Annotated in this window: 54 protein-coding genes and 1 tRNA gene (1 of these 55 cut by a window edge); 40 read left to right on the top strand and 15 right to left on the bottom strand. The window is 67.6% G+C overall.

The features are described from left to right. The 4 genes from AAFN89_RS18155 to AAFN89_RS18140 form a co-directional block, all read left to right on the top strand. On the top strand, positions 1-44 hold the 3' portion of the coding sequence (locus AAFN89_RS18155; RefSeq protein WP_347540628.1) for a YbaB/EbfC family nucleoid-associated protein. It extends 280 nt beyond the left edge of the window; 44 of the gene's 324 nt are visible here — the last part of the coding sequence; its start codon lies off the left edge, out of view; it ends in the stop codon at positions 42-44. Between the two features lie 14 nt (positions 45-58). Further along, positions 59-652: a recombination mediator RecR gene (gene recR / locus AAFN89_RS18150; protein ID WP_347540627.1), complete on the top strand. Its 594-nt coding sequence runs from the start codon at positions 59-61 to the stop codon at positions 650-652. 16 nt (positions 653-668) lie between these two features. Further along, on the top strand, positions 669-1,391 hold the full coding sequence (locus tag AAFN89_RS18145; RefSeq protein ID WP_347540626.1) for a GDSL-type esterase/lipase family protein: 723 nt from the start codon (positions 669-671) through the stop codon (positions 1,389-1,391). Between the two features lie 230 nt (positions 1,392-1,621). Then, the gene (locus AAFN89_RS18140; RefSeq protein WP_347540625.1) at positions 1,622-1,771 is read left to right on the top strand and encodes a hypothetical protein; all 150 of its coding nucleotides are present in this window, start codon (positions 1,622-1,624) and stop codon (positions 1,769-1,771) included. Here AAFN89_RS18140 and AAFN89_RS18135 read toward each other — a convergent pair. Together AAFN89_RS18135 and gcvA are read right to left on the bottom strand one after the other, a co-directional pair. Further along, positions 1,758-2,621 (bottom strand): hypothetical protein, encoded by an 864-nt coding sequence (locus tag AAFN89_RS18135; RefSeq protein ID WP_347540624.1) that lies wholly within the window; start codon positions 2,619-2,621, stop codon positions 1,758-1,760. The genes AAFN89_RS18140 and AAFN89_RS18135 overlap by 14 nt on opposite strands. Positions 2,622-2,764: 143 nt before the next feature. Then, on the bottom strand, positions 2,765-3,649 hold the full coding sequence (gene gcvA / locus AAFN89_RS18130; protein WP_347540623.1) for a transcriptional regulator GcvA: 885 nt from the start codon (positions 3,647-3,649) through the stop codon (positions 2,765-2,767). A gap of 113 nt (positions 3,650-3,762) precedes the next feature. Here gcvA and AAFN89_RS18125 point away from each other — a divergent pair, with 113 nt between their 5' ends. Then, positions 3,763-4,455: an NAD(P)H-dependent oxidoreductase gene (locus tag AAFN89_RS18125; protein ID WP_347540622.1), complete on the top strand. Its 693-nt coding sequence runs from the start codon at positions 3,763-3,765 to the stop codon at positions 4,453-4,455. A 308-nt stretch (positions 4,456-4,763) separates the two neighbouring features. Here AAFN89_RS18125 and AAFN89_RS18120 read toward each other — a convergent pair whose 3' ends face one another. After that, positions 4,764-5,627, bottom strand: coding sequence for a prephenate dehydratase (locus AAFN89_RS18120; protein ID WP_347540621.1), 864 nt, complete (start codon positions 5,625-5,627; stop codon positions 4,764-4,766). 44 nt (positions 5,628-5,671) lie between these two features. After that, complete coding sequence (locus tag AAFN89_RS18115; RefSeq protein WP_347540620.1) at positions 5,672-6,460, bottom strand: 3-deoxy-manno-octulosonate cytidylyltransferase; 789 nt, start codon at positions 6,458-6,460, stop codon at positions 5,672-5,674. Between the two features lie 179 nt (positions 6,461-6,639). Between AAFN89_RS18115 and AAFN89_RS18110 the strand changes: the two genes are divergently transcribed. The 8 genes from AAFN89_RS18110 (at position 6,640) to AAFN89_RS18075 (ending at position 17,693) form a co-directional block, all read left to right on the top strand. Next, positions 6,640-7,503 carry a cytochrome c family protein gene (locus AAFN89_RS18110; protein WP_347540619.1) on the top strand — a complete coding sequence of 288 codons (864 nt, stop codon included), beginning with the start codon at positions 6,640-6,642 and terminating at the stop codon, positions 7,501-7,503. A 96-nt stretch (positions 7,504-7,599) separates the two neighbouring features. Beyond that, positions 7,600-8,385, top strand: a complete 786-nt coding sequence (gene hisN / locus AAFN89_RS18105) for a histidinol-phosphatase (RefSeq protein ID WP_347540618.1) — start codon at positions 7,600-7,602, stop codon at positions 8,383-8,385. Positions 8,386-8,482: 97 nt separating this feature from the next. Continuing rightward, positions 8,483-10,336: an extracellular solute-binding protein gene (locus tag AAFN89_RS18100; RefSeq protein ID WP_347540617.1), complete on the top strand. Its 1,854-nt coding sequence runs from the start codon at positions 8,483-8,485 to the stop codon at positions 10,334-10,336. Between the two features lie 3 nt (positions 10,337-10,339). After that, positions 10,340-12,220, top strand: a complete 1,881-nt coding sequence (locus AAFN89_RS18095) for an extracellular solute-binding protein (protein ID WP_347540616.1) — start codon at positions 10,340-10,342, stop codon at positions 12,218-12,220. A gap of 12 nt (positions 12,221-12,232) precedes the next feature. Next, positions 12,233-13,345 (top strand): microcin C ABC transporter permease YejB, encoded by a 1,113-nt coding sequence (locus AAFN89_RS18090; RefSeq protein ID WP_347540615.1) that lies wholly within the window; start codon positions 12,233-12,235, stop codon positions 13,343-13,345. A 630-nt stretch (positions 13,346-13,975) separates the two neighbouring features. Then, the gene (locus AAFN89_RS18085) at positions 13,976-15,064 is read left to right on the top strand and encodes an ABC transporter permease (protein WP_347540679.1); all 1,089 of its coding nucleotides are present in this window, start codon (positions 13,976-13,978) and stop codon (positions 15,062-15,064) included. Next, positions 15,061-16,731 (top strand): ABC transporter ATP-binding protein, encoded by a 1,671-nt coding sequence (locus AAFN89_RS18080; protein ID WP_347540614.1) that lies wholly within the window; start codon positions 15,061-15,063, stop codon positions 16,729-16,731. The genes AAFN89_RS18085 and AAFN89_RS18080 overlap by 4 nt, the downstream gene beginning before the upstream one ends. Positions 16,732-16,760: 29 nt before the next feature. Then, the gene (locus AAFN89_RS18075) at positions 16,761-17,693 is read left to right on the top strand and encodes a glyoxylate/hydroxypyruvate reductase A (protein WP_347540613.1); all 933 of its coding nucleotides are present in this window, start codon (positions 16,761-16,763) and stop codon (positions 17,691-17,693) included. A 22-nt stretch (positions 17,694-17,715) separates the two neighbouring features. On the opposite strand, the gene AAFN89_RS18070 is transcribed toward AAFN89_RS18075, so the two are convergent. Continuing rightward, positions 17,716-17,919, bottom strand: coding sequence for a hypothetical protein (locus AAFN89_RS18070; protein ID WP_347540612.1), 204 nt, complete (start codon positions 17,917-17,919; stop codon positions 17,716-17,718). 135 nt (positions 17,920-18,054) lie between these two features. Between AAFN89_RS18070 and AAFN89_RS18065 the strand changes: the two genes are divergently transcribed. The 6 genes from AAFN89_RS18065 to truA all read left to right on the top strand — a co-directional run bounded on the left by AAFN89_RS18065 (position 18,055) and on the right by truA (position 23,959). Then, positions 18,055-19,440: a PA2928 family protein gene (locus AAFN89_RS18065; protein WP_347540611.1), complete on the top strand. Its 1,386-nt coding sequence runs from the start codon at positions 18,055-18,057 to the stop codon at positions 19,438-19,440. Between the two features lie 34 nt (positions 19,441-19,474). Next, entirely contained in the window at positions 19,475-19,972 is a 498-nt protein-coding gene (locus AAFN89_RS18060) for a hypothetical protein (RefSeq protein WP_347540610.1), read from the top strand. A gap of 81 nt (positions 19,973-20,053) precedes the next feature. Then, on the top strand, positions 20,054-21,529 hold the full coding sequence (gene rmuC, locus AAFN89_RS18055) for a DNA recombination protein RmuC (protein WP_347540609.1): 1,476 nt from the start codon (positions 20,054-20,056) through the stop codon (positions 21,527-21,529). Between the two features lie 126 nt (positions 21,530-21,655). Then, the gene (gene def, locus AAFN89_RS18050; RefSeq protein WP_347540608.1) at positions 21,656-22,174 is read left to right on the top strand and encodes a peptide deformylase; all 519 of its coding nucleotides are present in this window, start codon (positions 21,656-21,658) and stop codon (positions 22,172-22,174) included. Positions 22,175-22,274: 100 nt separating this feature from the next. Further along, positions 22,275-23,198, top strand: coding sequence for a methionyl-tRNA formyltransferase (gene fmt / locus AAFN89_RS18045; RefSeq protein ID WP_347540607.1), 924 nt, complete (start codon positions 22,275-22,277; stop codon positions 23,196-23,198). Continuing rightward, complete coding sequence (gene truA, locus AAFN89_RS18040; protein ID WP_347540606.1) at positions 23,195-23,959, top strand: tRNA pseudouridine(38-40) synthase TruA; 765 nt, start codon at positions 23,195-23,197, stop codon at positions 23,957-23,959. Before fmt ends, truA begins: the two co-directional genes overlap by 4 nt. On the opposite strand, the gene AAFN89_RS18035 is transcribed toward truA, so the two are convergent. The 5 genes from AAFN89_RS18035 to AAFN89_RS18015 all read right to left on the bottom strand — a co-directional run bounded on the left by AAFN89_RS18035 (position 23,947) and on the right by AAFN89_RS18015 (position 27,376). Further along, on the bottom strand, positions 23,947-24,519 hold the full coding sequence (locus AAFN89_RS18035; protein ID WP_347540605.1) for a hypothetical protein: 573 nt from the start codon (positions 24,517-24,519) through the stop codon (positions 23,947-23,949). The genes truA and AAFN89_RS18035 overlap by 13 nt on opposite strands. After that, on the bottom strand, positions 24,516-25,670 hold the full coding sequence (gene dapE, locus AAFN89_RS18030) for a succinyl-diaminopimelate desuccinylase (RefSeq protein WP_347540604.1): 1,155 nt from the start codon (positions 25,668-25,670) through the stop codon (positions 24,516-24,518). The genes AAFN89_RS18035 and dapE overlap by 4 nt, the downstream gene beginning before the upstream one ends. After that, positions 25,667-26,512 carry a 2,3,4,5-tetrahydropyridine-2,6-dicarboxylate N-succinyltransferase gene (dapD, locus tag AAFN89_RS18025; RefSeq protein WP_347540603.1) on the bottom strand — a complete coding sequence of 282 codons (846 nt, stop codon included), beginning with the start codon at positions 26,510-26,512 and terminating at the stop codon, positions 25,667-25,669. The genes dapE and dapD overlap by 4 nt, the downstream gene beginning before the upstream one ends. Before the next feature lie 194 nt (positions 26,513-26,706). After that, positions 26,707-26,782 (bottom strand) — tRNA-Ala (locus AAFN89_RS18020). A 123-nt stretch (positions 26,783-26,905) separates the two neighbouring features. Beyond that, positions 26,906-27,376, bottom strand: coding sequence for a TIGR02300 family protein (locus AAFN89_RS18015; protein WP_347540602.1), 471 nt, complete (start codon positions 27,374-27,376; stop codon positions 26,906-26,908). Between the two features lie 201 nt (positions 27,377-27,577). On the opposite strand from AAFN89_RS18015, the gene aroA reads away from it, so the two are divergent. The 21 genes from aroA to AAFN89_RS17910 all read left to right on the top strand — a co-directional run bounded on the left by aroA (position 27,578) and on the right by AAFN89_RS17910 (position 48,500). Then, the gene (gene aroA, locus AAFN89_RS18010; RefSeq protein WP_347540601.1) at positions 27,578-28,918 is read left to right on the top strand and encodes a 3-phosphoshikimate 1-carboxyvinyltransferase; all 1,341 of its coding nucleotides are present in this window, start codon (positions 27,578-27,580) and stop codon (positions 28,916-28,918) included. Beyond that, a complete protein-coding gene (gene cmk, locus AAFN89_RS18005; RefSeq protein WP_347540600.1) occupies positions 28,915-29,544 on the top strand; it encodes a (d)CMP kinase in 630 nt (209 codons plus the stop codon). The genes aroA and cmk overlap by 4 nt, the downstream gene beginning before the upstream one ends. 145 nt (positions 29,545-29,689) lie before the next feature. After that, positions 29,690-31,408, top strand: a complete 1,719-nt coding sequence (gene rpsA, locus AAFN89_RS18000; RefSeq protein WP_347540599.1) for a 30S ribosomal protein S1 — start codon at positions 29,690-29,692, stop codon at positions 31,406-31,408. Positions 31,409-31,538: 130 nt separating this feature from the next. After that, positions 31,539-32,246 (top strand): hypothetical protein, encoded by a 708-nt coding sequence (locus AAFN89_RS17995; RefSeq protein ID WP_347540598.1) that lies wholly within the window; start codon positions 31,539-31,541, stop codon positions 32,244-32,246. Positions 32,247-32,726: 480 nt separating this feature from the next. Next, a complete protein-coding gene (ihfB, locus tag AAFN89_RS17990; protein WP_347540597.1) occupies positions 32,727-33,008 on the top strand; it encodes an integration host factor subunit beta in 282 nt (93 codons plus the stop codon). 39 nt (positions 33,009-33,047) lie between these two features. Beyond that, on the top strand, positions 33,048-33,446 hold the full coding sequence (locus AAFN89_RS17985) for a LapA family protein (RefSeq protein ID WP_347540596.1): 399 nt from the start codon (positions 33,048-33,050) through the stop codon (positions 33,444-33,446). Between the two features lie 52 nt (positions 33,447-33,498). Continuing rightward, a complete protein-coding gene (locus tag AAFN89_RS17980) occupies positions 33,499-34,467 on the top strand; it encodes an ornithine cyclodeaminase family protein (RefSeq protein WP_347540595.1) in 969 nt (322 codons plus the stop codon). Next, entirely contained in the window at positions 34,464-35,648 is a 1,185-nt protein-coding gene (locus tag AAFN89_RS17975) for an AGE family epimerase/isomerase (RefSeq protein WP_347540594.1), read from the top strand. The genes AAFN89_RS17980 and AAFN89_RS17975 overlap by 4 nt, the downstream gene beginning before the upstream one ends. An 18-nt stretch (positions 35,649-35,666) precedes the next feature. Then, on the top strand, positions 35,667-35,822 hold the full coding sequence (locus tag AAFN89_RS17970) for a hypothetical protein (RefSeq protein ID WP_347540593.1): 156 nt from the start codon (positions 35,667-35,669) through the stop codon (positions 35,820-35,822). Between the two features lie 79 nt (positions 35,823-35,901). Further along, entirely contained in the window at positions 35,902-37,008 is a 1,107-nt protein-coding gene (locus AAFN89_RS17965; RefSeq protein ID WP_347540592.1) for an FAD-dependent oxidoreductase, read from the top strand. Beyond that, positions 37,008-38,105, top strand: coding sequence for an FAD-dependent oxidoreductase (locus AAFN89_RS17960; protein WP_347540591.1), 1,098 nt, complete (start codon positions 37,008-37,010; stop codon positions 38,103-38,105). The genes AAFN89_RS17965 and AAFN89_RS17960 overlap by 1 nt, the downstream gene beginning before the upstream one ends. Positions 38,106-38,260: 155 nt before the next feature. Further along, positions 38,261-38,980, top strand: coding sequence for an orotidine-5'-phosphate decarboxylase (gene pyrF / locus AAFN89_RS17955; protein ID WP_347540590.1), 720 nt, complete (start codon positions 38,261-38,263; stop codon positions 38,978-38,980). A gap of 4 nt (positions 38,981-38,984) precedes the next feature. After that, on the top strand, positions 38,985-39,647 hold the full coding sequence (locus AAFN89_RS17950; protein ID WP_347540589.1) for a phosphoribosylanthranilate isomerase: 663 nt from the start codon (positions 38,985-38,987) through the stop codon (positions 39,645-39,647). Between the two features lie 157 nt (positions 39,648-39,804). Then, positions 39,805-41,028, top strand: a complete 1,224-nt coding sequence (gene trpB, locus AAFN89_RS17945; protein WP_347540588.1) for a tryptophan synthase subunit beta — start codon at positions 39,805-39,807, stop codon at positions 41,026-41,028. After that, entirely contained in the window at positions 41,025-41,867 is an 843-nt protein-coding gene (gene trpA / locus AAFN89_RS17940) for a tryptophan synthase subunit alpha (RefSeq protein ID WP_347540587.1), read from the top strand. The genes trpB and trpA overlap by 4 nt, the downstream gene beginning before the upstream one ends. Before the next feature lie 23 nt (positions 41,868-41,890). After that, complete coding sequence (accD, locus tag AAFN89_RS17935; RefSeq protein ID WP_347540586.1) at positions 41,891-42,868, top strand: acetyl-CoA carboxylase, carboxyltransferase subunit beta; 978 nt, start codon at positions 41,891-41,893, stop codon at positions 42,866-42,868. Beyond that, complete coding sequence (locus AAFN89_RS17930; RefSeq protein WP_347540585.1) at positions 42,834-44,132, top strand: folylpolyglutamate synthase/dihydrofolate synthase family protein; 1,299 nt, start codon at positions 42,834-42,836, stop codon at positions 44,130-44,132. The genes accD and AAFN89_RS17930 overlap by 35 nt, the downstream gene beginning before the upstream one ends. Then, positions 44,129-45,352: a hypothetical protein gene (locus AAFN89_RS17925; protein ID WP_347540584.1), complete on the top strand. Its 1,224-nt coding sequence runs from the start codon at positions 44,129-44,131 to the stop codon at positions 45,350-45,352. The genes AAFN89_RS17930 and AAFN89_RS17925 overlap by 4 nt, the downstream gene beginning before the upstream one ends. 64 nt (positions 45,353-45,416) lie before the next feature. Further along, positions 45,417-46,634: an ATP-binding protein gene (locus tag AAFN89_RS17920; RefSeq protein ID WP_347540583.1), complete on the top strand. Its 1,218-nt coding sequence runs from the start codon at positions 45,417-45,419 to the stop codon at positions 46,632-46,634. 82 nt (positions 46,635-46,716) lie between these two features. Continuing rightward, entirely contained in the window at positions 46,717-47,697 is a 981-nt protein-coding gene (locus AAFN89_RS17915) for a manganese catalase family protein (protein WP_347540582.1), read from the top strand. Then, positions 47,694-48,500 carry a DsbA family protein gene (locus tag AAFN89_RS17910; RefSeq protein WP_347540581.1) on the top strand — a complete coding sequence of 269 codons (807 nt, stop codon included), beginning with the start codon at positions 47,694-47,696 and terminating at the stop codon, positions 48,498-48,500. Before AAFN89_RS17915 ends, AAFN89_RS17910 begins: the two co-directional genes overlap by 4 nt. A 36-nt stretch (positions 48,501-48,536) precedes the next feature. On the opposite strand, the gene trxA is transcribed toward AAFN89_RS17910, so the two are convergent. From trxA to tsaE, 5 genes are all read right to left on the bottom strand, one after another. After that, the gene (trxA, locus tag AAFN89_RS17905; RefSeq protein ID WP_347540580.1) at positions 48,537-48,860 is read right to left on the bottom strand and encodes a thioredoxin TrxA; all 324 of its coding nucleotides are present in this window, start codon (positions 48,858-48,860) and stop codon (positions 48,537-48,539) included. 92 nt (positions 48,861-48,952) lie between these two features. Then, the gene (addA, locus tag AAFN89_RS17900) at positions 48,953-52,387 is read right to left on the bottom strand and encodes a double-strand break repair helicase AddA (protein WP_347540579.1); all 3,435 of its coding nucleotides are present in this window, start codon (positions 52,385-52,387) and stop codon (positions 48,953-48,955) included. Beyond that, positions 52,384-55,293 carry a double-strand break repair protein AddB gene (addB, locus tag AAFN89_RS17895; RefSeq protein WP_347540578.1) on the bottom strand — a complete coding sequence of 970 codons (2,910 nt, stop codon included), beginning with the start codon at positions 55,291-55,293 and terminating at the stop codon, positions 52,384-52,386. Before addB ends, addA begins: the two co-directional genes overlap by 4 nt. Then, positions 55,290-56,009 (bottom strand): nucleotidyltransferase family protein, encoded by a 720-nt coding sequence (locus AAFN89_RS17890; RefSeq protein WP_347540577.1) that lies wholly within the window; start codon positions 56,007-56,009, stop codon positions 55,290-55,292. The genes addB and AAFN89_RS17890 overlap by 4 nt, the downstream gene beginning before the upstream one ends. Continuing rightward, positions 56,006-56,470 (bottom strand): tRNA (adenosine(37)-N6)-threonylcarbamoyltransferase complex ATPase subunit type 1 TsaE, encoded by a 465-nt coding sequence (tsaE, locus tag AAFN89_RS17885; protein ID WP_347540576.1) that lies wholly within the window; start codon positions 56,468-56,470, stop codon positions 56,006-56,008. The genes AAFN89_RS17890 and tsaE overlap by 4 nt, the downstream gene beginning before the upstream one ends. Positions 56,471-56,779: the final 309 nt, after the last annotated feature.

Here is a 56,779-nt window from a genome sequence, read left to right as displayed (position 1 = left end):
TGGGCGGGCTGAAGCTGCCGCCGGGAATGAAGCTGCCCTTCTAGGGGTCGCGCCGGCCATGATCGGGCCCGAGATCGAGAATCTGATCCGGCTGCTGGCCAAGCTGCCGGGGCTCGGCCCCCGTTCGGCCCGCCGGGCGACGCTCTACCTGCTCAACCATCGCGAGGCGCTGATGGGCCCGCTGGCCGACGCGCTGGCGGAAACGGCGGCCGCGATCACCACCTGCTCCGTCTGCGGCAATCTGGACGCGACCGACCCCTGCACCATCTGCGCGGACACCGCGCGGGACAATACGGCGCTGTGCGTGGTGGAGCAGGTGGCCGACCTCTGGGCGCTGGAGCGGACGAAGGCCTTTCGAGGCCGCTACCATGTGCTGGGCGGCACCCTGTCGGCGCTGGACGGGGTCGGGCCGGACGATCTCTCGATCCCGGACCTCATCAACCGCGCCCGCCGGCCGGAGGTGACGGAGATCATCCTCGCCCTCAACGCCACGGTGGAAGGCCAGACCACCGCCCATTACATCACCGACCGGCTGGAGGGCTGCGGCGTCGCAATCTCCCGCCTCGCCCACGGCGTGCCGGTGGGCGGGGAGCTGGATTACCTCGACGACGGCACCCTGATGGCGGCGCTGAAGAGCCGCCGTCCCCTCTAGCAATCGTTTCCGCCCCATGTCTCTCAAACGCCTCGCCGCCTTCCTCCTCTTCATCCTCGCGCTCGGCATAGTGCTGGGCGCCCTGCGCGGCGATCCCGCGCGAATCCTGGTCTATGGCGACAGCAATAGCTGGGGCTGGCGGCCCAACGCGGAGGCCGAGGCTCGTCGCCTGCCGGCGGCGGAGCGGTGGCCTTCGGTGATGGACGATGCGCTGGGGCAGGATTACGAGGTCGTGGTCGACGCGATGAACGGCCGGACGACGAATGTCGACTACGCCGAAGGCTGGGGCTCCCATTCCGGAGAGGATTTCAACGGCCAACGAGGCCTGCCGGCCGCGATCGAAGGGGCGGTGCCGATCGATCTCGTCATCATCTTCCTGGGCGCAAACGATCTGAAACCGGAATTCGACCGGACGCCGCAGGAGATCGCCGCCGGAGCCATGGAGCTGGCCACCCTCGCCGCCGAGCAATCGGAGGCCGAGGTGCTGGTCGTCGTCCCGCCCGCCCTGGGCGACATCTCCGGCACACCGATGGCCGACGGCTTCGCCGGCGCGGAAGCGAAATCCCGCCGCCTGCCCGCCGCCTTCGCCCAGGCCGCCGACGCCACCGGCATCCCCCTCTTCACCGACGCCGCCCCGATCGACAGCCTCGATGGCATCCACATGACCGCGCAAGCCCACACCCGCGTCGGAGAAGCCATCGCCGACCGCGTCCGGGAAGTCCTGCCGGCAGCCGACTGAGCTAACCCCGCCACCCTATGGATGCTGGATCAAGTCCAGCATGACATTGTTTTCATTGGTCATTCCGGACTTGATCCGGAATCCATAGGCCCTTGACCTTGGCGCAACGCCGCTCAAACTGGCTGGCCTCGATTTCCTGACGATCCGACGCAGTCTCCAGATTGCCCACATCTGGGTCGGTTCGATTCATGCCCCGTCCCCCACGACAACAGCCATCGCCTCACGTCGTCATGATCGACGACCCGACCTTCAGCAATCGCCTGACGCGCATCGGCGACGGCTTGGCGGGTCGCCTCGATTTCAGCCTGACCAATGTGGGGTCGCGGGATCATGTCGCCAATCTGGAGTCTTTTGACGCAAGACCGATCATTCCTCGATGATCCAGCGACCGCTTTCCATCAACTCGGACAGCTCTTGACCAAAGAGAAAATGCCTAAGGGTGACACCTATAAGTAAATTATATACTTCAATTTTCTCGCTGTTTGTGACGACGATCTCTTCATCGTTCACAAAAACTAACATATTTTCCGGATCGGTATCGCAGCTGCCATCTATTATACTTGCGCCGGTCTCTTCAGATGGGGATTTTGTTATCCTTTGTATTGTGCACGCGCCGGAGTCTACAGTGAAGAATGTATGCGTTTCGAGCGATCCTCGTGTTTCGTATATGACAATGATAAACTTATCTCCTCTGGTTTCACCCTCGGAAATAGCCATATGCCGTAGAAGCTCGAGTCTTGCTTCAGGAGTTTCCGGCATCAGGCCTGACCTCAATTGATTGGATGTTATTCTTTCGAGGCCGTAGAGAGTCTCCGCAAACTCAGTTTGAGTCAAACTACTGCTCAGATCGACTGGAAATTCTTCCGCAGTTTGTCCGTCAAAAAAAATGACCAACACGTCATCAAGCGACCCGTCACAACTAGTGTCGTAGAATACATACCGAATACTTAGCGTAGATATTTCAGTCGATTCTTCGGATCTTCCCGTCCAGGAGGATATGCACTGGGAATCGTCTAGCAGGAATTCCAGGCGCCAGATATCACGCTGAGTTCCAAATTCGTATATCCGGGTGGCGCCATCCTCAGCCAGAAGGGGTGAGGTCCCGATATATGACATGATTTGATCGGTCAGCGACGCGGGGTCCAGCGTCTCCTCGGAATGGGCGAACTGTACAGGCGCAAGGCCGAAAAGTAGCGCAGTGGCCAGGACTGTGTGTCGTTGCGTGGTCATCGATTCTACCCTCCGCAACCCTAAAAAGTGTCCGACCATCATATCACTGAACCCGTCTGATAGCCGCTGGATTTGAGCTTTCAGCAGGCTGCCCATTCGGTCCAGCAAGAGGGGCTGATGACGATAGCCCTGGCCGGTTGCCTTTACCCCTCCCCGACCGCGCCCAGCAGCCATTCGCGCAGGGCCGCCACCTCGGGCCGGTGGCGGGCGGGCTCCAGATGGACGAAATGATAGTGATGCCCCGGCAGGATGGGGCCGAAGGGCTGGACCAGGAGGCCGGCGGCAAGCTCGTCGGCGATCAGCGTCAGGCCCAGCAGCGCCACCCCCTGTCCGGCGACCGCCGCCTGGATCGTGTGGCTGTCGTCGGTAAAGGTGATCCCGCCCTCGACGTCCAGCGCCTTCAGCCCCGCCCGTTCGCGCCAGAGACGCCATGTCGGGTTGCCGGGAACGGCGTGCCGCCATTCCGAATGCAGCAGCGTGGCCGAGGCCAGATCCTCCGGCGTCCGGACGCCGAGCCTGGGGTTGCAGACCGGGGCGAACCGCTCCCGGATCATCGGTTCGCCCGCCAGATCGGGGAACGGCCCCGCCCCGTACCGGATCGCCGCGTCGGCCGCGCCGGATCGGAGATCGACGACATCGTCCGACGCGTGAAGGCGAAGGTCGAGCGTCGGGTGACGCCGCCTGAAATCCGCCACCCGAGGCACCAGCCATTTGGCGGTGAAGGCCGTGGTGGCGGAAAGGGTGAGGATTCGCCGCTCCCGCCGCGCCGTCAGCTCCGCCAGCGTATGGGCGAAGGAATCGAAGCCGTCGCGCAGCACCGGGAACAGCCGGCCGCCCTCCACCGTCAGGGCGACGCGCCGCGTCCGCCGCTCGAACAGCCGAAGGCGCAGCGTCTCCTCCAGAAGCCTGACCTGATGGCTGATCGCGGTCGGCGTCACGCCCAGCTCCTCGGCAGCCTTCTTGAAGCTGGAATGTCGCGCCGCCGCTTCGAAGGCGCGCAGCGACGCCAGGGGCGGAAGCCGTCTCACGGATCAACCTGCCTCATCTATCGAATGAGCAATTCGATTTTGCCCTCGGCCAATGGCGAAATCAACTTGAGAGGATCACGGATGAAATCCACTCACTCATAGGACAGGCTTTCATGACCCGCCTCCTGCATATCGACGCCAGCGCCCGGCCGGGCAGTTCCGAGGATGACCGCTACGGCTCCCACACACGGCGGCTGTCCGCCCGGTTCGTCCGGCGCTGGCGCGCCCTCAACCCCGACGATCCGGTTGTCTATCGCGATGTCGGCCAGACGCCGCCTGCGCCGGTGACCGGACGATGGATTCACGCCGCCTTCACCCCGCCCGACCGGCGGGAAGGCTGGATGGGCGAGACGCTGGCGGAAAGCGACGCGCTGATCGACGAGTTGCTGGCTGCCGACATCATCGTCGCGGGCGTGCCGATGTACAATTTCGGCCCTCCGGCGCAGTTCAAAGCCTATATCGACAATATCGTCCGGGTCGGCCGCACCTTCGGGTTCGACCGCGCCCGCACCGGCGAGCCCTACTGGCCGCTGCTGGCCGATGCCGGCAAGACGCTGGTCATCCTCTCCTCGCGCGGCGATTACGGCTACGGGCCCGGGGGCCGCATGGCCAGCGCAAATCATGTAGAGCCCGGCATCCGGACGCCGTTCGGCTATCTGGGCGTCACCGACGTCGCGTCCGTCGCGATCGAATATGACGAGTTCGCGGACGACCGGCTGAAGGCCTCGATCGCTGCGGCCGAAGCGGAGGTCGACCGGCTGGCGGCCACCCTCTCCGACCGCCGCAACGGCCGCGCCGCCGCCTGAGGCATCCCGCGCAACTGACCCCCTCACCTTGAGCCTGTCGAAAGGTGCGGGCACACCTGGTTCGACAGGACCATCATGAGGGGGAGGAGCGACCCTTCCCCTTGTTGGTCATTCTGGACTTGATCCAGAATCCATGGGCCATGGCCGCTTCACCGGCGGCGAAGGACAGGGCGCGGTCCCGTCCGTCATCGACGCCCCATGGATGCTGGATCGGGGTCCAGCATGACGACATGGAAAGATCCGGGCACGCATGGTTCGACAGGCTCACCATGAGGGGAGGCAAGTCGGCCGTTCTGGCCCGGCGGCGGTCAGTCGTCGCCGGGGGCCTGGCTGGGGTCGTTGCGGAAGGGGTCGGCGGGATAGACGCCCATGATCTGGAAGTGCCGGGAGAAGAATTTCAGCTCCTCGAAGGCGTGCCGCACGCCCCGGTCCTCCGGGTGCCCCTCCACATCGGCGAAGAACTGCGCCTGGGCGAACCGGCCGTCGACCATGTAGCTTTCCAGCTTGGTCATGTTGACGCCGTTGGTCGCGAAACCGCCCATCGCCTTGTAGAGCGCGGCCGAGACGCTGCGCACCTCGAAAACGAAGCTGGTGATGGTCGGGCCGGAGTCCGCCGCCGGCCATTTCGGCTCCGGCGCCATGATGACGAAGCGCGTCGTATTGTGCTCCGCATCCTCGATGTCGCGCCGCAGGATCTCAAGCCCGTTCAGCTCCGCCGCCAGCGTGGAGGCGATGGCCGCGATGGTCGGGTCCTTGCGCTCCGCCACCATCTGGGCCGCGCCCGCCGTGTCGGCGTGGACCACCGGCTCGATGCCCAGGCTGCGGATCAGCGTCCGGCACTGGCCGATGGCATGGACGTGGCTGTGGACCTGCCTGATGTCCGCCAGCTTCGCCCCCGGCACGGCCATGAGTTGGTGGTTCACCCGCTGGAAATACTCGCCGATGATATGCAGGCCGGAATGGGGCAGAAGGTGGTGGATGTCGGCGACGCGGCCGGCGACCGAATTCTCGATCGGGATCATCGCCAGCCCGGCCCGGCCGTCGCGCACCGCGCCCAGCGCGTCCTCGAACGCCCGGCAGGGCAGCGTCTCCATGTCCGGGAAGACCTGGCGGCAGGCCATGTCGGAATTGGCGCCGGGCCAGCCCTGGAAGGCGATCGTGTCGATGGGCATCGTATGGGTCCTGGGGAAGCGCCGGGAAAGGGGAAGGCGGGCGGTCAGCGACCGGTTCCGGCCAGCATCTCCCGCGCCCTCTCAAGATCGGCCGGAGTATCGACACCCAGCGGAACGGTGTCAACGAGCGCCAGGTCGATGCGCATCCCATTGGCCAGGGCGCGAAGCTGCTCCAGCTTCTCCCGCCGCTCCAGCGCCGCCGGCGGCAGCGCCACGAACCGCGCCAGCGCGGCCCGGCGATAGGCGTAGAGGCCGATATGGTGCAGGTAGGGCCCCGCCCCCGACGGCGCGGCCGTGCGGGTGAAGTAGAGCGCCCGGCCCGTGTCGCCGCCTTCCGGCAGTTCCGCCACCGCCTTCACCACGTTGGGATTGGCGATCTCCTCCTCCCGTGTGATGACCGCCGCCAGGGTCGCGATGTCGACCGCCGGATCGTCCAGCGGGCGCAGCGCCGCGCGGATCGCGGCGGGGTCCAGCGTCGGCAGGTCGCCCTGGACGTTGACCACCACGTCGAACCGTCCTTCCGGATCGAAACTCGACACCGCCTCATGGATGCGGTCGGAGCCGGAGGGATGGTCGGGCGCGGTCAGCACCGCCTGCCCGCCGGCGCGCGTCACCGCCTCGGCGATCTCCTCCTCCGCCGCGGCGACCAGGACCGGGCCGATATCCGCCTCCATCGCCCGGCGCCAGACCTGGACGATCATCGGCACCCCGCCGATATCGGCCAGCGGCTTCCGGGGCAGGCGGGTCGCGGCGAGTCGCGCCGGGACCAGGACGACCGGCCTGGCCGCCTGCCCCGCGCCGGCGGGGCCGGGTGAAGAGGAAGATATGCTCATGACATCGGTCAGGTGCGACATTAAGCGGAAGGCCGTCAAGCGGCAAAAGCGGCGGAAGGGCTTGCCTTCCATCGGCAAATCGCCCTAGAACACGGCCGTTTCGCGCCGTTCCGGCAGCGATAGGGCCCGGCCGTCCTTCGGGTCCCCGATTCAGGCATTGAGGGATTTGGATGTCCGGCTTGGAATTGAACAAGGTCTTCGCGGCTATCCTCGTGGCCGGCATCATCGCCATGGTGACGGGTTTCGTCGCCGAACTGCTGGTGGCGCCGACCGAACTTGAGGAAAACTCCTATGTCGTCGACACCGGCGCGGCGCCTGCCGAGACCGGCGGCGAGGAGGAGGAGGCCCTGCCCGACATCGGCACGCTGCTGGCCAGCGCCGACCCGGCGGCCGGCGAGGCCCTGACCCGCGCCTGCGCCGCCTGCCATACGTTCGAGCAGGGCGGCCCGGCCAAGGTCGGCCCGAATCTCTGGGGCATCGTCGGCGGGCCGATCGCGCATATGGAAGGCTTCAACTACTCGACCGCCATGGCCGAACATGGCGGCGAGTGGACCTATGAGAACCTGAACCACTTCCTGCACGATCCGCGCGGCTGGATGCCCGGCACCGCCATGAGCTATGCCGGCGTCAAGGACGACGCCGACCGCGCCAATCTGATCGCCTATCTGTCGACGCTGAGCGACAACCCGGTTCCGTTCCCCGAGCCTGCCCCGGCGGCCGAAGAGGGAGCCGAAGCCGCTCCGGCCGAAGAGGGCGCCGCTGCCCCGGCCGAAGGCGAAGCCGCCGCCCCGGCGGAAGAAGGCGCCGCGCCCGCCGCTGAAGGCGAGGCCGCCGCGCCGGCCGAGGGCGAAGCCGCCGCTCCGGCGGCCGAGGAAGGAGCGGCCCCCGCTCCGGCGGAGGAGGGTGCTGCTCCGGCGGAAGAAGGCGCGGCTCCCGCCGCCACGCCTGCCGAGGAACCCACGCCTTCGGAGGATGCCGGACAGGCCGCCGACGATCCGGCCGCCGAAGGTCAGCAGGTCGAGGAGCCGGCCCGGGCCAACTGAGGCCGGCTGCCGGTGAAGGCCACAGGAAGGGCGGTCCGTCGGGATCGCCCTTTTTCGTCCGCACCTTCTTCCGTCGCCAAACCCGAGGATTTTCCGATGAACGACGCCGCCGCTCCCTGCCCGCCGGAATTCCTCGCCCTCGCCGACCGGCTGGTCGCGGCCAGCGGCGCAGTCATCCGCCGTTATTACCGCACGCCGGTCGCGGTGGACGCCAAGGCGGACCAGAGCCCCGTCACGATCGCCGACCGGGAGGCCGAGGCCGCGATCCGCGCCATCCTGGCCGAGGAGCGGCCCCAGGACGGCATCCATGGCGAGGAGTACGGTATCGAGCGGCCAGACGCCCGTTACGTCTGGGTGCTGGATCCGATCGACGGCACCAAGGCCTTCATCACCGGCCGGCCGCTCTTCGGCACGCTGGTGGCGCTCCTGCGCGACGGCGCGCCGATCCTCGGAATCATCGACCAGCCGGTGCTGGGCGACCGCTGGACGGGCGCGCTGGGCCGCCAGACCATCTTCAACGGCGCGCCTGCCAGCACGCGGCGCTGCCCGCGCCTGGCTGACGCGATCCTCAACGCGACCTCGCCGGACATGTTCACCGGCCCGGACAAGGCTCGGTTCGACGCGCTGAAGGAAGGGGCGCGGATCACCACCTATGGCGGCGACTGCTACGGCTTCGGTCTGGTCGCGTCGGGCTATATCGACCTGACGGTGGAAGCGAACCTTCAGTTCTACGATTTCGCGGCCCTGGCCCCGATCGTCATCGGCGCTGGCGGCCGCTTCACCGACTGGGAGGGCCGGCCGGTCGGCGCGTCCTGCGACGGCAGGGTAATCGCGGCGGGCGATCCCGACCTGCACGCCGAGGCGCTGAAGCGGCTCACCTGATTTTGCTGCCATCTTGGCGACAGAATGCTTAGGTTTGTTTCAATGTTCGAAGGGCGGCCCCCGGGCCGTCCCCTCGCGACCGAAACCAGCCAGGAGCATGATGCGCCGCATCCTCGCCGTCGCCGCCAGCCTTGTCCTTCTCGCCGTGGGTCATCCCGCGACGGCGCAGGAGGAAACGACGGTCACGCATGCGATCGCGGAATTCGGGACGCCGAAATACGGGCCGGACTTCACCCATCTGGACTATGCCGATCCCGACGCGCCCAAGGGCGGCTCCCTCACGCTCACCACGGTCGGGACGTTCGACACGCTGAACCGCCTGCCGATCGCCGGTCAGTGGCCGCGCAATCTGGGCCTGATCTATGACAGCCTGATGGTCGAGACCCAGGATGAGATCTCCGTCCAGTACGGGCTCCTGGCCGAAACCGTCGAATATCCCGAGGATCATTCCTGGGCCATCTTCACCTTGCGGCCGGAAGCGCGGTTCAGCGACGGCCAGCCGGTGACGGCCGAGGACGTGGCCTGGAGCATCCGCGCGATCCGCGACCATGCCGATCCGTTCCTCGCCAGCTACGTCGCCGCGGTGTCGGAGATCGAGGCGCTGGACGACCGGCGGATCAAATTCACCTTCGACGGCAGGGGCGGGATCAAGCCGATCATGCAGGTCGGCATCATGCCGGTCTATGCCCGCCACTGGTGGGAGGACGGCCGCAACATCGCCGAGGCGACGCTAGAGCCACCGGTCGGCAGCGGCCCCTACAGGCTGGCGGAGATCGAGCCGGGCCGCCGGCTGGTCTATGAGCGCGATCCCGACTATTGGGCGCAAGACCTGCCGATCGTGCGCGGTCACTGGAACTTCGACCGCATCGAATATCTCTATTTCCGCGACCGGACGGTGGAGTTCGAGGCGTTCAAGGGCGGCGCCGGCGATTTCCGGCACGAATTCACCTCGCTCTTCTGGGCGACCGGCTATGACGTGCCGGCCGTCGCCGACGGGCGGCTGATCAAGGCGGAGGTGCCGGGGACGGATTTCCGCGGGTTGCAGGGCTGGTTCTTCAACCTCCGCCGCCCGCCCTTCGACGATATCCGCGTCCGGGAGGCGCTGGGCCTGCTGTTCGATTTCCAGTGGGTGAACCAGAACCTGTTCTACGGGTTCTATGAAAGGCTGGACACCTACTTCCTCGCCCCCGGCTACAGCGCCGAGGGCCTGCCGACGGAGGCGGAACTGGCGATCCTGGAGCCTTATCGCGACCAGCTTCCCGAGGAGCTGTTCACGACCGACCTGTCGCCGCCCGTGTCGGACGGCAGCGGTTCGGACCGGCGGCTGATCCGGCGGGCGATGGATCTCTTCCGCGAAGCCGGGTTCGAGCCGCGGGACGGAAGGCTGGTCGACATCGAGACGGGACAGCAGCTCTCCTTCGAGATCATCCTGGGATCGCCCCAGTTCGAGCGCATCACCCAGCCCTGGATCAGCAACATGGAGCGCGTGGGCATCGCCGTCACGATGCGGGTGCTGGATTCCGCCACCTTCGTCACCCGCTACGAAGCCCGCGATTTCGACGTTCTCTCTTTCGCCTACAGCTTCTATCCGCCGCCGGGGCGGGAGGAGGCCAACCGCTTCGGGTCCGAAGCCGCCGACACGCCGGGCAGCGCCAATATCATGGGCATCAGCGACCCGGTCGTCGACGCGCTGCTGGCCCAACTGATCGCGGCGGAGACGCTGGAGGACAAGCAGACCATCTCCCGCGCGCTCGACCGCGTGCTGCGCGCCGGCCATTACGCCGTGCCCCACTGGTACAAGGACGGCTTCTGGGTCGCCTACTGGGACCGGTTCGGCTTCCCCGACACGCAGCCCCCCTACGATTTCGGCCTGGCGAACGAGATCGCCTTCCAGCCGACCTGGTGGATCGATCCCGAGAAGGACCGGGCCCTCACCGAACGAGGCCGATAAGCCATGATGAGATTCAGCCGCCGCTTCCTGGGCCAGGCCGCCATCGCCGCGCCCTTCGCCGCCACCCTGCCGGGAGTGGTCCTGCCCCGCCCTGTCTGGGCGCAGGAGCGCACCCCCGAGGGGCTGAACGTGCTGACCTCCTTCGCGGAGTTCGACGAGCCGCTTTATCCCGAGGGCTTCGAGCATTTCGATTATGTGAACCCGGCCGCGCCGGCCGGCGGGAATATCCGCATGCCGGCCTACGGCACGTTCGAGAGGCTGGACACCATCACCATCGGCGGCGACTGGGCGGCCGGCATCGGGCTGACCGGCGACGTGCTGATGCAAGGATCGGGGGACGAGCTTTCGAGCTACTACCCCTCCATCGCCACGCAGGTCGCCTTCCCGGACGACATCGCCTACGCCATCTTCACGATCAACGAGAATGCCCGCTGGCAGGACGGCCACCCGATCACGGCGGAGGATTTCGTCTTCGCCTTCGATCACATCAAGGCCAACGCCCGCCCGCTGCTGAAGGAGTTCTGGAAGGACATCGCCTCGGCGGAGGCGCTTTCCGAACGGGAGGTCCGGTTCGGCTTCGCGACGCCGGACAACCGCAAATCCATGGGCATGGCCGCCGGCTTCTCGCCCATGCCGAAGCATTACTGGGAAGCGTCGGGCCGGGACATCACCCAGTCGACGCTGGAACCGTCGCTCTATGAAGGGCCCTACAGGATCGAGAATGTCGATCCCGGCCGGTCGATCACCTATCGCCGGGTCGAGGATTGGTGGGCGAAGGACCTGCCGGTCAATATCGGCACGGCGAATTTCGAGACCGTCACCTACACCTATTTCCGCGACGTCGACGTGATGTTCGAGGCGTTCCTGGGCGGCAATTTCGATTTCTGGTCGGAGAACAGCTCCCAGCGCTGGACCACCGGCTACGACGTGCCGGATGTGGAGAACGGCCGCATCGTCAAGGAGGTGTTCCCCCAGAACACGCCGCGCGGCTTCATCGGCTTCGTCTTCAACACCCGCCGGCCGATCTTCAGCGACCCGCTGGTGCGGGAGGCGATCGGCTATTTCTTCGATTTCCAGTGGACGCGGGAGAACGTCTTTTACGGCAATTACGAGCGGGCGAAGAGCTACTTCCCCGGCTCCGACTACGGCACCGCCGACTTCCCCCTGCCCGAGGGGCGGGAGCTTGAGCTGCTGGAGCCGTTCCGCGACCGGCTGCCGGAGGAGATCTTCACCGAACCCTTCACCCTGCCGGTCACCGACGGCAGCGGCCGCCTGCGCGAACAGCGGCGGATCGCGTCCGACCTGTTCCGGCAGGCCGGATGGGACATCCGGAACGGGCGGCTGACCAACATGGAGACGGGGGAGCCGTTCCGCTTCACCATTTACCTGCGCAGCGACACGCTGCTGCGGGTGGTGGATCCCTTCGCCACCAATCTGGAGCGCGCCGGGATCGAGATGGACATCCGCATCGTCGATACCGCGCAGTACCAGCGGATCATGGATGATTTCGACTACGACATGCTCTATCTGGCGGCCAACTTCTTCCCGCCGCCGGGGCCGGAGCTTCTGACCTACTTCGCCTCATACGCCGCCGACGAGCGCGGGTCGGCCAACTGGGCCGGCATCAAGAACGAGGTGGTGGACGCGCTGTTGCAGGAGGTCATCGCCGCCGACACGCTGGAGGGCAAGCAGGCGGCGACCCGCGCGCTCGACCGCGTGCTGCTGCGGAACCACTACATCATCCCCTCCTATTTCAACGACGAGACCTGGACCGCGCGCTGGAACAAGCTCGGCCATCCGGAACAGATGCCGAAATACTCTGTCGGCTTCCCCTCCATCTGGTGGTACGACGAGGACCTCGCCCGCCAGAACGGCCTTGGCTGATCGTCGCTCTTCATGCTCGCCTATATCATCCGCCGCCTGCTGCTCATGATCCCGACCCTGTTCGGGATCATGGTCGCCACCTTCGTCATCGTTCAGTTCGCCCCCGGCGGGCCGGTGGAGCAGGTGATCGCCCGGCTTCAGGGCACAGCCCAGGAGGCGACAGCGCGTTTCTCCGGCGGCGGCGGCGATTTCCAGAACCAGGCCTTCGACGCCACCAGCCTGGACGCGACGGGCGTCACCAGCCGCTATCGCGGCGCCCAGGGGCTGGACCCGGAATTCATCCTGGAGCTGGAGCGCCAGTTCGGCTTCGACAAGCCGCCGGTCGAACGCTTCCTCCTGATGATGGGCAATTTCCTGCGCTTCGATTTCGGGGAGAGCTATTTCCGCGGCCAGGACGTGATCGATCTGGTGATCGACAAGATGCCGGTCTCCATATCGCTCGGCCTCTGGACGACGCTGATCGTCTATCTGATCTCCATCCCGCTGGGCATCCGCAAGGCGATCAGGGACGGCTCCCGGTTCGACGTCTGGACCTCCGGGACCATCGTCGTCGGCTACGCCATACCGGGCTTCCTCTTCGCCGTCCTGCTGATCGTTCTGTTCGCCGGCGGGCGGTACTTCTCCTGGTTCCCCCTGCGCGGCCTCACGTCGGACGGCTGGGCCTTCATGCCCTGGTGGCAGCAGATCCTGGACTATTTCTGGCACCTGGCGCTGCCGGTCGCGGCCATGGTGGTCAGCGGCTTCGCCACGCTGACGCTCCTGACCAAGAACTCATTCCTGGACGAGATCGGGAAGATGTACGTCATGACCGCCCGGGCCAAGGGGTTGAGCGAACGGCGCGTGCTCTACGGCCATGTCTTCCGCAACGCCATGCTGATCGTCGTCGCCGGCTTCCCGGCCGCGTTCCTGGGCATCCTCTTCACCGGATCGCTGCTGATCGAGGTGATTTTTTCCCTCGACGGGCTGGGCCTGCTGGGCTTCGAGGCGGCGATCAACCGCGACTACCCGATCATGTTCGGCACGCTCTATTTCTTCAGCCTGCTCGGCCTCGTCATGGGGCTGATCGGCGATGTGATGTACACCATCATCGACCCCCGCATCGACTTCGAGGCCCGCCGTGTTTGAGCGGCCTCACCCCATCACCGTGCCCGCATCCTTCGACAAGCTCAGGATGAGGACGGTAATTCTCCGCCGTCATGCTGGACTTGATCCCATAGGCGCTAACTTTGAGGCGGTGAGCCTCACACCCTCGCCTTCAAAACCCTCACCCTCCCACCGCTTCGCGGCGGGTCCCTCCCTCTCCCGCAAGCAGGAGAGGGGAAAATTACGACCAAAGTTAGCGCCTATGGGACTTGATCCAGCATCCATGGGGCCTCGAGACCGCATGGATTCCGGATCGGGGTCCGGAATGACCAACAAGGGGAAAAGGTTCGCCCCTCTTCCTCATGGTGAGCCTGTCGAACCATGTGTGCCCGCATCCTTCGACAAGCTCAGGATGAGGACGGTAATTCTCCGCCGTCATGCCGGACTTGATCCGGCATCCATGGGACCTCGACAAAGACCGGGACCGCGCCCGGTTCTTCGCTTTCGGTGGAGCGGCGTCGACCCATGGATTCCAGCCTTCGCTGGAATGACCAGAAGGAGAAGGCCGCGCGCCCTTCCCCCTCTCCCCGCCGGGGAGAGGGCCGGGGTGAGGGGCTATCGCCGCCGCCGCCTCCGCCGGGGGGGCGCGACATGACCGACCGCTTCCTCGGCATGAAGATCACGCCGCTGACCCGGCGGCGGCTGTCGAACTTCCGCGCCAACCGGCGCGGCTACTGGTCGATGTGGATCTTCCTCGTCCTCTTCTTCGTCTCGCTGTTCGCTGAATTCATCGCCAATGACAAGCCGCTGCTGGTCCGCTACGACGACGAATTCTACTTCCCGATCATGGTCGCCTATCCGGAGACCGCGTTCGACGGGGAGTTCGAGACGGAGGCCGAATATCGCGATCCCTTCGTGCAGGATCTGATCAACGAGAAGGGCTGGATGATCTGGCCGCTCATTCCGTTCTCCTACGACACGATCAATTACGACCTGCCCCAGCCCGCGCCCTCCCCACCATCGACGGAGAACTGGCTGGGCACCGACGACCAGGGCCGAGACGTGACGGCGCGGGTTATCTACGGCTTCCGCATCTCCATCCTGTTCGGGCTGACGCTGACCATCTTCTCCTCGATCATCGGGGTCGCGGCGGGGGCGGTGCAGGGCTATTTCGGCGGCTGGACGGATCTCGTCTTCCAGCGCTTCATCGAGATCTGGTCGTCGCTGCCGCTGCTCTACCTCTTGATCATCATGGCCAGCGTGATCCAGCCCGGATTCTGGTCGCTCCTGATCATCATGCTGCTGTTCTCCTGGATGGCGCTGGTTTCCGTGGTCCGGGCGGAATTCCTGCGCGCCCGGAACTTCGACTATATCCGGGCCGCCCGCGCGCTCGGCGTCTCCAACCGGGTCATCATGTTCAAGCATGTGCTGCCCAACGCCATGGTCGCGACCCTGACCTTCATGCCCTTCATCCTCAACGGCTCGATCACCACGCTCACCAGCCTGGACTTCCTGGGCTTCGGCCTGCCGCCCGGATCGCCGTCGCTGGGCGAGCTTCTCCAGCAGGGCAAGTCGAACCTCCAGGCGCCGTGGCTGGGCTTCACCGGCTTCTTCACCATCGCCATCATGCTGAGCCTGCTGGTCTTCGTGGGCGAGGCGGTGCGCGACGCCTTCGACCCGCGCAAGGCGAGCGGCCCGGCCCCGGCTGAGAACGCCCTGATGGACGAGAGCAAAGCCACCGGCAAGGCGGCCGCCCAATGACCGAGACCATGACCCGCACCGGGACGAAAGCCGGAAGCGAGGCCGAAAGGCTGCTCACCGTCCGCGACCTGGAGGTTTCCTTCGCCGGGCAGGGCGGGGAGATGCTGGCGGTGCGCGGCGTTTCCTTCCATATCGACAAGGGGGAAACGCTGGCGCTGGTCGGCGAGAGCGGCTCCGGCAAGTCGGTGACCGCGCTGTCGGTCCTCCAGCTCCTGCCCTACCCGGCGGCGCGGCATCCGGGCGGGTCGATCCTCTTCCGCGGGACGGAGATGATCGGCGCGCCGGAGAAGGCGCTGCGCCAGGTGCGCGGCAACCGCATCTCCATGGTGTTCCAGGAGCCGATGACCTCGCTCAACCCGCTCCATACGGTGGAGCGGCAGGTGAACGAGGTTCTGTCGCTCCACAAGGGCATGGGCCGCGCCGAGGCCCGCGCCCGGACGCTGGAGCTGCTGCGCCTGGTCGGCCTGCCGGAGGCGGAGAAGCGGCTGGGCGCCTACCCGCACGAGCTTTCGGGTGGCCAGCGCCAGCGGGTGATGATCGCCATGGCGCTGGCGAACGAACCCGACCTTTTGATCGCGGACGAACCGACGACGGCGCTGGACGTCACCATCCAGGCGCAGATCCTGGAGCTTCTGACGGACCTCCAGAAGCGGTTCGGCATGGCGCTCCTCTTGATCACCCACGATCTGGGGGTGGTGCGCAAGATGGCCGACCGCGTCTGCGTGATGAGCCAGGGAGAGATCGTGGAGGCCGCCGACGCCCCTTCCCTGTTCGAGAACCCGCAGCATCCCTACACCCGCCGGCTCCTCTCCTCCGAGCCCACGGGCGGCCCGGCCCGCCCGCCGTCCGACGCGCGGGAGGTCCTGAAGGGCGACGGGATCAAGGTCTGGTTCCCGATCAAGACAGGCGTGATGCGCCGGGTCACCGACCATGTGAAGGCGGTGGACGGCATCGACCTTCGCGTCCGGGAGGGCCATACGGTCGGCGTCGTCGGCGAAAGCGGGTCGGGCAAGACGACGCTGGGGCTGGCGCTCCTGCGTCTCATCCCGTCGGAGGGATCGATCCTCTACCAGGACCGGGAGCTTCAGGGCATCCAGTTCAACCAGATGCGCCCGCTCCGGCGGGAAATGCAGATCGTCTTCCAGGACCCCTACGGCTCCCTCAGCCCCCGCATGTCGATCGCGGAGATCGTGGAGGAGGGGCTGAAGGTCCACAAGCTGGGCGGATCGGCGGCGGAACGCGAGGATCTGATCGTCGAGGCGCTGGAGGAGGTCGGGCTGGACCCGGCCAGTCGCCACCGCTATCCGCACGAATTCTCCGGCGGCCAGCGGCAGCGCGTCGCCATCGCGCGCGCCATGGTGCTGAAGCCGAAATTCGTCGTGCTGGACGAGCCGACCTCGGCGCTGGACATGTCGGTCCAGGCCCAGATCGTCGACCTGCTGCGCGACCTCCAGGAACGCCACCGCCTCGCCTATCTGTTCATCAGCCACGACCTCAAGGTCGTCCGCGCCCTGTCGGACGAGTTGATCGTGATGAAGAACGGCGTGGTGGTGGAGGCAGGCCCCGCCGACCGCATCTTCGACGATCCGCGGCAGGACTATACGCGCGCCCTGCTGAAGGCGGCGTTCGACCTGGAAGCCGTCCGGACCGACGACATCGCCACCTGATCCTCCCGCCCTTACCCGGTTTTCTCCACATGACGACGATTCTCTTCGCCTCGACCAGCGACGACCCCAGGGATTGGGACACGGCCCTGAAGGCGGCCCTCCCCGACCTCGATTTCCGCATGCCGTCCGGGATCGGCAACCCGGCGGAGATCGACTACGCGCTGGTCTGGAAGCCGCCGCCGGGGCTTCTGGCAGGCCTGCCGCACCTGAAGGCGATCTTCTCGCTGGGAGCGGGCGTCGATTCGCTGCTGGCCGATCCCACCCTGCCACGCGGCGTGCCGCTGGTCCGGATGGTCAATCGCGGGCTGACGGAAGGCATGACCGACTGGGTCTGCGCGCAGGTACTGGCCTGGCACCGCAAGACCGCCCTCTACCGCGCCCATCAGGCGCGCGGGCAGTGGCGGAAGGAGGAGGAGTTGCTGTCCCGCGAAAGGCGGGTCGGCATCCTCGGTCTCGGGGAACTCGGGGCCGACGCCGCGAAGATGCTGGCGGCGCTGCGCTTTCAGGTCATGGGATGGAGCCGCTCGCCCAAGACGATCGAGGGGGTCGAGTGCTTCCACGGGGCAGAAGGGCTGGACGCCATGCTCTCCCGGTCCGAAGCGCTGGTCTGCCTGCTGCCGCTGACGCCCGAGACGACGGGCATCCTCGATTCCCGGCTGTTCGCCCGGCTGCCGGAAGGAGCCTTTGTCATCAACGCCGCGCGCGGAGGTCATCTGGTGGAGGCGGACCTGCTGGCTGCGTTCGCCGCCGGCCGTCTCTCCGGCGCGGCGCTGGACGTCTTCGCGACCGAGCCGCTGCCCGGGGACCATCCCTTCTGGAGCCACCCGGACATCATCGTCTCCCCCCACGTCGCCAGCATAACCCACGCCCGCACCGCCGCGCTCGGCGTCGCCGAGGGCATAAAGCGCCGCGAGGCCGGCCTGCCGCTGGAAAACCTCGTCGACCATTCGCGGGGGTATTAGGAGAGCGACCTCCGCCTCCCCCTCACGTCGTCATTCCGGACTTGATCCGGAATCCATAGGCCCCCACCGCTTCACCGGCGGCAAAAGACCGGACACGGTTCCGGCTTCCGTCGACGCCGCATGGATGCTGGATCAAGTCCAGCATGACATTGTTTTTGTTGGTCATTCCAGACTTGATCTGGGATCCATAGGCCGCCGCCGTTTCATCGACGGTGGGAGTGCGCAAGAAACAGCCCCAACCCCACACGCATCGCGGATAATTGCCTCGCGCACAGTATCGGCGTATTAGAGTCCTGCTGTGTCTACCGTCGCCAGACGACCGCGCGGCCCCGGAAAGGGCGGCGCCTTGGGCTTCCTTCTCGTGGGAGTCTTGGTCCTCGTCGTGCTTGGCGCGGCCGGCTTCTTCTATCTGTGGCGCAACCCCATCGACAGCCCGGCGCGTCTGCTCGGCGCACCGCTCTACCTGGCCGGAGAGGGCGGCGGCGACCGCGTCCTTCTGTTGACCGAACAGAGACAAGTCTTCGGCATCGAGGGAACCCTTCAACTCCCGACCTCCTTCGTCCGCGTCGACATGTGGGCCTTCGATCCGGCGACCGCCGTCCCGCTGTGGCGTCAACGCCTCATTTCCTACAGCGACCATCCGAGGGGCAATCGCCCGGCCGTCGGGTCCTACCAGCCGACCATGCTGGGCGCGGATCGCGGCGTGGTCTGGGCCTTCATGCGGGACGGGCTGCGCGGGCTGTCCGTGGCGGACGGCATGCCGGTCGCCGACGCCGCCGCGATCGCCCAGCTCAATCCGGAGCTTTCCGGCGGATTGCCGCTCGATCCAAGCTTCTATGCGTTCGACGAGCGCGGCCTGCTGGTGATGACCGCCGACGCCCGCGAATGGCGCATCGACAGCGAGACCCTGATCGTCCGGCCGGAGACCGCCCGGCCCGCATCCGAAAGCGCCGCCTCGCCGGCCGCCACGGGAAGCCATGTCGCGATCGCGCCGCCGCGCCTGCCGGGCGAACGGGTGCATGGGCTGCAGGAATCCGATCTGGACGATGGCTGGATCGGCTTGCTGTCGGAGGAAGAGGCGGGGACCACGATGCTGGGCCACGTAACACGCCAGGAGGACATCCACAGACGCCGGCTGTGGGCGAGGCAGGGCCCGCCGATGGAACTGGCCCTCGCCACGCCGTTTCCCCAGACCGCCGCGGAGTCCGCGGCCTATGCGGAGAAACTGATCGCCGAAATCGACGCCTCGCTGACTCCCGGCGCCTCCCTCGGCGGCCGGGCGCCGATGCCGGCCAGCCCGGAATTTCTCGACGCGGCGCTGCTGAGCGAAAGGGTTCCGGAAGAAGAGGATTCCCTGGCGGCGGACCTGCTGGCGGGACTGTCGGACGTGGTGGATGTAAGGCCTCAGGAAGCGATCCGGCTCGGCGATCCCGACAGCGTGCTGGTCCTGCACAAGGACCGCATCGATTCCGAAGGCCGGTTGAGGCTGGCGCGGGTCGCGCTCTGGGACGGGCGAGTCCTCTGGGATTCAGCCCTGCCTTTGTCGGAGATTTACGCCCTCATGCGGGGCGAAACCATGCTCGTCCTCTACGGGACGCTCTTCACCCCGGCCTTCGACCGGCGGTCGCGCGGGGCGGAGCAGTTCGTCTCGCTCGACCTCCGGACGGGAGCGGCGCGGACGTTCGAAATGCTCGGCCGGCCCGCCGGCCTCGCCGCGCCCGAATCCGCGCCCGCGCCGGGAAAATGACCGGAACGCCGCAACCCGCATCGTCGTTCATGGCATGATGGACCCGGAAACCCGCACCTTCGCCCCGCGCCGCCCGTCGCTTGTCCGCGACCTGTTCCTCTTCCTGGCGCTGATGTCGACAGCCATCGCGCTCGGCGGCGCGCTGGCGCATCTGTTCGAGCTGCCGAACAAGATCGGCCTGCCGCAGGAGGAATATTTCATCGTCCAGCAGGCCTATCGCGGCTGGTGGCAGATCGCCTATGTCCTGCTGGTCCAGCTTCTGTCCATGGTCGCGGTCATCCTGCTCTACCGGCGGCGGCCGAAGGTCCGGTGGCCCGCCCTCTTCGCCCTCTTCTGCCTCGCCGGCGCGCAGGCGGTCTTCTGGACCTTCACCTATCCGGCCAACGTCGCGACGGAGAACTGGACCATCATGCCGGCGAACTGGGAGATTCTGCGCGCCCAATGGGAATATTCCCACGCCGTCGGCGCGATCTTCCAGCTTCTCGCCATGACCTTTCTCGCCATCGCCGTCCTGGCGCGTGCGAGAGGATAGGCGGCCCCAACCGTTCCCTTTATGTTCCTGCGGTATCCGTGCTACCATTGAGGACATCGCGCCTCAATCAGGATCCGCCCCGTGCCCCTGCTCACCGACCCTTTGATCGTCGCCATCATCGCCCTTCTGGCCGGCGCGCTGCTGACTTGGCTGTTCGCGGTGCGGCCGGCTCAGCAGGCTCGCACCACAGCGGAGGCCGAGGCGCGGATGGACCGGGAGGAGCGGGAACGGCTGATCCTGGAGCTTCGCCAGCAATTGATGACCGAATCCGGCGCGCGGGCGGCGGCCGACGAACGGGCCGCGCGGGTCGACGCGTTGGATGGCCAGCACCGGCAGGCGCAGGATGAACTGCGGACGCTGCACGCCGAGCGGGCGGAGCTTTCGACCACGCTGGCGAAGGAGCGGGAGGCGACGGCGGAGAAACTGGCGCTTCTGACCGACGCCCAGGCGAAACTGCAGGATGTCTTCCGGTCGCTCTCCGCCGACGCGCTCGCCAAGAACAACCAGAGCTTCCTCGACCTCGCCAAGACCCATCTGGGCCAGTACCAGCAGGGCGCCCAGACCGATCTGGAGAAGCGCCAGAAGGCGATCGGCGACCTGGTCCTGCCGATGCAGGAATCCCTCAAGCGGATGGATGGCCAGATCCAGGAGATGGAGAAAGCCCGCGCCGGCGCCTATGAAGGGCTGCGAAGCACCGTCGGCTCGCTCCTAGTCAGCCAGGAGAAGCTGAGGACGGAGACGACGGGCCTCGTCCGCGCGCTGCGGACCCCCAACGTGCGCGGCCGGTGGGGGGAGATCCAGTTGAAGCGGGTGGTCGAGCTGGCGGGCATGGTCGACCATTGCGACTTCACCGAGCAGACGAGCGCCACCACCGGGGAAGGCGGGCGGCTGCGGCCCGACATGCTGGTGCGGCTGCCCGGCGGCAAGACCATCGTGGTCGACGCCAAGACGCCGCTGGACGCCTATCTGGACGCGACCGATGCGACCGACGACGATGCGCGGCTGGCCGCCATGACCCGCCATTCCCGGCAGGTGCGCAACCATATGCGGGCGCTGGGCAACAAGGCCTATTGGGACGAGTTCGAGGAGACGCCGGAATTCGTCGTGATGTTCCTGCCGGGCGAGAATTTCTTCTCCGCCGCGCTGGAGAACGACCCGGCGCTGATCGAGGCCGGGATCGACCAGTCGGTGATCCCGGCGACGCCGACCACGCTGATCGCCCTCCTGCGCGCCGTCTCCTATGGCTGGCGGCAGGAGAGGCTGGCGGCCAACGCCCGCGCCATCAGCCAGTTGGGGCGGGAGCTTTACGAGCGGCTGTCGACCATGGGCGTCCATATGGGCTCGCTAGGCCGGCAGCTCGGCTCCTCGGTCGACAGCTACAACAAGGCCGTGCGCTCCCTGGAAAGCCGCGTCCTGGTCAGCGCCCGGAAGCTGAAGGAGCTGGACGCCGCCCCAGAATCGAAGGAGATCAAAGAACTGCCGCAACTGGACCACACCGCGCTGGAGGTCCAGGCGGCGGAGTTGCGCGCCCTGCCGGGCGGCGGCGGCGGAGGGTGACGATTGACGCGACGGGGCGGAATGCCTATCTCGACGGCGTCGTCGCTTCACCGTCACTCCCCCGGATGATGACGAATGATGACAAATGATGACGTTTGACGACAGTTTTTCACCGCCCGGCCGACCATGAGCAAGCTCGACATCCTCCTCGTCCCCCATCCCGCGCTGAAGGCCAGGGCGAAACCCGTCGCCGCCGTGGACGACCGCGTGCGCCGGCTGATGGACGACATGCTGGAGACGATGTACGACGCCCCCGGCATCGGCCTCGCCGCGCCGCAGGTCGGCCTGCTGGAGCGCGTGCTGGTCATCGACGTGGCGAACAAGGACGAGGAGCCGCAGCCCCTGCGCATGGCCAATCCGGAGATCCTGTGGGCCTCGGAAGATCTCGCCACCTACAATGAAGGCTGCCTCAGCCTGCCGGAGCAATATGCCGACGTGACCCGCCCGGCGGAGGTCAAGGTCCGGTATCTGAACGAAAACAACGCCAGCAAGACGCTCCATGCCAAGGACGTGCTGGCGACCTGCGTCCAGCATGAGATCGACCATCTGGACGGCATCCTCTTCACCGACCACCTCTCGCTCATGAAGCGCAACATGATCCTGCGCAAGCTGGCCAAATGGCGAAAGGGCCAGACGGCGGCGTAGCGGTTGGTAGCCCTCTCCCCTCGTGGGAGAGGGTTGGGTGAGGGGGCGTTGGTTTGCGATCCCGCTTGCCCCATCACACCCACGCGGTACAACGGCCGGCATGACCCGCCTTCGCCTCGCCTTCATGGGCACGCCGGATTTCGCCGTGCCCAGCCTCCGTGCCCTGATCGATGCCGGCCATGATGTGGCGGCGGTCTACACCCAGCCGCCCCGCCCCGCCGGGCGGGGGCATCGGGAGCGGCGGTCGCCGGTCCATGAGGCGGCGCTGACGGCGGGGATCGAGGTCCGGCATCCAGGCTCGCTGAAGGATGCGGGCGAGCAGGCGGCCTTCGCGGCGCTGGGGCTGGACGCCGCTGTCGTCGCGGCCTACGGCCTCATCCTGCCGAAGCCGATCCTCGACGCGCCGCGTCTCGGCTGCGTCAACGTCCATGCCTCGCTGCTGCCCCGCTGGCGGGGAGCCGCGCCGATCCAGCGCGCCATCCTGGCCGGCGACGAGGAGACGGGCGTCACCATCATGATGATGGAGGCGGGGCTGGACACCGGGCCGATGCTGCTGAAGGCGCATGTCCCGATCGCCGCTGAAACAGACGCCGGCACGCTGCACGACGCGCTCGCCGGGCTGGGGGCGGAGCTGATCGTCCCCGCCCTGGCCGGCCTCGCCGATGGCAGCTTGCGCGCCGAACCGCAGCCGGAGGACGGCGTGACCTATGCCGCCAAGATCACGAAGGAGGACGGAAGGCTGGACTGGGAGGATGCCGCGCTGGCCGACCGGCAGGTCCGTGCGCTGACGCCCTGGCCCGGAGTCTGGTTCGATCATGAGGCCGATCGCATCAAGGTGCTGGCGATTGAGACCGTCCCCGACGCCCATGGCGCGCCGGGCGAGGTGCTGGACGACCGGCTGACCATCGCCTGCGCGCGGGGCGGGGCGGTCCGTCCCCTCAGGCTCCAGCGGCCCGGCAAGGGGCCGGTCGACGCCCAAGCCTTCCTGCGCGGCTATCCGCTGCCGGCCGGCATCCGGCTGTGACCCGCTACAAGCTGACCATCGAATATGACGGCCGGCCCTTCGTCGGCTGGCAGCGGCAGGCGAACGGCCTGTCGGTCCAGCAGGCGGTGGAGGAAGCCGTCACGGCCTTCTGCGGGGAGGAAACCCGCGTCGCCTGCGCCGGCCGCACGGATTCCGGCGTCCACGCGCTGGGGCAGGTCGCCCATGTCGACATCGCCCGCCCGACCACGCCCCGGGAGGTGCAGGGGGCGCTGAACGCCCATCTGCGGCCGCACCCGGTCTCTATCCTTTCGGTGAACGAGGCGTCGGACGATTTCGACGCCCGGCTGTCCGCCATCCGCCGGGCGTATCGCTACCGCATCGTCAACCGGCGCGCGCCGCTGACCTTCGAAGCCGGGCTGGCCTGGAGGGTGCCGGGCCGGCTGGATGCCGACGCGATGCATGAGGCCGCCCAGCGACTGGTCGGCCATCACGACTTCACCAGCTTCCGGGCCAGCGAATGCCAAGCGAAATCGCCGGTCAAGACGCTGGAGCGGCTGGACGTGCGGCGTCTGGGCGCGGAGATCGAGGTGGCGGTGGAGGCGCGGTCCTTCCTCCACCACATGGTCCGCAACATCGTCGGCACGCTGAAGCTGGTCGGCCAGGGCCGCTGGACGGGCGACGACGTAGCGGCGGCGCTTGCGGCGCGCGACCGGGCGTCGGCCGGCCCGACCGCCCCGCCCGACGGGCTCTATTTCGTCAGCGTCGCCTACCCGCCGGGAACGGACGGTCAGGCCGGCTGAAGCATGTCCAGCGTGGTGTTGACGATCAGCAGGCTGAGCGCGAAATCCACGGCGACCAGCCCCGCCGCCATGCCGCCGCCGACCGACAGCGCGACCTTCGTCACATACCATTGATAGACCAGGGCTGCGATCGTGACCGCCAGCCCCATCAGGCCGATCGCCTCCACCGGCAGCCAGCCGGCGGCGGAGATCAGGACCACCGGCAGGTAGACCGGATAGACCAGCGCGGCCGACCAGTTATAGGCGGCCAGGAAGTCCGGATAGCGCGCCTCCCGATCGATCAGTCGGACGATCTGGATCATCGCCACGGGATAAGCCGTCCAGCGGATCGCATAAGCCAGCGCGCCGACGCCGAGCAGCGCCCACCAGGGCGTCTGGCCGAACAGCGGCGCGGTCTGGACCGCGTCGACGATGACGAAGATCGGCAGCACGACCAGCGCGGCTGTGAAGCTGCGCAGCGCGCCCTCCGGCGTTCGGTCGAAGAAGCTCATGCCGCGCGGGTCGCCGCGGGCCAGCCGATAGGCGCCGAAGAGGAAGCGGAGGATGTCGTCCGACGTCACGGCTTTCCGAAATAGGCGGCGAGGGTCGCGGCGTAGATGTCGGCCAGCCGGTCGATGTCGGCCGTCTCCACATGCTCGTCCACCTGGTGGATCGTGCGATTGACCAGGCCGAACTCCACGACCGGGCAACGATCCTTGATGAATCGGGCATCCGACGTGCCGCCGGTGGTGCTGAGCTCCGGCCGCAGGCCGGTCACGCGCTCGACCGCGCCGGCCACCAGTTCGGACAGCGGGCCGGGCGGGGTCAGGAAACTCTCGCCGGTGACGCGCACCGAAAGCTCGTAGCGCCCGCCGATCCGGTCGAAACACTCGCGCAGCCAGCCTTCCAGCGCCGCTGAATCGTGCAGATCGTTGAAGCGGATGTTGATCGTCGCCCGGCCCTGCGCCGGAATGACGTTGTTCACGGGATTGCCGACATCGATCGTGGTGATCTCCAGATTGCTGGGATCGAAATGGTCGCTTCCCCGGTCCAGCGGCTCCGCCGTGACGGCTTCAAGCATCCGCACCAGCCGCGGCAGCGGGTTGTCCGCCTGCGCCGGATAGGCGGTGTGACCCTGGATTCCGTGAACGGTCAGCCGGCCGGTCATCGACCCGCGCCGGCCGATCTTGATCATCTGCCCCAGCCGGTCGGGGTTGGTCGGCTCCCCGACGATGCACGCGTCGATCCGCTCGCCCCGCTCCTTCAGCCAGCCCAGCACCTTCCTTGTGCCATTGACCGCGTCGCCTTCCTCGTCGCCGGTGATCAGCAGGCTGACCGACCCGCCGAACTCCGGTCCCGCGCCGTCGAGGAAGCGGGAGACGCCGCCGGCGAAGGCGGCCACGGCGCCCTTCATGTCGGCCGCGCCCCTTCCGTAAAGGAGTCCGTCCGCGATCACGCCGCCGAAGGGGTCGTGGGTCCAGGCCCCGGAATCGCCCACCGGCACGACATCGGTATGTCCGGCGAAACAGAAATTCCGGCCGCCCGTTCCCAGCCGGGCGTAGAGATTGTCGATATCGGGCTGCCCTTCTTCGGAGAAGACGAGCCGGTGGCAGACGAAGCCCAACCCCTCCAGCGCACCCTGCACGGTGTCGAGCGCACCTTCGTCGGCCGGGGTGACGCTGGGGCAGCGGATCAGCGCTCTCGCCAGCGCGACCGGATCGATCCCGCTCATGCCCGTAGCAGGTCGTTGATCGAGATCTTCGACCGCGTCCGCTCGTCCACGCGCTTGATGATGACCGCGCAATAGAGGCCGGGGCCGGGATCGCCGTTCGGCAGGGGCTGGCGCGCCGGCAGCGTGCCCGGCACGACGACCGAATAGGCCGGCACCCGCCCGACATGGATCTCCCCGGTCGTCCGGTCGACGATCTTGGTCGAGGCGCCGATGAAGACGCCCATGGAGAGCACCGACCCCTCCTCCACGACCACGCCTTCGACCACTTCGGAGCGTGCGCCGATGAAGCAATTGTCCTCGATCACCACCGGCCCGGCCTGGAGAGGCTCCAGCACGCCGCCGATACCGGCCCCGCCGGAGATGTGGACGTCCCGGCCGATCTGGGCGCAGGACCCCACGGTCGCCCAGGTGTCGATCATCGCGCCGCTGTCGATGCGCGCGCCCAGATTGACGAAGCTGGGCATCAGCACCACGCCCGGCGCTACATAGGCCGACCGGCGGACGACGGCGTTGGGCACCGCCCGGAACCCGGCGGCCCTGAATTCCTCCGGCCCCCAGCCGGCGAATTTGGACGGGACCTTGTCCCACCAGCCCGATCCGCCGGGGCCGCCGTCTATCACGCTCATGTCGTTGAGGCGGAAGGACAGGAGGACGGCCTTCTTCAGCCATTGATGGACGGTCCAGGCGCCGTCCACCTTCTCCGCCACCCGCAGCCGCCCGCTGTCGAGCCCGTCCAGCGCCGCCTCCACCGCCTCGCGGGCCGGGCCGGTCGCGGCTGGCGTCAATTCGTCGCGGATTTCCCAAGCGGCTTCGATCGCCTGGCTGAGCGCGGTGTTGGTCATGGGCTGAAAATCATCTGAATGCGGGTGGAATCAGGAGGTTCGACCGCACCATGGGTCAGCCGCCGAACCCTGTCAACGAGGCCGGGCGATCGACCGACGGAAGGCGGGAGCGTCGACGGTGCTGGACTGAAACGCATCGCGCGTCAAAACGACAAAGGGTCCGAAGCGCAAGGCCTCGAACCCTTTGAGAAGTTTGGTGGAGCCAAGCGGGATCGAACCGCTGACCTCTACAATGCCATTGTAGCGCTCTCCCAGCTGAGCTATGGCCCCGAAACCTTGAATTCCTTGAGCCGGCGGCCAGGGGGCCGCGCGGGCCGGCATATTCGTCAGATGACCCCTCGGGATCAAGCGAAAAATGCCGGCCTCGGCGAGAGGCGGGATTCTCCCGGCGAATCAGCGTTCCTCGTCATCCTCCAGGTCGACGACATCCTCGACGTCGTCGTCGTCGCCGAGCTCCGACGCGTCTTCCAGAAGGACGTCGCCATCGTCGGAATCATCCTCGATGTCGTCATCGACCTTCTTCTTTTTCTTGGGCTTGTCGTCGCCCTCCGACTCGTCCGCATCGTCGTCGGAATCGTCCTCGACCAGATCGTCCGCAGCCTCGTCCTCCTGGTCGAGATCCTCATCCTCCTGATCCTCGACCTCGTCCTCGGCGGCCTCGTCGACCGCCGCGGCCTTGCGCTTGGCCTTGGCGGGCTTGATGTCCTCGACCACCGCGGCGCGGCTGCGCCGGGATTTCAGGAACGCCTCTGGATCGAACTCCGTCCCGCATTTCGGGCAGATGATCGGGTCGCGACGCATATCGTAATAGCGCGCGCCGCAGTTGTGGCAGATGCGCTTGGCGCCCCATTCCGGCTTGGCCACGCCTGCTCCTCCGTCTCTAAACAATGAATTTCAGAAGTGGCGCGCCCTTTGCCATGTCGCGGGCCGGCTGTCAAAGCCTAAAGGCGATCGGGCGCCCGATCGAATGTCCTGCCGACGCCCTCGGCTTCGCATCCGCCGCCGCCTGTGCTATCAGCGCCCGACCGCCCATAACGCCAACCCTCCCCGACAGGTTCCCCGCCCGTGACGCACCGACCGCTGCCGCTCGTCTCCCGCAAGGCCGCACGCTTGGCCGGCGCCGTCCGCGTTCCCGGCGACAAGTCGATCTCCCACAGGGCGCTGATGCTGGGCGGCGTCGCGGTGGGCGAAACGACCGTTCACGGCCTGCTGGAGGGGGAGGACGTTCTGGCGACCGGCGCGGCCATGCGCGCGATGGGCTGCAAGGTTACGCGCGGGGATGACGGCGTCTGGCGGATCTGGGGCGTCGGCGTCGGCGGTCTTTCGGAGCCTTCCTCGGTGCTCGACATGGGCAATAGCGGCACCTCCACCCGGCTTCTGGCCGGGCTGCTGGCCACCCATCCGCTGACCGCCTTCATGACCGGCGACGCCTCCCTGGTGAAGCGGCCGATGGCGCGGGTGACCGTGCCGCTGGAGCAGATGGGCGCGCGCTTCGTCTGCCGTTCCGGCGGCCGCCTGCCGATGGCCGTGATCGGGGCCGACGCGTCGCTGCCCGTAACCTATGTCCTGCCCGTCGCCTCGGCGCAGGTGAAATCGGCGATCCTGCTGGCCGGCCTCAACACGCCCGGAACCACCACGGTCATCGAGCGCGAGGCGACGCGCGACCATTCCGAACACATGCTCCGCCATTTCGGCGCGGAGGTGGCGGTCGAGGACAGCGAGGACGGGCAGGCCATCTCGATCACGGGCCAGCCGGAGCTGACCGGGCGGGAGATCAGGGTGCCGGGCGACGTCTCCTCGGCCGCCTTCCCGATCGTCGCTGCGCTGATCCGGCCAGGATCGGACGTCCGGCTGGCGGGCGTCGGCCTCAACCCGCGCCGCACTGGCCTGATCGACACGCTGATCGAGATGGGCGGCGACATCAGTTTCGAGAACCGGCGCGTCGAGGCCGGGGAGCCGGTCGCCGATCTTCGCATCCGCGGAGGCGCGCTGAAGGGAATCGACGTGCCGCCGGAGCGCGCACCCAGCATGATCGACGAATACCCCATCCTCGCCGTCGCCGCTGCCTGCGCGGAAGGCACGACCCGCATGCTGGGGGTCGCGGAGCTGCGGGTGAAGGAGAGCGACCGCCTCGCCATGACCGCCGACGGGCTGGCCGCCTGTGGGGCGAGGGTCGAGGCCGGGGAGGATACGCTGACCGTCCACGGGACCGGCCGCCCGCCGGCCGGCGGCGCGACCGTCGCGACCGCGCTGGACCACCGGATCGCGATGAGCTTCCTCGTCCTCGGGACGGCGGCCGACGCGCCCGTCGCCATCGACGATTCCCGCCCGATCGAGACCAGCTTCCCGGGCTTCGCCGAACTGATGAACGGGCTGGGCGCGGAGATCGCGGAGCCGGCGCCGTGATCATCGCGATCGACGGCCCCGCCGCATCGGGCAAGGGCACGCTCGGCCGGCGGCTGGCGGCGCATTTCGGCCTCGGCCATCTGGACACGGGCGCGCTCTACCGGGCGACCGGCCTGCGCGTGCTGCGCGCCGGCGGCGACCCGTCCGATCCCGCCGACGCTGTCACCGCCGCCGAGGCGGTGCGTCCGGAGGATGCGGCCGACCCCGCCCTGCGCACGGACGAGGTCGCCCAGGCGGCCTCGAAGGTGGCGGCGATCCCGGCGGTGCGCGCGGCGCTTTTGGACTTCCAGCGCCGCTTCGCCGCCACCGGCCCCGGCGCGGTGCTGGACGGACGCGATATCGGCACGGTCGTCTGCCCGGACGCCGACGCGAAGTTGTTCGTCACCGCCTCGGTCGAAGCCCGCGCGACAAGGCGATTCCGTGAGTTGCGGGAACGCGGCGAAGACGCTATATACGATGCCGTCCTGCGGGACATGGAACAGCGCGACGCGCGCGACAGCGGCCGGACGGTGGCTCCGCTCACCCCCGCCGAAGATGCGTTCGTCCTGGACACCAGCCATCTCAACGCCGATCAGGCGTTCGAGGCGGCTTTGTCGTTTGTTTCAGGAAGATCGGGCCGGCCTTAGCGCCGAACGCTCTTCCGTCCCGCGTCAAGGACACCGATCGCATCGGGATGGCCGCGACAGGAACGGGCCCGATGACCCGAAGGATTTCGCTTTCCATTGCGGGACGACCCGCGGCGATCCCTCGGTCGATCATCAAGGAGCAGACATGACAGACACCCAGACCGCGAGCCCGGCCAAGGAGAGCTTCGCCGCCCTTCTTGAGGAAAGCCTCGCGCAGACCGACAGTTTCGAAGGCACCGTCGTAAAGGGTCGCGTCATCGCGATCGAGAACGACATGGCCCTGATCGATGTGGGCCTTAAGTCCGAAGGCCGCGTCGCGGTCAAGGAATTCACCGCCCCCGGCCAGCAGCCGGACCTCAAGCCCGGCGACACGGTCGAGGTCTTCATCGACCGCATGGAGGACAAGAACGGCGAGGCCGTGCTGTCCCGTGAGAAGGCCCGCCGCGAGGAGAGCTGGACCCAGCTGGAGAAGTCGTTCAACGACCAGCAGCGCGTCTCCGGCGTGATCTTCGGCAAGGTCAAGGGCGGCTTCACGGTCGACCTGAACGGCGCCGTCGCCTTCCTGCCGGGCAGCCAGGTGGACATCCGCCCGGTGCGCGACATCAGCCCGCTGATGGGCACGCCCCAGCCCTTCCAGATCCTCAAGATGGACCGCAGCCGCGGCAACATCGTGGTCAGCCGCCGCGCGGTGCTGGAAGAGAGCCGGGCCGAGGCGCGGTCGGAACTGGTCGCCAACCTCAAGGAAGGCCAGGTCCTCCAGGGCGTGGTCAAGAACATCACCGACTACGGCGCGTTCGTCGATCTGGGCGGCGTCGATGGCCTGCTGCACGTCACCGACATCGCGTGGCGCCGCATCAATCATCCGACCGAGGCCCTGCAGATCGGCCAGAACGTCCAGGTGCAGGTCATCCGCTTCAACCCGGAGACCCAGCGCATCAGCCTGGGCATGAAGCAGCTCGAGGCCGACCCCTGGGAAGGCGTCGAAGCGAAGTACCCGGTCGGCGCGAAGTTCAAGGGCCGCGTCACCAACATCACCGACTACGGCGCCTTCGTGGAGCTGGAGCCGGGGATCGAGGGGCTGGTCCATGTCTCGGAGATGTCCTGGACCAAGAAGAACATCCATCCGGGCAAGATCGTGTCGACCTCCCAGGAGGTCGAGATCATGGTGCTCGACGTCGATCCGGTGAAGCGCCGCATCAGCCTGGGCCTCAAGCAGTGCCTGGAGAACCCCTGGGACGGCTTCTCCGACCGCTTCCCGGTCGGGACCGAGATCGAGGGCGAGGTCAAGAACATCACCGAGTTCGGCCTGTTCGTCGGCCTGCCCGGCGATATCGACGGCATGGTCCACCTTTCGGACATCACCTGGGACCGCTCCGGCGAGGAGGCGATCCAGGAGTTCAAGAAGGGCGACATGGTTAAGGTCAAGGTGCTTGACGTCGATGTCGAGAAGGAGCGCATCTCGCTCGGCATGAAGCAGCTTGTCGACGACCCGTTCGAGAAGTCGGCCGGCACGGTGAAGCGCGGCGACATCGTCACCACGACGGTCACCCAGATCACCGACGGCGGCATCGAGGTTTCCGTCGGCGAGGGCCAGACCGGCTTCATCCGCAAGAGCGACCTTGCCCGCGACCGTCAGGACCAGCGTCCGGAGCGGTTCGCCGTGGGCGAGAAGGTGGACGCCAAGATCACCCAGATCGACCGCGCCACCCGCAAGATCTCGCTCTCCATCAAGGCCAAGGAAGTCGAGGACGAGAAGAAGGCCATGGCCGAATTCGGCTCCTCGGACTCCGGCGCCTCGCTGGGCGACATCCTGGGGGCCGCGCTGAAGAAGGCGCAGGCCGGCCAGAAGGAAGACGACAAGTAAGGAGCGATCCGCTCCCCAAGGTCGAACCGGCCGCCGGGCAACCGGCGGCCGGTTTTCTTTTGCGCGACGTATGGACGCAGCAACTCCTGGTTGATATGGTTATTTTCCTCTCATGATGAAGGAAGTTCTCATGACCCGGCAGGAGCTCGTAAATTTCTGGCAACAACTGCCGGACGATGAGTGTATACATCCTGACGACGAGTGGGTTCTGGACGGAGATCATCATCTGATGAACGACCATGTCCCAACGCCTTGGTCTGGCCCGATACTTAATGCCGGTATTTTTCTTCTTTATATGAACGCAGGCGTTGGTCAGGATGAAAATGGCAACGTCGATCCAGATTGGGAACAGGCTCAACACGTTCATGAAGAGGCCCTGCGAGAGAACCTGAACGGCGTTACAGAAAATTACATGTTCATCGAAGACTATAGAGGGCACGACGGAGGCGCAAATTGGCTAACATCACGTTTACGCGGTGTTTTTAGTGACGACGCAGCCATACAAGAAGAAAATATTATAAATCATGTCGCTGTTTTGGAACTTGTAGCTTATCGCTCTTTTCGATTTACGGACGGCTATGTCGTCAATGCTCTAGCTTCTTCGCGGGCGGTCCTAAACACCGTACATGATGAATTGTTGCCGCGCGCTTTAGACGGTGAAATCTTCGTTGCGTGCATGCGGGGAGCCAAAAAATGGGGAATTCTTCCCAGAGTTGGGAATGACGCCGAACCGCCCACCAATATAGCGATCGGAAGCAATCAAGGCGGCTATGCCACGATCAATACAGAAGTTGGTCAACGTATTCGAAATTTCGCCGAAGAACACAACATTATATAACGCCACCGCACTGCCACAACTATACTGTCCGCTTGGGTTTTGTTCCAACCCGTCATGCTGGACTTGATCCCATAGGCGCTAACTTTGATCGTAATTTCCCCCTCTCCTGCTTGCGGGAGAGGGAGGGGCCCGCCGCGAAGCGGTGGGAGGGTGAGGGTTTCGAAGGAGAGGCTCTGACGCTCGCTGCCTCAAGGTTAGTGCCTATGGGACTTGATCCAGCATCCATAGGGCCTCGTTGGACGCCGGGGACGGCGTCCGGTCTTTCGCCGCCGGTGAAGCGGCGAGGGCCCATGGATTCCGGATCAAGTCCGGAATGACCTGCAGGGCAGAAGGTGAGACTCCGCCCTCCGAAAACCCTTGTTCCTGAAAGGCTTATGCTTGCCATCGGCCGGACGCTCTGGCACGCTTCGCGGTTATTGGGGCCGGGCCCGCGCCAATGCGGCGGGTAACGATAAGAAAAGCAAAAGGGGGCGAAGGGGGATGACGAAGTCCGAACTGATCCAGAGACTCGCCGAGCAGAACCCGCATCTCTACCAGCGGGACGTGGAGCGCATCGTCACCACCGTGTTCGAGGAAATCTCCGAGGCGCTGGCCCGCGGCCAGAGGGTGGAGCTGAGAGGCTTCGGCGCCTTCTCCGTCAAGCGGCGGGACGCGCGCGTCGGGCGGAACCCGCGGACCGGCGAATCCGTTCAGGTGACGGAGAAGTCGGTGCCCTTCTTCAAGACCGGCAAGCAGCTTCGCGAACGATTGAACACCCAGTAGCGCTGCCTGCCATCCAATCATCGAGGATCGATCGTCGCCGTGCGTCATCTGAGCTGGATCATCACCGTTCCGGTCGCCCTGCTGGCGATCTCCTTCGCGGTCTCGAACCGCGAATGGATCGATTTGACGATCTGGCCCCTGCCCTTCGCGCTGTCCGCGCCGCTCTATCTGCTGGTGCTGGGCGGGCTGGCGGTCGGCTTCCTGATCGGCGCGCTTCTGACCTGGATCGGCCAGCACGGCCATCGCCGGGACGCCAAGCAGCGCGGCCAGCGCATCCGGGAGTTGACCGCCGAAGTGAACCGTTACCGGGATCGGGAGAATACGGTGGAGGAGGAATCTGCCCGCGCGCGGGAGGCCGAACGGATCGCCACGGCGGAAAGCGCGTCCGATCGGGCGATCGCCCTGGAAAAGCCCTCCGCCGCCCGGCATTCTCCCTGACATCGCCGTCGGCGTCCGCTAGCCGTTTCACTAAAACAACAACGGGGTTTCCATGCGCGTCATCGGCGCCGCAGAGGTCGAAGCGGCGCTCGGCTACCGGGATCTGGTCGAGCGGCTGAGGGAAGCGTTCCGGAGCGAGATTGCGGTTCCGCTCCGCCACCACCACACGATTCCGGCGTTGGGTTCCGGGCCGGGTGTCGATCCCGCCACCCTGCTGCTGATGCCGGCCTGGCAATCCGGCCGCCATATCGGCATCAAGATCGTCACCGTCTTTCCCGGCAACCCGGCGCGGAGCCTGCCCTCGATCATGGGGGTCTACCTGCTGCTGGACGGCGGAACCGGCGCGCCACTGGCGCTTCTGGACGGGCCGGCGCTGACCGTCAGGCGCACCGCTGCCGCCTCGGCGCTGGCGTCCTCCTACCTCTCCCGGCCCGAATCGTCCCGCCTGCTGGTCGTCGGCACGGGCGCGCTGGCGCCCGAGCTGGCGCTCGCCCACAGCGCCGTCCGGCCCATTGCCGAAATCGAGATCTGGGGCCGGTCGCCGGAGAAGGCGCGCGCCGTCGCGGAGCGGCTGAAATCTTCGGGCGCCTCCGTCACCGTGTCTGACGATCTCGAAGCGGCGGTTGGCCGGGCCGACATCGTCACCTGCGCAACCATGGCGCGGGAGCCGCTGATCCGGGGCGGCTGGCTGAATGAAGGGGCGCATCTGGACCTTGTCGGCGGCTTCACCCCCGCGATGCGGGAGGCGGACGACGACGCGATCGGGCGCGCCACAATCTTCGTCGACACGCGCGAGGGCGCCACGAAGGAAGCCGGCGACATCGTCCAGCCGCTGGAGAGCGGAATCCTGACGAAGGAGTCCATCGCCGGCGACCTGTTCGACCTCGCCCACGGCCGCGCCGGGGGCCGGAAGGACGATCGGGAGATCACCTTCTTCAAGTCGGTCGGCACGGCACTGGAGGATCTGGCGGCCGCCCAGCTTGTCCACGAGAAGGACGGGGAGAAGGGAGACCGCCCGTGACCCTCTCCCTCGCCGGCCTGAATCCCGCCGCGCCGGCCGATCTCCGCGCCTGGCTGATGGAAACGGCGATGCCCTTCTGGGCGGAAGCCGGGATCGACCGCGCCCATGGCGGCTTCATCGAACGGCTGAACCCGGACCGGACGCAATCCGACGACGATTACAAGCGCATCCGCGTGCAGGGCCGGCAGATCTATGTCTTCGCCCACGCCCATATGATGGATGCGCCGGTCCCCGCCCTTGAGGTCGCGCGCGAAGGCTTCAGCTTCCTGGTCGATCGCGGCTGGGACCGGAATCGGGGCGGCTTTTATGGCCGGCTGAGCCGCGCCGGCGAACCGCTCGACCCGATCAAGGATTTCTACGACCACGCCTTCATCCTGCACGGCTTCGCCTGGCTCCACCGCGCCGGCGGCGACGGCGATGCGCTCGACTGGGCGCACCGCACGATGGGCTATATCGACGATGCGATGGCGGAGCCGCGCTGGCGCGGCTATCGCGAACATGCGACCGGGGACGCGGCGGACGTGCCGACCCCGCGCCGCCAGAACCCGCACATGCACCTGCTGGAAGCGGTGATGGCGATGTTCGAGGCGACCGGGGATAGCGCCTGGCTGGACCGCGCCGACCGGATCGTCGCCCTGCTGGAACGGCATTTCTTCGATCCCGATACCGGCACGCTGGGCGAATATTTCACCACGGACTGGAAGCCGGCGCCCGGCGGCAAGGGCGCGATCGTGGAGCCGGGCCATCATTTCGAATGGGTCTGGCTGCTCCACCGCTTCGCCGCCCTTTCCGGCGATGACCGCGCGCTGCCGATCGCCGAGGCGCTGCACGCCTTCGCGCTCGCCCATGGCGTGGATGGGGAGCCCGGCATGGTCCCGGCGGCTTTCGACGAGGTCGACCGGACGGGCGCGATCCTCGCCGGCAGCAAGCGCCTCTGGCCGCAGTCGGAGGCGGTGAAGGCCTTCCTCGCCCGCTTCGAACGCACCGGCGACCCGGCCGACCGCGACGCCGCGCTCGGCCATCTGGCGATGATGTTCGGCCCCTACCTCGCCGCCAATCACGGCGTCTGGCGGGACCAGCTTTCGCGTGACGGCAAGGAGATATCGGATTATATTCCTTCCAGCACGCTCTACCACCTCTATCTCTGCATCGCCGAGACCCTGCGGGTCCTGGACCGATGACCCTCTCCACGAATCGTCATGCTGGACCTGATCCAGCATCCATGCGTCGTTCGCGACCGGCACGGGCGGCGCTTCGCCTTCACCGGCGGTACGGCGTCGCCGGCCCATGGATTCCCGATCAAGTCGGGAATGACCAAAAAGGGAAGAACCCCGCCCATCAGCCCCCCGGAATGACGGCAAATGATGACGAATGATGACAAATGATGACACGCGGCAAACCCTGACCCGTTCCCGGAAGGCATAGAGGACCATCATGCGCGTTACCGTCATCGGCGCGGGAATCATCGGGCTGTCGACCGCCTGGGCGCTCGCCCGGCGCGGCCATTCCGTGACCGTGCTGGAGCAGTACGGAATCCCGAACCCCCTCGGCTCGTCGGTCGATCAGCACCGGCTGATCCGCTACGCCTATGGCGGCATGGCCGGCTACGCCGCCATGGTCGGGCCGGCCTACGCCGCCTGGGACCGGCTGTGGGGCAATCTCGGCCGGACGCATTATGTCGAGACCGGCACGCTCGCCATCGGCGGCGGGGACCATGAATGGCTGACGCAATCCGCCGCCACGCTGGAGGCGGCGGGCGTCGATATCGGCTGGCTGTCGATGGCGGAGCTTGAACGGCGCTTCCCGCTGCTGCGCTCCGACGGGCTGGAGCGCGCCTTCCATCTGCCGACCGGCGGCGTGCTGCTGGCCGACCGGATCGTGGAGGGGCTGGCCGGCCATCTCCGCCGGCTAGGGGTCGAGATCAGGACCGAGGCTCGTGTGACGGCGGTCGATCCCGATCGCGCCGTCGCGACGCTGGCAGACGGAACGACGGTCGAGGCCGACCGTATCATCGTCGCCGCCGGCCCCTGGGTCACGACCCTGCGGCCGGAGCTGGCGGTGCGGGTCACGCCCTCCCGGCAGGTGATCTGCTATCTCGCGCCGCCGGCGGAACAGGCCGCCGCCTGGGCCGCCATGCCGATGGTGCTGGACATCGATCCGAATCGCGGCTTCTACACCGTCCCGCCGGTGGCGGGGACCGGCATGAAGGTCGGCGACCACAGTTTCAGCCTGACCGGCCATCCCGATCGCGACCGGGAGGCGGCGTCTGACGAAGCCGACGCGCTGCTGGATGCCTGCCGCAACCGCTTCGCGGATTTCGCCGGCTTCGAAATCGACCGGCTGAAGACCTGCTTCTACACGGTGGAGAAGGAGGAGAAGTTCGTGGTGGAGCCGCTGGGCGACCGGGGCTGGGCGATGACCGGCTTCTCCGGCCACGGCTTCAAGTTCGGCCCGCTGCTGGGTGAGAGCATGGCCGAGACGCTGGAGGGCGCGCGCGACCCCGCCGCCTTCACCCGCTGGGCGGCGGGGGAAGCCGCCTGATGCGGATCGCCATCGTCGGCGGCGGCATCGTCGGCCTCGCCACCGCCTGGTCGCTGGCGCGCGACGGCCACGATGTCAGCATCTTCGACCAGGGGCCGATCCCGAACCCGGCCGGTGCGTCCTGGGACGAACACCGGCTGATCCGCCACCATTATCCGGACCGTCCGCTCCACGCCCGCATGGTCGGCGACGCCTATCGGGCATGGAACGCCCTCTGGGCCGATCTGGGCGAGGTGCATTATTTCGAGACCGGCGCGCTCGGGCTCTCCCGCTCAGGAGGCGACTGGACAGGCCGCGCGCGCGAGGCGGTCGAAGCCGAAGGGCTGGACCATGAGATTCTGCCGCCGGCGGCGCTGGCGGAGCGCTACCCCTTCCTGACGCTGGACGGCGTCCGCTGGGGCCTCTTCATGCAGCGCGGCGGGATATTGCTGGCCGACCGCATCATCGCCGGCCTTGCCGATCATCTGCGGCAGCGCGGCGTCCATTTGTTCGAGCATACGCCGGTCGCGGAGGTCGATCTGGAGCGTGGAGCGCTGCGCCTCGTCTCCGGCGTGGAAAGCGCCGCCGACGCGATCGTCCTGGCGACCGGCGCCTGGACGCCCCGGCTGCTGCCGTCGGAACGGGATCGGCTGCGGTCCCATCGCGTGCTGGTCGTCTATGCCGAACCGCCGGCGGAGTATGCCGAAGCATGGGCGTCCGCCCCCGCGATGGTCGATTACGGGTATCCCGACGATCACTGGTCCGCGCCGCCGGCCGCCGGAACGCGGCTGAAGCTCGCTGTCGCCGGCCATGGCCGGCCCGGCGACCCCGACGACGGCCGCGATATCCTCCCCGGCGAGGCCGAGGAGATGCTGGGCCTCTACCGGCCGGTGCTGAAGGATGTCGACCGGTACAAGGTGCTGGAGGCCCGAACCTGCTGCTACACCTATGCGCCGGAGGAACGGTTCGTGGTGGAAAAGCGGGGCAAGGGCTGGCTGGTCAGCGCCTGCTCCGGCCATGGCTTCAAGTTCGGCGCCCTGATGGGCCAGCGCGTCGCCGCCGGCATCACCGGCGCCATCGCCCCCGACGCGCTGGCGAAATGGGCGGCGGCGCGGTAAGAGAACTGAAAATACCAAATGCCCCCTCACCCAACCCTCTCCCACAAGGGGAGAGAGCTACCAACTTCACCCTCTCCCCTTGTGGGAGAGGGAGGGACCCGACCGCGCAGCGGGCGGGAGGGTGAGGGGTCCCAAGTCAACCGGAAGACCCGCCCATGACCGCCTCCCCAATCTTCTGCGCCGTCGACACGCCCACGATCGACGCCGCGCGCTCCCTCGCCTCGCGGCTGACGGGGCTGGTCGGCGGGCTGAAGCTGGGGCTGGAATTCTTCCTGGCGAACGGGCCGGACGGCTATCGCGCACTGGCCGGGCAAGACCTGCCGATCTTCCTCGATCTCAAGCTGCACGACATCCCCAACACCGTGGCGGGCGCGGTCCGTTCGGTGACGGCGCTGAATCCCGCCTTCGTCACCATCCACGCCTCGGGCGGGCCGGCGATGATGAAGGCGGCGGCCGAGGCGGCGCGGGAGACTGCCGATAAGCTGGGCGCGCCACGTCCGCGCCTGCTGGGCGTCACGGTGATGACCAGCCTCGATTCGGGCGATCTGGGCGCGGTCGGGCAGGATCCGGACATGGCCGCCCAGGTCGACCGGCTGGCCGAGCTATCGCGGGAATCCGGGTTGGACGGAATCGTCTGCTCGCCCCATGAGATCGAACGGCTGCGCCGCCGCATCGGCGAAGGCTTCACCCTCATGGTCCCCGGCATCCGGCCCCGCTGGGCAGCCGCCAACGACCAGAAGCGGGTGCTGACCCCGTCCGAGGCGATGGCGCTGGGCGCCGACCATCTGGTCATCGGCCGGCCCATCACCGCCGCGACCGACCCGGCCGAAGCCGCAAGGCGCATTGCGGATGAGCTTTCCGAGTCCCATTCTTGAGTCCATGAAACTCCAGGTGAAGATCTGCGGCGTCCGGACGCCCGAAGCGATCGCCGCTTCCGTCCAGGGCGGCGCGCGCTATGTCGGGTTTGTCTTCTACGCCCGCAGCCCGCGATCCATCGAACCGAACCTCGCCGCCGAGCTGGCCCGGACGGTGCCGACGGGAATCCGCACGGTCGGGCTGTTCGTGGACCCGGACGACGCGTTCCTGGAGAACGTGCTGGGCCGCGTGCCGCTGGATATGATCCAGCTCCACGGGTCGGAGACGCCGGACAGGGTGGCGGAGATCCGGCAGGATTTCCCCGCTGCGGTTATGAAGGCCGTGAAGATCGGCGCGCCGGAGGATCTGAAGACGGCCAAATCCTATGACGGGATCGTCGACCGGCTGCTGTTTGATGCCAAGCCACCCGCCAACGTCGCGGCGCTGCCCGGCGGCAACGGCGTTCCGTTCGACTGGTCGCTGCTGGCCGGCCGCGAATGGCTGTCCCCCTGGATGCTCTCGGGCGGCCTCACCCCCGGCAACCTGGCCGAAGCGGTCGCCGTCACCGGCGCGCCGGCCGTCGACGTCTCCTCCGGCGTCGAAGACCGCCCGGGCCACAAGGACCCGGCGCTGATCGCCTCCTTCCTCGCCGCCGCCGCCCGGCTGGAGGCGGAACGGGTCGACTGATTCCGAAACCATCGCCGCACCCCGAAAATCGAGGGGCAGGCTTGCGAAGCGTCATGTTGGCAGGGTCGAGGCTTGCCGCTATGGTGCGCGACTTCGCCCGCGCCGGCCGCCGCCGTCCGCGAGACAGGTTCGGCCCCGAGGAGTCCCTCGCCCAGCGATGACACAGCCTGCAACCACCCCGAACACCTATCGCGCCGGCCCTGACGAAAGCGGTCATTTCGGAATTCATGGCGGCCGGTTCGTCGCCGAGACGCTGATGCCGCTGATCCTGGAGGTGGAGAAGGCCTATGCCCGCGCCAAGGACGACCCGGCCTTCAAGGCTGAGTTCAGGCATTACCTGACCCATTATGTCGGCCGGCCGAGCCCGCTTTATTTCGCCGAGAGGCTGACCGCCCATTTCGGCGGCGCGAAGGTCTACTTCAAGCGCGACGAGCTAAACCACACCGGCGCGCACAAGATCAACAATTGCGTCGGCCAGATCCTGTTGGCCCGGCAGATGGGCAAAAAGCGGATCATCGCGGAGACGGGTGCCGGCCAGCACGGGGTCGCGACGGCCACCGTCTGCGCCCTCTTCGACCTGCCCTGCACCGTCTATATGGGCGAGACGGATATCGAGCGGCAGAAACCCAACGTCTTCCGGATGAAGCTGCTGGGCGCGGAGATCGTCCCCGTCAAATCCGGCAGCCGGACGCTGAAGGACGCGATGAACGAGGCGCTGCGCGACTGGGTGACCAACGTCGCGGATACCTACTACCTGATCGGCACCGCCGCCGGGCCGCACCCCTACCCGATGATGGTGCGCGACTTCCAGTCGGTGATCGGGCAGGAACTGCGCGACCAGATCATCGACGCCGAGGCCCGGCTGCCGGATACGCTGGTGGCCTGCATCGGCGGCGGGTCGAACGCGATCGGCCTGTTCCACCCGTTCCTGGACGACCGGGAGGTGGCGATGCACGCCGTGGAAGCCGCCGGCCACGGGATCGAGACGGGGAAGCACGCGGCGTCGCTGACCGGCGGCCGGCCCGGCGTGCTTCACGGCAACCGCACCTATCTCCTCCAGGACGAGGACGGGCAGATCGCCGAGGCCCATTCCATCTCTGCCGGACTGGATTATCCGGGCATCGGGCCGGAACATTCCTGGCTGCACGATATCGGCCGCGTCCAGTATGTCTCCGCGACGGATAAGGAGGCGCTGAAGGCCTTCCAGCTCTGCGCCAGGATGGAAGGCATCCTGCCGGCGCTGGAGCCGTCCCACGCGCTGGCCCATGTCGCGCGCATCGCCCCCACCCTGCCGAAGGACCATATCATCGTCATGAATCTCTGCGGCCGGGGCGACAAGGACATCTTCACCGTGGCCGACGCTCTGGGAACGACGCTGTGAGCGACGCCAAGCCGAGCCAGCGCCTGGAACGCCGTTTCGCCGCCCTGAAGGCGGAAGGGCGCGCCGGCCTCGTCACCTTCATCACCGCCGGCGATCCCGACCTGGAGACCGGCTACGAGATCCTGAAGGGCCTCCCCGACGCCGGCGCGGACGTGATCGAACTGGGGATCGCCTTCACCGATCCCATGGCCGACGGCCCGGCGATCCAGGCCGCCGGCCTGCGCGCGCTCAAGGCCGGCATCACCCTGCGGAAGACGCTGGGCCTCGTTGAGAAGTTCCGCAAGCAGGACGGCGACACGCCGATCATCCTGATGGGCTATTTCAACAACATCTACGCCTATGGCGTCGATTCCTTCCTGGCCGACGCGGTCGCGGCCGGGGTCGACGGGCTGATCATCGTCGACCTGCCGCCGGAAGAGGATGAGGAACTGTGCCTGCCGGCGCTGAAGGCCGGGCTCAACTTCATCCGGCTGGCGACGCCGACCACGGATGACGCCCGCCTGCCGGCCGTGCTCGCCAACACCAGCGGGTTCGTCTATTACGTCTCCATCACCGGCATCACCGGCGCGGGATCGGCCCAGTCGACCGATGTCGAGGCGGCGGTGGCGCGTTTGAGGCGGCATACCGACCTGCCGATCGCGGTCGGCTTCGGGATCAAGACCCGCGATCAGGCGGCGGAGATTGCCCGTGCGGCCGACGCCGCCGTGGTCGGTTCGGCCATCGTCAGCCGAATCGCCGGAAACCTGTCGGGGAACGGGGCGGCGAACCCCGGCCTCGTCGATGACGTTCTAAGCATGGTGCGCGACCTCGCCGATGGCGTGCGCGACGCGCGCCGCTAGGGTACGAGGGAGATACAGATCCGATGAACTGGCTGACAAATTTCGTTCGCCCGAAGATCCGCGCGCTGGTCGCCAAGCCGGAGACGCCGGACAATCTCTGGCACAAATGCCCCAATTGCGAGGCGATGATCTTCCACCGTGACCTGGAGGCGAACCTCAACGTCTGCCAGCATTGCGGCCACCATATGCGCGTCGCGCCGGACAAGCGGCTGCCGATGCTGTTCGACGAAGGCGAGTACAAGACGATCGAACTGCCGAAGGTGACGGTCGATCCGCTGAAGTTCCGCGACAGCAAGCGCTACACCGACCGGCTGCGCGAAGCCCAATCCAAATCCGGCCGCAACGACGCCGTCGTGGTCGCCCATGGTGAGATGGGCGGCATGAACGTCGTCGTCGCCGCGTTCGATTTCGGCTTCATGGGCGGATCGATGGGCATGGCGGTGGGCGACGCCCTGCTGGCGGCCGCCCGGCTGGCCGTGCTGCAGCAGGCGCCGCTGATCGTCATCCCCGCCTCCGGCGGCGCGCGGATGCAGGAAGGCATCCTCAGCCTGATGCAGATGCCCCGCACCACCATCGCGGTGGACATGGTCAAGGAGGCGGGCCTGCCCTACATCGTTGTCCTGACCGATCCGACGACCGGCGGCGTCACCGCCTCCTTCGCGATGCTGGGCGATATCCATGTCGCTGAGAAGGGCGCGCTGATCGGTTTCGCCGGGGCCAAGGTGATCGAAGGTACGATCCGCGAGACCCTGCCCGAGGGCTTCCAGCGGGCGGAATACCTGATGGACCATGGCATGGTCGACATCGTCGTCCACCGGAAGGACCTGCGCGGCACGCTGATCCGCGTGCTGGACCTCCTGCGCCGCCCGATGCCGGCGGCCGAGGTGGTCGATCTGCATGAGGACGAGGAGCCATCGAAGGAACCGGTGGCATCAAAAGAACCGGTGACGTCGAAAGCCAGGGGCAATGGCGAATCGGCCGACCTCCGCGCCGCCGACTGACGCCGAGGCCGCCCTCCGGCGGCTGAAGGGCCTGCATCCGTCGACCATCGATCTCGGTCTGGACCGCGTCCACCGGCTGCTGTCGGCGCTGGGCGATCCGCACCGCCGGCTGCCCCGCGCAATCCATGTCGCCGGGACGAACGGTAAGGGATCCACCGTCGCCTTCCTCCGCGCCTTCCTGGAAGCCGCCGGATACCGGGTCAACGCCTATACTTCCCCCCACCTTATCCGCTTCAACGAACGCATCAGGCTGGCCGGCCAGCCGATCGATGACCGGGTGCTGGTCGAGTCGATCGGCCGGGTCGAGGCGGCGAACGAAGGTCAGCCGATCACCTTCTTCGAAGCGACGACCGCCGCCGCCTTCCTCGCGATGGCGGAGAGTGCCGCCGACGTGACGCTGCTGGAGACCGGGCTGGGCGGCAGGCTGGACGCCACCAACGTCCTCGACAGGCCGGCCGTAACCATCATCACGCCGGTCGGCATGGACCATATGGCCTGGCTGGGCGACAGCCTGGCGCTGATCGCGGCGGAGAAGGCGGGAATCCTGAAGCCCGGCGTTCCGGCGATCATCGCGCCGCAACCGGCCGAAGCGGAAAAGGCGCTGCTGGAGAAGGCGGCCGCCATCGGCGCGTCGATCGACCGGGACTGGCGGGTGGAAGCGACGATTGAGGGCTTCCGCTTCCTCTCTTCGGCCCGGTCGCTGGATCTGCCGCCGCCGGCGCTCGCCGGCGACCATCAGTTGAACAATGCCGGCGCGGCGCTGGCGGCTCTCGCCCACCTGTTCGATATCGAAGTCCCGGACGAGGCGATTCGGACAGGACTCAGGCAGGTCGAATGGCCGGGCCGGCTGGAGCGGATCGGATCGGGAGCGCTGTTCGACCGGCTGCCGGCGGGGAGCGAGCTGTGGTTCGACGCCGCCCATAATCCGGAGGGCGGGCTCCAACTCGGCCGTTTCCTCCGCACCCTGCCCCGGCGTCCGACGGTTCTGGTGACGGGCATGTACTACGACAAGCGGGTGGAAGGATTCCTCGCCCCCCTGGCGTCGCTGGTCGACCGGATGGTCGCTGTGGAGTTCGAGGGCGAGCAGCCCTGCCTGCCGGCGTCGCGGCTGGTCGAGGCGGGGGCGACACTGGGCATCCCGGCCGTCGATGGCGGCGCGCTGGAGCGAGCCTTTGAGGACCTGTCCGACAGCGCGCCGGCACGAATCATCGTCTCCGGCTCCATCGCGCTCGTCGGCCGCGCGCTCGCCGCCAACGCCCGATGACCGATTACCAATCCTGTCTGGACGCCATCTTCGAAAGCTTCCTTGGCAGCCGCCCCGCGCGTCTGGGCCGGCACGACCGGGACATCCGCGACCCCCGGGCGATCCTAGACATCGCCGCGCGCCACGACCTGCTGTCTCCTCCGGAAAGGACGGTGAAGATCACCGGCAGCAAGGGCAAGGGCACCACCGCCCGGCTGGCGGCAAGCTGGCTGGGCGCGCAGGGGGTGGGGCCCGTCGGCCTCTTCATCTCTCCCAACGAGATCGACCAGGCCGACCGCATCCGGATCGACGGGGAGCCGATCGGACATGCCGACTTCGTCCGGCTCTACCGGCGGTTCGAGCCGGAGCTGGCAGATCTCGGCAAGGCGTTCGGCCCCGCCCGGTATCTGTCGCCCTTTGGCATCTTCCTGCTGATCGCGCTGGCCTGGTTCAAGGAGCGCGAAATCCGATACTTCGTGCTGGAGGCGGGCCGGGGCGCGGCATTCGACGAGGTCGGGCGGCTGCCGGCGCATCTGGCGGTCGTCACCTCGCTCTTCACCGACCATGCCGACCAGATCGGCCCGACCCTGGGCGACATCGCGCGGAACAAGATGGCGATCGCCGAAGGCACGCGTCGGACGATCCTTGGGCCGGACGTACCGGGGATTCTGCGCGACAATGGCATCGCGGAGCCGCCCGATGCCAAAATCGTCGCGCCGCCTCCCGCGACAGGTGAGCTTCCGCGCTGGGTGGCGCTCGACCTCGCCATCGCCCGGATGGCGGGGCGCACGCTCATCGGGTGGAACGGCGACAGCGAACGGCGGTCCGACTGCCCGGTCGTCACGGGCTCCTTCGGCCGGCTTTCCTGGCGAAGCGTGCCGCTGACCTATGACGGGTCGATCCGGTTCCAGGATTTCGACCGCGACGGCTTCGAGGCCTTCGTCCGCCACCATCCCTCGACCCTGGTCGTCCATTCCTGGTCGGACCAGAAGGACGGCGCGCCTTTCCTGGCCTGGTTCCGGGAAAAGGGCGTGGCGACGCGGGCCGTGGCGCTCTCCAACCTCGACATGCACACCTATCGTTCGTCCGGCGATGAAGCGGCCACGGTCGATTTCACCGACAGCACCGCGCTCGGCGCGGTCTTCGATGCTTTCGTCGACGAACTCCGTCCGGACGGAATTTATGCGCTGGGCATCCAGCCGTTCCTCCGGTTGCTGAAGCAGGCGGCTGGACGCCTTTAGGGGTTTTGTCACAAAAGTCTGATACCGTCCCGCCCGTCGCCGAACGTGCTCCAGGATGGACTCCTTGCCCGACACCAACCTTCCCGACGCGATTGCCGAGGATCTGACCGCGGGCGACCTGCTGCTGCCGGCGGAAACCATAGGGATCGACACGTCCTGCGGAAGGGCGTTCGAAATTCTGGTCGACCATCCCGAATGGCCCAACGTGGTCGCGGTCGACGATGGCGGCGCGGTGGCCGGCCTGATCGACCGGGTGACGCTGTTCACGACCTTCGCCCAGACGCTGCTGCGCGACCTCTACGAAAAGCGCCCGATCTCCCGGCTGATGGACCGTTCGCCCCTGATCATCGACCGGCGGACCGACCTCAACACGATCAGCCGGCGCATCAGGCTGGAGAAGCCGGAAGCCCTTTCCCAGGGATTCGTGATCGTCGACAGGGGCCGCTATCTGGGGATCGGCACGTCGCTCCAGCTCATGACGCTGGTCGCGGAGCAGGCGTCCCGCCGGTCCGCGGCGCTGGAGGAGGCTCGTCACGCGGCGGAAGCGGCCAACCGCGCCAAATCGGCCTTTCTGGCCAATCTGAGCCATGAGCTGAGGACGCCGCTCAATGCGGTGATCGGCTTTTCCGAAGTGCTGGAGGGCCAGTATATGGGCCCCCTCGGCCACCCGCGCTATCAGGAGTATGTCGGCGACATCCGGTCGAGCGGCCAGCACCTGCTCAACCTGATCAACGACCTTCTCGACCTCGCCAAGGCGGAGGCCGACAAGCTGGTCCTGGAGGAACAGGCGGTCGATCTGAGAGAGATCGCCCGATCCTGCCTGCGGCTAATGAACGATCAAGCGATCCGCCAGAAAGTCGCGCTGGAGGCAGCCATTCCGCCCGTCCTGCCGTCGCTTGTCGCCGACCCGGGAAAGCTGAAGCAGATGATCCTCAACCTCCTGTCAAATGCCGTGAAGTTCACCCCGCCGGAGGGCCGCGTCCAGCTTTCCATAGCCTCGGAAGGCGACGGCATGTCCGTCATCCGTGTCCGGGACACCGGGATCGGCATGACGGAAGATGAACAGAACAACGCGATGCTGCCCTTCACCCAGATCGACAATGCCCTGTCGCGCAATCACAAGGGAACCGGCCTCGGCCTGCCGCTGACCCGGCGGCTGGCCGAGCTTCATGGCGGCCGGCTGGAGATCGACAGCGCGCCCGGCGAAGGGACCGTCGTCACCCTGCGGCTGCCGGCCGACCGGCTGGGGGCGGAGCGGGCGATGATGCGAGCGGCGTCCTGACGACAGGGAACCAGCGCCCCTCCCTTCTATTGGAGACGAAAGGCCGGCTGGCCGGCTCACGTTTCCCGAGGGAGCAGACGCCATGTTCTATCACGTCAAGGAATTGCAGTTTAATGCGCGGGTCTCGCGGCCCGACCCCCGCTTCGCGACATTGCTGCTTGAGCAGTTCGGCGGCGGCAATGGCGAGTTGAAGGCCGCGATGCAGTATTTCACCCAGGCCTTCGCCGCGCGGAAGCCCTATCCGGAGAAGTACGATCTTCTCATGGATATCGCGACCGAGGAGTTCAGCCATCTTGAGATCGTCGGTGCGACGATCACCATGCTGCTGGACGGCATCAACGGCGAGTTGAAGGATGCGGCCGAGGCCAATCCGATCACCGGCCTGAACGGCAAGGGCGCCAAGGAAGGGCTGATCCAGGAGGCGCTGAGCAACCCTCAGTTCCTGGTCCTCTCCGGCGGCGGGCCGGTCGTGACCAACAGCCAAGGCTCCCCCTGGTCCGGCTCCTATGTCGACGCCAACGGCGACCTGTCGGTCGACCTGCGCTCCAACATCGCGGCGGAGAGCCGTGCGAAGATCGTCTACGAATATCTGATGAAGTTCACCGACGATCCCTACGTCCACGACACGCTGCGCTTCCTGATGACGCGGGAGATTGCGCACTTCAAGATGTTCTCCGCCGCGCTGGACACGATCCAGCCGAACTTCCCGCCGGGCATCCTCCAGGGCGACCCACGCTACACCCACACCTACTTCAACATGTCCAACGGCGTCGACGCCCGGGGGCCGTGGAACGAGGGCCAGGGTCCGTGGGACGATGGCGAGAAGTGGGAATATGTCCAGGACCCCATCCGCCATGTCGTCGACACGATGGGTGAGGTCGACCACAAGCCCGACGGCGTGAAGCAGAGCCAGGCCGATGTGGACAAGAAGGACAAGGCGCTGTCGCGCGAACGCAGCACCGAGGTCAAGAAGGCGTCCTCCAGCAAGGACGGAAGCCAGTGGTCTTCCTATCCGCAGACGAAGCTGACCAGCCCCATGGCCATCGAGCAGCGCCAGAAGTGAGCACGACATCGACCCTTGAAAGACCGACCGCCGTCGCGGAAGCCTCCGGTCCCGCGGCGGTGGAAATTACCTACTTCACCGATCCGCTCTGTTGCTGGTCATGGGCGATGGAGCCGCAATGGCGGCTCCTTCGCTACGCCTTCACGGGCCGCCTCTCCTGGCGCATGCGCATGGGCGGAATGATCGCCGGCTGGGGCAGCTATGACGACCCGCTGAACTCCGTGCACCGGCCGGGCCAGATGGGCCCGCTCTGGATGGCGGCGGAACAGGAGTCCGGAATGCCCATGGATACCGGGCTGTGGGTCGAGGACCCGCCCGATTCATCCTGGCCCGCCTGCGAGGCGTTCAAGGCCGCCGAGACACAGTCCCCCCATCTCGGCTCCCGCTATCTGCGCAGGCTGTGGGAGGCGGCGATGACCGGACGGCAGAATATCGCCCGGCGCTCCGTCCTGCTGGACATCGCCTCCGGGGAAGCGGCCGGCGGGCTGGACGTCGCGCGCTTCGAAGCCGATCTCGACGGCGGTGCGGCGCGGAAGGCGTTCCATGAGGATCTTAAGGAAGCGCGGTATCTGGAGATCGGCCGGTTCCCGACGCTCATCCTGCGGGGGCCGGGCGGCGGCCGAAGGGTCCTGACGGGCTGGCGGCCCTATGACGCGCTGGAGGCCGCGATCCTGGCGCTGGCGCCTGAGCTGGGACCGGGAAACCATCCGGCGGACCCCGAACGATATGCCGCCTGCTGGCCCTCCATCACCCGGCGGGAGATGAAGGAAGCCTTTCCAAAGGAAACGGCCCCCGCCGGATGACGGGGGCCGCGCAGGTTGGAATATGCCCGGAGGCGGTCAGATGTTCGATTCGACCCACTGATAGAGGGCGCTCTTCGGCAGGGCGCCGATCTTGGTGGCGGCGACCTGCCCATCCTTGAACATCATCAGCGTCGGGATGCCGCGCACGCCGTATTTCGAGGGCGTGCCTGGATTATCGTCGATATTGATCTTCGCGACGGTCACCTTGCCGTTCAGTTCGGTCGCCAGATCCTCCAGCGCCGGGGCGATCATTTTGCAGGGGCCGCACCATTCGGCCCAGAAATCCACCAGGACAGGCCCGTCGGCCTTCAGAACGTCGCTGTCGAAGCTGCTGTCCGTGACGGCTTTGGTGATGTTCATTCTCCAAATTCCTTTCTTCCAGGGAACGCGGCCAAACCGCGCCGCCATGGTGAGAACGCGTGCCCTAAATTAGGTGGCGGCCCCTTGGCCGGTCAAGGTGCGTGGGGATCGAGCCTGCCCGGCGTCAGGCGCATCAGCCTGGGGCCATCGGTCCACAGCAGCGCGCATTCCACGGTCCGGCCGGGATAGATCAGTTGCAGGGCGGATCTGTAGATCGCCATCTGGCGAAGATAGGCGACCGGCACCACCTCCTCCGCCTGCGGCGGCGGGCGGTTGGTCTTGTAGTCGACGATCATGATTTCCGTCGGCGTCACCACCAGCCGGTCGATCTGGCCGGAGATCGTGCGGCTCCCGACCGTGCCCACCACCGGAATCTCCGCCCGGCTGCCCGGGCCGAACAGCGCGCCGAAGGCGGGATCGCGCAGGATCGCTAGAATCTCCGCCGCGATCGCCTGCCTTGCCGCCTCCGGAAGGTCGGATGCCTGCCGGCCTAGATAGCGCGCCGCGGCGGCGTCCCATCCTTCGGGGTCCAGATCGGGCAGCACCTGCAGCAGCGCATGCACCAGCCGGCCGCGCCGAAAGCGAACGCCGTCGTCCGCCGCCGCAAGCGGCGACCGCGCGGCCGGGTCGGAATCGTCGGGCCGTGAGGGCGTCAGCGGGGCCGTCGGCTCCGGCTCGACGGGCGGCGGCCGGCGCAGCCAGTCCGGCGGCGACGCCTCCGGCCGCGCCCTCTCGATCATCGCCGACCCCTCCGCCGGAGGCCTCGTCTGCGGAACGACATGGCGAAGCGCCGGCCCGGCCAGCCCTTCGATCTCCACCGCCTCCACACCCTCCATGGCCGCGATGCCGGCGGCGCACAGGGCATGCCAGCTTCCGTCCGCCACCCCCCGGCTTCCGTGATGGCCGCAGATATAGAGCCGGTCCTCCGCCCGGGTCAGGGCGACATAGAGCAGCCGCCTGTATTCCTGGTCCCGCCGCCGGTTCGCGCGGGTGCGCGCGGCACTGGTCAGGCTGTCCTCGTTCTCCCGCCGGCCCGCCCATAGCGGCGCTTCCATCCCGTCATCGGGCCACAGGATCGCGGGGCTCTTGTCGGGGACCGAGGTTGTGTCCGGCAGGAAGACGATCGGCGCCTGAAGCCCCTTCGATCCATGCACGGTCATGATACGGACCTGGTCGTGCCCGGCGGAGTCAAGCTCCCGCTTCACCTGCGATTCGCCCGCCCGCACCCAGTGGAGGAACCGCTGGAGGGAAGGCGGGTACTGCTGCTCGAACGCCAGGGTCAGGCTGAGGAACTCCTCTAGCGGGTCTTCGGCGTCGAAGCCGAGGCGGCCCAGCATCGCCCGTCGTCCGCTGCCCGCATCCGCCGGGCAGGGCCGGACCAGCAGCCCGGCGAACAGCTCGTGAGGCGCGACGAAATCGGCCTGGGCCAGCAGGCCGGCCAGCCAGCCGCGCACGGGACGCACGCTATCGTCTGCCGCGGCCCGCGCCGACAAGGCCACCCACAGCGTTCCCTCCCGTTCGTAGGCGATGTCGAACAGCTTCTCGTCGTCCCAGCCGACGAGCGGTCCCTTCAGCACCGTAGCGAGGATCAAATCATCGTCCGGCAGCAGCAGGAAATCGGCGAGCGCCAGCAGGTCCATCACCGCGAGCTGGCGCGTCAGCACCATCCGGTCGAGGCCGGCCACCGGGATGCGCCGTTCCTTCAACGTCCGCACCAGTTCGGCGAAGAAGCGGTTGCGGGTGCGCACCAGCACCATGATGTCGCCCGGCATCACCGGACGGCCCTTCGATTCCAGCACCTCCCCGTCATCCAGCCAGCGCCGGATGGTGCCGGCGATATGCCGAGCCAACCGGGCGGCCGGATCCTCCAGCGTCTCCTGCCGCGTCGGCGGCGACCATGCCTGCTCGTCGCCCGTTTCCGGCGGCGCGATCGACGGCCACAGCTCGACTAGCCCGCCATCGCCCATCCGGAAGGGCCTGTGGGCGATTATTTCTGCCGGATCGGTTCCGACGCCGTCCCTTGCCGCCTCCTGCGCGAAGACGGCGTCGACGACGTCCAGTACCGCCGCCGTCGACCGGAAGGAGGTGTTGAGCGCGATCGGTCGCCAGGGATGGCTGGCGGCGGCCGCGCGATCCTGGAAATGGGCGCGCATCCGGGCGAACTCCGCCGGATCGGCGCGCTGGAAGGAGAAGATGGATTGCTTGTCGTCGCCGACCACGAACAGTGTCCGGTCGCCGTCGCGGACACCCGCCCCCGCAAAGAACTCCTCCACCAGCGCCGCCACCACCTGCCACTGGTCGGGGTTGGTGTCCTGCGCCTCGTCGATCAGGATATGATCGATGCCGCCATCCAGCTTGAACAGCACCCAGGCGACGCCCGGATCGTGCAGCAGGCGCGCTGTCGTCAGGATCAGATCATCGAAATCCAGAAGCGCCTCGCGCTCCTTCCGTGCGCGGTACTCCTCGACCATGGCGTGGCCGATGGTCAGCAGCGCCGAGGTGTTCGCGGCCACCATCGCCGCCTTCCGACGATCGGCCACCCGAAGCAGCCGTTCCTGCTCCGCCGCCAGGACCTCCGGCACGTCCGGCGCGGCCGCCGCGGGCTTCGCCGTGATCAGCTTCGCGCGGGGATCGCCATCCTTCTTGAGATAGGCGTCGAGATATCTCTCGAACGATTCGGATCTTCCCGCCGGATCGGCCAGCCAGGCGCCGATTGTTTCACCGCGTTGAACATCGGTCGACAATCCTGTCGCCAGCACCTCCGTCGCGCGCTTCAGGCCAGCGCCATCGAAGGCCGCATCCGCGCACGCCTCTACGACGACCGCCGACTCATCCGTCCCCGGCGCAACGCCCAGATGCCCGCAGATCGCGCCGAACACCCCTGGCAGGTCGCCGAACGTCTCCACCAGACGCGCCAGCCGGCCCCGCTCCCGCGTCAGGTCTGCCATCAGGCCGGAGAAGCCATCCTCGCCCACCTGCGCCGTGACCCGGTCCAGCGCCTCGGCGATGGCGCCGTCCGGCGTCTGCAGCAATTCGTTCCTCACCGACTCCAGCCGCTCGGCCGCCGTCCGCTCGTCCATCAGCTTGAAGTGCGGCGGCAGCCCGGCCTCCAGCGGGAAGCGGCGCAGCAGGGATTGGCAGAAGGCGTGGATGGTCTGGATCTTCAACCCGCCCGGCGCGTCCAGCACATGGGCGAACAGCCGGCGGGCGCGGAGCGTCAGGTCTCGTTCCGGCCGGCCGGCCAGCAGCTTCGCCAGCGCGGCCTCCAGCGTCGCCTCGTCGGCGACGGCCCATTCGGCGAGCGTCCTGTTGACCCGGTTCGCCATCTCCGCCGCCGCAGCCTTGGTGAAGGTGAGGCAGAGGATCTTCTCCGGCGCGGTGCCGACCAGCATCAACCGCAGCACCCGGTCGGTCAGGACCTTGGTCTTGCCGGTGCCGGCGGAAGCGCCGACCCAGACCGATGCTTCCGGATCGGCCGCCCGCCGCTGCAACACGTCGGGCGTGATGTCGAGTCCGTCCGGAATCATGCCTCGCCCCCCTCCGGGCCGGAGGACCATTCCTGGACCCGGGCCAGATGCGCATAGTCGCTGAACCTCGGCGCATAGGCCGGGCGGGGGAAGGAGAGGTAGGGCGTCGCCGGATCGTCGAACCGCGCGACCAGAGCCGCGAACCCGCTCCGCGCGCCCTCGATCAGCTCCGGCAGCGGCACATCCTTCACCTTGACCTGCTTGATCTCCCCCGCCGGACGGTTGCCGGTCAGCCGCCAATGCTCCAGCCCCGCCACTTCGCCTTCCAGCGCCGCGCCGAACCCGCCTTCCCGCGCCATCGCCGCCTCCAGCGGCAGTTGAGGAGAATAGCCCTGGGCCATGTCCCCGGCGCTGGGAACCGCGCCGGTCTTGTAGTCGATGATGACCAACCCGCCATCGCCGTCCCGGTCGATCCGGTCGGCCCGCGCGGTCAGCGCGAACCGTCCGGCCGGGGCGCCGATCATCATGTTTCCCGCGATCTCGGTCGCCGCCGGGGTCAGCCCGCGATGCCGGCGCTGGATTTCCCTATCGACGAACCATTCCGCGATCCGGACGAAGCGCGGCCACCAGAAGGCGCGAACGCCCGGATAGGCGATGATCTCGCCGAAGGCCCGCTGCCCGTGATCCAGCAGTCGCGCCAGCGAATCCTCCGGCAGGTCGCCGCCGATCTCCTCCAGGAAACCGCTCAGCGCGCTATGGATGATGGTTCCGCGATCGGCCGCGCCGGGGTCCGCTTCCAGCGGATCCAGCGGCCGGAGCTTCAGGATATGGCGGGCATAGATGGCGTAGGGGTCGGTCATCCAGAGACCGATCTCGCTGACCCGGAGCTTCCGGGGACGCGCCTCGACCGGCGGCCTGGGGGAAGGCGGGGCGATGGCGGCGACCCGCTCCGGCCGGTCCAGCGCCTGCGCCCAATCCGCCCATGCAGGCGGCTCCTCCAGCCGCGCGCCGACCCGCGCCAGCACCGTGTCCAGCCGCAGCAGCCAGCGCGACGGGACCGTCGGCGCGCCCTCGACCCGCGCCGCGCGGCTCAGCACCACCTCCGGCCCGGCCAGGAGCTGCGCGAAATCATGCGCGGCGAGGCCGATCCGCCGTTCCGGCGACGGCAGGCCGAATGCCTGGCGCATCGGCCGGGACATCCACGGATCGGCGGCCGGTTCGGCGGGCCAGGTCCCTTCGTTCAGCCCCGCCAGGATCATCGTATCGGCGCATTGCAACCGCGCCTCCAGCGGCCCCCAGATGGAGAGGCGCGGGTGGCTTCCATAACGTGGCCTAACCACCCGGTCGGCCATCAGCGCCTCGAACAGGCGCGGATAATGCCGTCCCGCGATGGGCGGGAAGCCGGCGGTCGCGGCCCGTGCCTCCTCCAGGAAGGAAGCGGCGGCCTCGCCATCATCATGCCGCCACAGGATGTCCGCCCCCGGCGACCCATCCGCCGCGGCCAGCCCCTCGACGAAACCGATATGGGCGTCGATCAGGTCAGGCAGGACGGCCAAATCCGAAGTCATGAGCGACAGGAACGGAGCCGCCAGCGCGCCGACCCGCTCCAGCCATCCGGTCAGTTCCGCGCCGTGGGGAGAAGCGGCGGCCCTCAGCCCTTCGAATCCGGCGGCGGGTCTGGGCCCGCGCAAGGCGAGGAGTTCCAGCGCGCGCAGGAGCCGCCGGTCCGCCTGCCCCGCCGCCAGCGGATGCTTCAGCAGGGCCAGCAGCGACAGCGGGCCGACCTGTTCGGCCGCCAGCGAGGTCGCCAGACGCAGGAAGGCGCCGACCGCCGTTTCCGCCAGCGGGCGGCCGGCGCTGTCGTCCACCTCCACGCCCCAGCGGGCGAGGGACGACGCGACCCGTCGCGCCAGCCCCCGGTCGGGCGTCACCAGCGCCGCCGTCCGGCCGGGCGTCTCAAGCGTCTGCCGGAGGATGATGGCGATGGTCGCCGCCTCCTCGTCGGGGGCGCGGCTGTCGATCCGCTTCAGCCCCTCCAGCGCCGCCGCCGGCACGGACTCCAGATGCTGCCAGGCCTCCGTCGTCGCGGCGGGGCGCAGCGTCTCGCGGATCAGGATCGACCGGTCGCGTTCTGTTTCGCTGGCTGGCCAAGGCGCGACATCCCGGCGGGCGAGGCCGAAGCCGCCGATCAGCTTCTTCAGCCCGAACTGGGGATGGCTTTCGTCGATGGCGTCCCAGCCCTCGTCGTCCATTTCCTGGTCCAGGCCCGGCAGGACCACCGCTCCTTGAGGCAGGCCGGCGACCGCCTTCAGCAGCGCCGCCGTCGCGGGGATGGAGCCGGTGGACCCCGCCGCGATCACGGGGCCGGCCGGCGGCCGCTTCAGCCAGCTTTCCGTCCGCAGCCCAAGCAGCCGGTTACGCCGCTCCGCCGGATCGACCTCCCCCCGTTCCGCCAGGATCGCGGGCCAGTGCTCTGTCACCAGTTTCAGGAAGTCGAGCGTCACCTGCCAGTGCTTCGCCAGATCGTCCGGCGCCAGCGTCGCCAGCCGGTCGAAGCCCAGCCCTTCGGTCTGGACCTGGTCCAGCAGGCGGGCCAGGTCGGCGGCCAGCCAGGCCGCCTGGTCGGGCGGGACCGGGGAATCCGCCCGCGCCATGATCAGCCGCGCCAGCAGCAGGCGACGGTCGAGCGCTGGGATCGCCGGCGGCAGGTCGATCGCCAGCCCGTCCTCCCACAATTCCGCCGATTCCTCGTCCAGATCGCCGATAGGGTTCATGCGCGGCAGCAACATCGGCCTGCCGCCCGACAGGCGCAGGAACGCCTCCCTCAGTGAGCGGCAGGCCCGCCGGGTGGGCAGCAGGATGATGAAATCGCCCAGCGTCCGCGGATCGTCGCCGGCGCGGTCCAGGATCCCTTTGGCCAGCGCATCCAGGAACGGGCGCGAGGACGGAATGGTGAAGATTCTCATGGCTGGAGCCAGCGGACATTCTCCTCCGCCAGGGCGGCCTGCGCGTCCTCCAGCCCTCGCGGCGTGCCGACATGGAACCAGGCTCCGTCATGCACCAGCCCCCAGAGCGCGCCGCGCTCCAGCGCCTCGTTCCAGATCGCCGCCATCGGCCGGTCGCCGCCGAACAGGGCCGGCGAGACAAGCTGGACCCCGGCATAGTAGTAGGGCGCGATTTGGCCCGCCTCCCGCGGTTCGATTCGGCCCAGCGGATCGAGATGGAAGTCGCCGCGCCCGTCCATGCCGACCGCCTTGGGCGTCGCCATCAGCAGAAGCAGCGCCTGCATCTCCTTCGGGTTCCAGCGGCCGGCCATCCTCTCCAACGCCGGCGTCGGCCCGTCCAGCCACAGCGAATCGGCGTTGACCGTGAAGAACGGCTCCTCGTCCCGCCAGGGCTGGGCGTTCCGGATGCCGCCGGCGACGCCCAGAAGCTCATCTTCCCGGACTATCCGGATGCGCGGGGATTTCCGGCCCTTCAGATGAGCCTCGATCAGCTCCGCCTTGTAGTGCGCGTTGATCGCCGCCTCCTCGACCCCCGCATCCTGAAGACGGTCCAGCGCGTGGTCCAGCAGGGTTCGACCGCCGACCTCCAGCAGCGGCTTGGGAACGGTATCGGTCAACGGTCGCATCCGCTTGCCCAGGCCAGCGGCCAGGACCATCGCGCGCGTCGGTTTGATCATGGAAGTGTTCCGATCGAGGACCAGCGATTTCCAATTCCGACGATTTCCGCGATGCGCTCGTCCGGCGTCGCGCCGTGGCGCAGGAGGATCTCCAGCCGCTCCGCCGGTAGCAGCGACCCCAGCCGGTCGGGCCACTCCACCAGCGCGATGCCCTCGGCCCGCGCCTCGTCCCACCCCAGTTCGACCACCTCGTCTTCTCCCGACAGGCGGTAGAGGTCGAAATGCCAGATCGGCGGCGGCACGGAATCGTAGACCTGGACCAGCGTGAAGGTCGGGCTGGGCGCCTCCACCTCCGCCCCCAGCCACGCCCGGATCAGCGCACGGGCGAAGCTGGTCTTGCCGGCGCCCAGATCGCCGCGCAGCGCGACCATGTCGCCGCGCCGCAGCAGCGGCGCCAGCCGCCGGGCAAGGGCGCGGGTCGCCGCCTCATCCGGCAGCGAGAGCATATCGTCGGATCGCATCGTCATTCCGGGCCGGATTGTCGGGGTCCGGCCCTTCCGGGGCAAGGTCGGATTTGTGAACGTTTTCACAGGCCGCCGCCGCTTCCCCGGCGGCGAAGAGTCTGGCGCGGCCTCGTCCGCCATCGACGCCACATGGATGCTGGATCAAGTCCAGCATGACATTGTTTTTATTGGTAATTCCGGCCTCCGAGCCGGCAACTGTGTTGTCAGGCCCAGGCTTTACGGTCTCTGAGCATGGCGTTGAGGTGGGTGAGGAGCTTTCTGGCGACGGCGATGATGGCGACTTTCTTGGTGAGTGAGCGGCTGTAG

The organism is Inquilinus sp. CAU 1745 (assembly GCF_039839375.1).
GTDB lineage: Bacteria > Pseudomonadota > Alphaproteobacteria > DSM-16000 > Inquilinaceae > JBDOQU01.
This window is presented reverse-complemented; position numbering and strand designations above follow the sequence as displayed.

What these genes read in the sequence shown, in the direction of transcription:
- recR (WP_347540627.1), top strand. Translation starts at nt 59, where the DNA reads ATGATCGGGCCCGAGATCGAGAATCTGATCCGGCTGCTGGCCAAGCTG.
- AAFN89_RS18145 (WP_347540626.1), top strand. Translation starts at nt 669, where the DNA reads ATGTCTCTCAAACGCCTCGCCGCCTTCCTCCTCTTCATCCTCGCGCTC.
- AAFN89_RS18140 (WP_347540625.1), top strand. Translation starts at nt 1,622, where the DNA reads ATGATCGACGACCCGACCTTCAGCAATCGCCTGACGCGCATCGGCGAC.
- AAFN89_RS18135 (WP_347540624.1), bottom strand. Translation starts at nt 2,621, where the DNA reads ATGACCACGCAACGACACACAGTCCTGGCCACTGCGCTACTTTTCGGC.
- AAFN89_RS18125 (WP_347540622.1), top strand. Translation starts at nt 3,763, where the DNA reads ATGACCCGCCTCCTGCATATCGACGCCAGCGCCCGGCCGGGCAGTTCC.
- AAFN89_RS18120 (WP_347540621.1), bottom strand. Translation starts at nt 5,627, where the DNA reads ATGCCCATCGACACGATCGCCTTCCAGGGCTGGCCCGGCGCCAATTCC.
- AAFN89_RS18115 (WP_347540620.1), bottom strand. Translation starts at nt 6,460, where the DNA reads ATGAGCATATCTTCCTCTTCACCCGGCCCCGCCGGCGCGGGGCAGGCG.
- hisN (WP_347540618.1), top strand. Translation starts at nt 7,600, where the DNA reads ATGAACGACGCCGCCGCTCCCTGCCCGCCGGAATTCCTCGCCCTCGCC.
- AAFN89_RS18100 (WP_347540617.1), top strand. Translation starts at nt 8,483, where the DNA reads ATGATGCGCCGCATCCTCGCCGTCGCCGCCAGCCTTGTCCTTCTCGCC.
- AAFN89_RS18095 (WP_347540616.1), top strand. Translation starts at nt 10,340, where the DNA reads ATGATGAGATTCAGCCGCCGCTTCCTGGGCCAGGCCGCCATCGCCGCG.
- AAFN89_RS18090 (WP_347540615.1), top strand. Translation starts at nt 12,233, where the DNA reads ATGCTCGCCTATATCATCCGCCGCCTGCTGCTCATGATCCCGACCCTG.
- AAFN89_RS18085 (WP_347540679.1), top strand. Translation starts at nt 13,976, where the DNA reads ATGAAGATCACGCCGCTGACCCGGCGGCGGCTGTCGAACTTCCGCGCC.
- AAFN89_RS18080 (WP_347540614.1), top strand. Translation starts at nt 15,061, where the DNA reads ATGACCGAGACCATGACCCGCACCGGGACGAAAGCCGGAAGCGAGGCC.
- AAFN89_RS18075 (WP_347540613.1), top strand. Translation starts at nt 16,761, where the DNA reads ATGACGACGATTCTCTTCGCCTCGACCAGCGACGACCCCAGGGATTGG.
- AAFN89_RS18060 (WP_347540610.1), top strand. Translation starts at nt 19,475, where the DNA reads ATGATGGACCCGGAAACCCGCACCTTCGCCCCGCGCCGCCCGTCGCTT.
- def (WP_347540608.1), top strand. Translation starts at nt 21,656, where the DNA reads ATGAGCAAGCTCGACATCCTCCTCGTCCCCCATCCCGCGCTGAAGGCC.
- fmt (WP_347540607.1), top strand. Translation starts at nt 22,275, where the DNA reads ATGACCCGCCTTCGCCTCGCCTTCATGGGCACGCCGGATTTCGCCGTG.
- dapE (WP_347540604.1), bottom strand. Translation starts at nt 25,670, where the DNA reads ATGAGCGGGATCGATCCGGTCGCGCTGGCGAGAGCGCTGATCCGCTGC.
- dapD (WP_347540603.1), bottom strand. Translation starts at nt 26,512, where the DNA reads ATGACCAACACCGCGCTCAGCCAGGCGATCGAAGCCGCTTGGGAAATC.
- rpsA (WP_347540599.1), top strand. Translation starts at nt 29,690, where the DNA reads ATGACAGACACCCAGACCGCGAGCCCGGCCAAGGAGAGCTTCGCCGCC.
- AAFN89_RS17995 (WP_347540598.1), top strand. Translation starts at nt 31,539, where the DNA reads ATGACCCGGCAGGAGCTCGTAAATTTCTGGCAACAACTGCCGGACGAT.
- ihfB (WP_347540597.1), top strand. Translation starts at nt 32,727, where the DNA reads ATGACGAAGTCCGAACTGATCCAGAGACTCGCCGAGCAGAACCCGCAT.
- AAFN89_RS17980 (WP_347540595.1), top strand. Translation starts at nt 33,499, where the DNA reads ATGCGCGTCATCGGCGCCGCAGAGGTCGAAGCGGCGCTCGGCTACCGG.
- AAFN89_RS17970 (WP_347540593.1), top strand. Translation starts at nt 35,667, where the DNA reads ATGCTGGACCTGATCCAGCATCCATGCGTCGTTCGCGACCGGCACGGG.
- AAFN89_RS17965 (WP_347540592.1), top strand. Translation starts at nt 35,902, where the DNA reads ATGCGCGTTACCGTCATCGGCGCGGGAATCATCGGGCTGTCGACCGCC.
- AAFN89_RS17960 (WP_347540591.1), top strand. Translation starts at nt 37,008, where the DNA reads ATGCGGATCGCCATCGTCGGCGGCGGCATCGTCGGCCTCGCCACCGCC.
- pyrF (WP_347540590.1), top strand. Translation starts at nt 38,261, where the DNA reads ATGACCGCCTCCCCAATCTTCTGCGCCGTCGACACGCCCACGATCGAC.
- AAFN89_RS17950 (WP_347540589.1), top strand. Translation starts at nt 38,985, where the DNA reads ATGAAACTCCAGGTGAAGATCTGCGGCGTCCGGACGCCCGAAGCGATC.
- trpB (WP_347540588.1), top strand. Translation starts at nt 39,805, where the DNA reads ATGACACAGCCTGCAACCACCCCGAACACCTATCGCGCCGGCCCTGAC.
- accD (WP_347540586.1), top strand. Translation starts at nt 41,891, where the DNA reads ATGAACTGGCTGACAAATTTCGTTCGCCCGAAGATCCGCGCGCTGGTC.
- AAFN89_RS17930 (WP_347540585.1), top strand. Translation starts at nt 42,834, where the DNA reads ATGGCGAATCGGCCGACCTCCGCGCCGCCGACTGACGCCGAGGCCGCC.
- AAFN89_RS17925 (WP_347540584.1), top strand. Translation starts at nt 44,129, where the DNA reads ATGACCGATTACCAATCCTGTCTGGACGCCATCTTCGAAAGCTTCCTT.
- AAFN89_RS17915 (WP_347540582.1), top strand. Translation starts at nt 46,717, where the DNA reads ATGTTCTATCACGTCAAGGAATTGCAGTTTAATGCGCGGGTCTCGCGG.
- trxA (WP_347540580.1), bottom strand. Translation starts at nt 48,860, where the DNA reads ATGAACATCACCAAAGCCGTCACGGACAGCAGCTTCGACAGCGACGTT.
- addA (WP_347540579.1), bottom strand. Translation starts at nt 52,387, where the DNA reads ATGATTCCGGACGGACTCGACATCACGCCCGACGTGTTGCAGCGGCGG.
- addB (WP_347540578.1), bottom strand. Translation starts at nt 55,293, where the DNA reads ATGAGAATCTTCACCATTCCGTCCTCGCGCCCGTTCCTGGATGCGCTG.
- AAFN89_RS17890 (WP_347540577.1), bottom strand. Translation starts at nt 56,009, where the DNA reads ATGATCAAACCGACGCGCGCGATGGTCCTGGCCGCTGGCCTGGGCAAG.
- tsaE (WP_347540576.1), bottom strand. Translation starts at nt 56,470, where the DNA reads ATGCGATCCGACGATATGCTCTCGCTGCCGGATGAGGCGGCGACCCGC.